The 54,480-nt window shown below is 72.6% G+C and carries 53 protein-coding genes and 1 pseudogene (1 of these 54 cut by a window edge); 37 read left to right on the top strand and 17 right to left on the bottom strand.

All coding sequences use genetic code 11. The annotated features are described in order from the left end of the window. Positions 1 to 182: 182 nt before the first annotated feature. The 3 genes from AC061S_RS17245 to AC061S_RS17235 form a co-directional block, all read right to left on the bottom strand. Positions 183 to 881: a gamma-glutamyl-gamma-aminobutyrate hydrolase family protein gene (locus AC061S_RS17245; RefSeq protein WP_478686821.1), complete on the bottom strand. Its 699-nt coding sequence runs from the start codon at positions 879 to 881 to the stop codon at positions 183 to 185. Between the two features lie 32 nt (positions 882 to 913). After that, the gene (gene eat / locus AC061S_RS17240) at positions 914 to 2,386 is read right to left on the bottom strand and encodes an ethanolamine permease (protein ID WP_478686820.1); all 1,473 of its coding nucleotides are present in this window, start codon (positions 2,384 to 2,386) and stop codon (positions 914 to 916) included. A 148-nt stretch (positions 2,387 to 2,534) separates the two neighbouring features. Beyond that, on the bottom strand, positions 2,535 to 3,281 hold the full coding sequence (locus AC061S_RS17235; protein WP_478686819.1) for a FadR/GntR family transcriptional regulator: 747 nt from the start codon (positions 3,279 to 3,281) through the stop codon (positions 2,535 to 2,537). A 77-nt stretch (positions 3,282 to 3,358) separates the two neighbouring features. Here AC061S_RS17235 and AC061S_RS17230 point away from each other — a divergent pair, with 77 nt between their 5' ends. From AC061S_RS17230 to AC061S_RS17215, 4 genes are all read left to right on the top strand, one after another. Further along, a complete protein-coding gene (locus AC061S_RS17230; RefSeq protein ID WP_478686818.1) occupies positions 3,359 to 4,738 on the top strand; it encodes a glutamine synthetase family protein in 1,380 nt (459 codons plus the stop codon). 108 nt (positions 4,739 to 4,846) lie between these two features. After that, on the top strand, positions 4,847 to 6,211 hold the full coding sequence (locus AC061S_RS17225) for an aldehyde dehydrogenase family protein (protein WP_478686817.1): 1,365 nt from the start codon (positions 4,847 to 4,849) through the stop codon (positions 6,209 to 6,211). Between the two features lie 5 nt (positions 6,212 to 6,216). Next, a complete protein-coding gene (locus AC061S_RS17220) occupies positions 6,217 to 7,011 on the top strand; it encodes a 3-oxoacyl-ACP reductase (protein ID WP_243334068.1) in 795 nt (264 codons plus the stop codon). A 153-nt stretch (positions 7,012 to 7,164) separates the two neighbouring features. Continuing rightward, positions 7,165 to 8,466: a haloacid dehalogenase-like hydrolase gene (locus AC061S_RS17215; protein WP_478686816.1), complete on the top strand. Its 1,302-nt coding sequence runs from the start codon at positions 7,165 to 7,167 to the stop codon at positions 8,464 to 8,466. Between the two features lie 183 nt (positions 8,467 to 8,649). On the opposite strand, the gene AC061S_RS17210 is transcribed toward AC061S_RS17215, so the two are convergent. Then, entirely contained in the window at positions 8,650 to 9,852 is a 1,203-nt protein-coding gene (locus tag AC061S_RS17210; RefSeq protein ID WP_478686815.1) for an amino acid deaminase/aldolase, read from the bottom strand. 252 nt (positions 9,853 to 10,104) lie between these two features. On the opposite strand from AC061S_RS17210, the gene AC061S_RS17205 reads away from it, so the two are divergent. The 3 genes from AC061S_RS17205 to AC061S_RS17195 are packed head-to-tail and all read left to right on the top strand — an operon-like array spanning position 10,105 to position 12,926. After that, positions 10,105 to 10,977, top strand: coding sequence for a hypothetical protein (locus AC061S_RS17205; RefSeq protein WP_478686814.1), 873 nt, complete (start codon positions 10,105 to 10,107; stop codon positions 10,975 to 10,977). Further along, positions 10,974 to 12,158 (top strand): type VII secretion-associated serine protease mycosin, encoded by a 1,185-nt coding sequence (gene mycP, locus AC061S_RS17200; RefSeq protein WP_478686813.1) that lies wholly within the window; start codon positions 10,974 to 10,976, stop codon positions 12,156 to 12,158. The genes AC061S_RS17205 and mycP overlap by 4 nt, the downstream gene beginning before the upstream one ends. Positions 12,159 to 12,188: 30 nt before the next feature. After that, the gene (locus AC061S_RS17195; RefSeq protein WP_478686812.1) at positions 12,189 to 12,926 is read left to right on the top strand and encodes an SseB family protein; all 738 of its coding nucleotides are present in this window, start codon (positions 12,189 to 12,191) and stop codon (positions 12,924 to 12,926) included. An 86-nt stretch (positions 12,927 to 13,012) separates the two neighbouring features. Here AC061S_RS17195 and AC061S_RS17190 read toward each other — a convergent pair whose 3' ends face one another. Then, a complete protein-coding gene (locus AC061S_RS17190) occupies positions 13,013 to 13,393 on the bottom strand; it encodes a DUF1844 domain-containing protein (RefSeq protein ID WP_478686811.1) in 381 nt (126 codons plus the stop codon). Positions 13,394 to 13,716: 323 nt separating this feature from the next. On the opposite strand from AC061S_RS17190, the gene infC reads away from it, so the two are divergent. The 9 genes from infC to AC061S_RS17145 all read left to right on the top strand — a co-directional run bounded on the left by infC (position 13,717) and on the right by AC061S_RS17145 (position 24,075). After that, positions 13,717 to 14,502 carry a translation initiation factor IF-3 gene (infC, locus tag AC061S_RS17185; protein ID WP_478686826.1) on the top strand — a complete coding sequence of 262 codons (786 nt, stop codon included), beginning with the start codon at positions 13,717 to 13,719 and terminating at the stop codon, positions 14,500 to 14,502. A gap of 104 nt (positions 14,503 to 14,606) precedes the next feature. Next, a complete protein-coding gene (rpmI, locus tag AC061S_RS17180; protein ID WP_215021864.1) occupies positions 14,607 to 14,801 on the top strand; it encodes a 50S ribosomal protein L35 in 195 nt (64 codons plus the stop codon). A 103-nt stretch (positions 14,802 to 14,904) separates the two neighbouring features. Continuing rightward, a complete protein-coding gene (rplT, locus tag AC061S_RS17175) occupies positions 14,905 to 15,291 on the top strand; it encodes a 50S ribosomal protein L20 (RefSeq protein WP_214948116.1) in 387 nt (128 codons plus the stop codon). Positions 15,292 to 15,425: 134 nt separating this feature from the next. Next, entirely contained in the window at positions 15,426 to 16,286 is an 861-nt protein-coding gene (locus AC061S_RS17170; RefSeq protein ID WP_478686810.1) for a TrmH family RNA methyltransferase, read from the top strand. Between the two features lie 56 nt (positions 16,287 to 16,342). Then, positions 16,343 to 17,632, top strand: coding sequence for a sensor histidine kinase (locus tag AC061S_RS17165; RefSeq protein ID WP_478686809.1), 1,290 nt, complete (start codon positions 16,343 to 16,345; stop codon positions 17,630 to 17,632). A 151-nt stretch (positions 17,633 to 17,783) separates the two neighbouring features. Then, the gene (gene pheS, locus AC061S_RS17160) at positions 17,784 to 18,911 is read left to right on the top strand and encodes a phenylalanine--tRNA ligase subunit alpha (RefSeq protein ID WP_478686808.1); all 1,128 of its coding nucleotides are present in this window, start codon (positions 17,784 to 17,786) and stop codon (positions 18,909 to 18,911) included. After that, positions 18,911 to 21,439 (top strand): phenylalanine--tRNA ligase subunit beta, encoded by a 2,529-nt coding sequence (gene pheT, locus AC061S_RS17155; RefSeq protein ID WP_478686807.1) that lies wholly within the window; start codon positions 18,911 to 18,913, stop codon positions 21,437 to 21,439. The genes pheS and pheT overlap by 1 nt, the downstream gene beginning before the upstream one ends. 666 nt (positions 21,440 to 22,105) lie before the next feature. After that, entirely contained in the window at positions 22,106 to 23,443 is a 1,338-nt protein-coding gene (locus AC061S_RS17150) for a transcriptional regulator (RefSeq protein ID WP_478686806.1), read from the top strand. 110 nt (positions 23,444 to 23,553) lie between these two features. Continuing rightward, positions 23,554 to 24,075, top strand: coding sequence for an NUDIX hydrolase (locus tag AC061S_RS17145; RefSeq protein ID WP_478686805.1), 522 nt, complete (start codon positions 23,554 to 23,556; stop codon positions 24,073 to 24,075). 25 nt (positions 24,076 to 24,100) lie between these two features. On the opposite strand, the gene AC061S_RS17140 is transcribed toward AC061S_RS17145, so the two are convergent. Continuing rightward, complete coding sequence (locus tag AC061S_RS17140) at positions 24,101 to 24,997, bottom strand: 3-hydroxybutyryl-CoA dehydrogenase (RefSeq protein WP_327251867.1); 897 nt, start codon at positions 24,995 to 24,997, stop codon at positions 24,101 to 24,103. Positions 24,998 to 25,148: 151 nt separating this feature from the next. Between AC061S_RS17140 and AC061S_RS17135 the strand changes: the two genes are divergently transcribed. Next, the gene (locus AC061S_RS17135; protein ID WP_478686804.1) at positions 25,149 to 26,453 is read left to right on the top strand and encodes a glycoside hydrolase family 10-like protein; all 1,305 of its coding nucleotides are present in this window, start codon (positions 25,149 to 25,151) and stop codon (positions 26,451 to 26,453) included. A gap of 34 nt (positions 26,454 to 26,487) precedes the next feature. Here the strand turns inward: AC061S_RS17135 and AC061S_RS17130 are convergent, their stop codons facing one another. Both AC061S_RS17130 and AC061S_RS17125 read right to left on the bottom strand, forming a co-directional pair. Then, positions 26,488 to 26,685: a DUF1918 domain-containing protein gene (locus AC061S_RS17130; protein WP_478686803.1), complete on the bottom strand. Its 198-nt coding sequence runs from the start codon at positions 26,683 to 26,685 to the stop codon at positions 26,488 to 26,490. 39 nt (positions 26,686 to 26,724) lie between these two features. Next, a complete protein-coding gene (locus tag AC061S_RS17125) occupies positions 26,725 to 27,699 on the bottom strand; it encodes a DMT family transporter (RefSeq protein ID WP_478686802.1) in 975 nt (324 codons plus the stop codon). Between AC061S_RS17125 and AC061S_RS17120 the strand changes: the two genes are divergently transcribed. The 3 genes from AC061S_RS17120 to AC061S_RS17110 all read left to right on the top strand — a co-directional run bounded on the left by AC061S_RS17120 (position 27,698) and on the right by AC061S_RS17110 (position 30,641). Continuing rightward, positions 27,698 to 29,143 carry an aminotransferase-like domain-containing protein gene (locus AC061S_RS17120; protein WP_478686801.1) on the top strand — a complete coding sequence of 482 codons (1,446 nt, stop codon included), beginning with the start codon at positions 27,698 to 27,700 and terminating at the stop codon, positions 29,141 to 29,143. The genes AC061S_RS17125 and AC061S_RS17120 overlap by 2 nt on opposite strands. A gap of 90 nt (positions 29,144 to 29,233) precedes the next feature. After that, complete coding sequence (locus AC061S_RS17115; protein WP_478686800.1) at positions 29,234 to 29,827, top strand: histidine phosphatase family protein; 594 nt, start codon at positions 29,234 to 29,236, stop codon at positions 29,825 to 29,827. Positions 29,828 to 29,858: 31 nt separating this feature from the next. Next, positions 29,859 to 30,641 carry an N-acetyltransferase gene (locus AC061S_RS17110; protein WP_478686799.1) on the top strand — a complete coding sequence of 261 codons (783 nt, stop codon included), beginning with the start codon at positions 29,859 to 29,861 and terminating at the stop codon, positions 30,639 to 30,641. On the opposite strand, the gene AC061S_RS17105 is transcribed toward AC061S_RS17110, so the two are convergent. Beyond that, positions 30,638 to 31,240 carry a hypothetical protein gene (locus AC061S_RS17105; RefSeq protein WP_478686798.1) on the bottom strand — a complete coding sequence of 201 codons (603 nt, stop codon included), beginning with the start codon at positions 31,238 to 31,240 and terminating at the stop codon, positions 30,638 to 30,640. The genes AC061S_RS17110 and AC061S_RS17105 overlap by 4 nt on opposite strands. A gap of 146 nt (positions 31,241 to 31,386) precedes the next feature. Between AC061S_RS17105 and AC061S_RS17100 the strand changes: the two genes are divergently transcribed. After that, complete coding sequence (locus AC061S_RS17100) at positions 31,387 to 31,845, top strand: hypothetical protein (RefSeq protein ID WP_478686797.1); 459 nt, start codon at positions 31,387 to 31,389, stop codon at positions 31,843 to 31,845. Positions 31,846 to 31,875: 30 nt separating this feature from the next. Here the strand turns inward: AC061S_RS17100 and AC061S_RS17095 are convergent, their stop codons facing one another. Then, positions 31,876 to 32,658 (bottom strand): LysR family substrate-binding domain-containing protein, encoded by a 783-nt coding sequence (locus AC061S_RS17095; RefSeq protein ID WP_478686796.1) that lies wholly within the window; start codon positions 32,656 to 32,658, stop codon positions 31,876 to 31,878. A 37-nt stretch (positions 32,659 to 32,695) separates the two neighbouring features. Between AC061S_RS17095 and AC061S_RS17090 the strand changes: the two genes are divergently transcribed. The 3 genes from AC061S_RS17090 to AC061S_RS17080 all read left to right on the top strand — a co-directional run bounded on the left by AC061S_RS17090 (position 32,696) and on the right by AC061S_RS17080 (position 34,107). Continuing rightward, on the top strand, positions 32,696 to 33,121 hold the full coding sequence (locus AC061S_RS17090; protein ID WP_478686795.1) for a DUF5997 family protein: 426 nt from the start codon (positions 32,696 to 32,698) through the stop codon (positions 33,119 to 33,121). Positions 33,122 to 33,248: 127 nt separating this feature from the next. Further along, positions 33,249 to 33,680, top strand: a complete 432-nt coding sequence (locus AC061S_RS17085) for a helix-turn-helix domain-containing protein (RefSeq protein WP_478686794.1) — start codon at positions 33,249 to 33,251, stop codon at positions 33,678 to 33,680. A 10-nt stretch (positions 33,681 to 33,690) separates the two neighbouring features. Then, positions 33,691 to 34,107 carry a VOC family protein gene (locus AC061S_RS17080; RefSeq protein ID WP_478686793.1) on the top strand — a complete coding sequence of 139 codons (417 nt, stop codon included), beginning with the start codon at positions 33,691 to 33,693 and terminating at the stop codon, positions 34,105 to 34,107. A 47-nt stretch (positions 34,108 to 34,154) separates the two neighbouring features. On the opposite strand, the gene AC061S_RS17075 is transcribed toward AC061S_RS17080, so the two are convergent. After that, positions 34,155 to 34,871 carry a DUF6215 domain-containing protein gene (locus tag AC061S_RS17075; RefSeq protein WP_478686792.1) on the bottom strand — a complete coding sequence of 239 codons (717 nt, stop codon included), beginning with the start codon at positions 34,869 to 34,871 and terminating at the stop codon, positions 34,155 to 34,157. Between the two features lie 128 nt (positions 34,872 to 34,999). Next, positions 35,000 to 35,566, bottom strand: coding sequence for a GlcG/HbpS family heme-binding protein (locus tag AC061S_RS17070; protein WP_478686825.1), 567 nt, complete (start codon positions 35,564 to 35,566; stop codon positions 35,000 to 35,002). Positions 35,567 to 35,851: 285 nt separating this feature from the next. Between AC061S_RS17070 and AC061S_RS17065 the strand changes: the two genes are divergently transcribed. From AC061S_RS17065 to AC061S_RS17040, 6 genes are all read left to right on the top strand, one after another. Beyond that, positions 35,852 to 37,000, top strand: coding sequence for a histidine kinase (locus tag AC061S_RS17065; protein ID WP_478686824.1), 1,149 nt, complete (start codon positions 35,852 to 35,854; stop codon positions 36,998 to 37,000). Positions 37,001 to 37,105: 105 nt separating this feature from the next. Further along, the gene (gene argC / locus AC061S_RS17060; RefSeq protein ID WP_478686791.1) at positions 37,106 to 38,134 is read left to right on the top strand and encodes an N-acetyl-gamma-glutamyl-phosphate reductase; all 1,029 of its coding nucleotides are present in this window, start codon (positions 37,106 to 37,108) and stop codon (positions 38,132 to 38,134) included. Continuing rightward, positions 38,131 to 39,288 carry a bifunctional glutamate N-acetyltransferase/amino-acid acetyltransferase ArgJ gene (gene argJ, locus AC061S_RS17055; protein ID WP_478686790.1) on the top strand — a complete coding sequence of 386 codons (1,158 nt, stop codon included), beginning with the start codon at positions 38,131 to 38,133 and terminating at the stop codon, positions 39,286 to 39,288. Before argC ends, argJ begins: the two co-directional genes overlap by 4 nt. Further along, positions 39,285 to 40,268 (top strand): acetylglutamate kinase, encoded by a 984-nt coding sequence (argB, locus tag AC061S_RS17050; protein ID WP_478686789.1) that lies wholly within the window; start codon positions 39,285 to 39,287, stop codon positions 40,266 to 40,268. The genes argJ and argB overlap by 4 nt, the downstream gene beginning before the upstream one ends. Beyond that, positions 40,265 to 41,464 carry an acetylornithine transaminase gene (locus AC061S_RS17045; RefSeq protein ID WP_478686788.1) on the top strand — a complete coding sequence of 400 codons (1,200 nt, stop codon included), beginning with the start codon at positions 40,265 to 40,267 and terminating at the stop codon, positions 41,462 to 41,464. The genes argB and AC061S_RS17045 overlap by 4 nt, the downstream gene beginning before the upstream one ends. 22 nt (positions 41,465 to 41,486) lie before the next feature. Next, complete coding sequence (locus AC061S_RS17040) at positions 41,487 to 42,023, top strand: arginine repressor (protein WP_356880141.1); 537 nt, start codon at positions 41,487 to 41,489, stop codon at positions 42,021 to 42,023. An 8-nt stretch (positions 42,024 to 42,031) separates the two neighbouring features. On the opposite strand, the gene AC061S_RS17035 is transcribed toward AC061S_RS17040, so the two are convergent. The 3 genes from AC061S_RS17035 to AC061S_RS17025 are packed head-to-tail and all read right to left on the bottom strand — an operon-like array spanning position 42,032 to position 44,849. Further along, positions 42,032 to 42,727 carry a L,D-transpeptidase family protein gene (locus tag AC061S_RS17035; RefSeq protein WP_478686823.1) on the bottom strand — a complete coding sequence of 232 codons (696 nt, stop codon included), beginning with the start codon at positions 42,725 to 42,727 and terminating at the stop codon, positions 42,032 to 42,034. 6 nt (positions 42,728 to 42,733) lie between these two features. Next, the gene (locus AC061S_RS17030) at positions 42,734 to 43,315 is read right to left on the bottom strand and encodes a pyridoxamine 5'-phosphate oxidase family protein (protein ID WP_478686787.1); all 582 of its coding nucleotides are present in this window, start codon (positions 43,313 to 43,315) and stop codon (positions 42,734 to 42,736) included. A 43-nt stretch (positions 43,316 to 43,358) separates the two neighbouring features. Further along, positions 43,359 to 44,849: a HEAT repeat domain-containing protein gene (locus AC061S_RS17025; protein WP_478686786.1), complete on the bottom strand. Its 1,491-nt coding sequence runs from the start codon at positions 44,847 to 44,849 to the stop codon at positions 43,359 to 43,361. A 186-nt stretch (positions 44,850 to 45,035) separates the two neighbouring features. Between AC061S_RS17025 and AC061S_RS17020 the strand changes: the two genes are divergently transcribed. Together AC061S_RS17020 and argH are read left to right on the top strand one after the other, a co-directional pair. Beyond that, entirely contained in the window at positions 45,036 to 46,229 is a 1,194-nt protein-coding gene (locus tag AC061S_RS17020; protein ID WP_478686785.1) for an argininosuccinate synthase, read from the top strand. 102 nt (positions 46,230 to 46,331) lie between these two features. Continuing rightward, entirely contained in the window at positions 46,332 to 47,762 is a 1,431-nt protein-coding gene (argH, locus tag AC061S_RS17015) for an argininosuccinate lyase (protein ID WP_478686784.1), read from the top strand. A 58-nt stretch (positions 47,763 to 47,820) separates the two neighbouring features. On the opposite strand, the pseudogene AC061S_RS17010 reads toward argH, so the two are convergent. After that, positions 47,821 to 48,333 (bottom strand): annotated as a pseudogene (locus AC061S_RS17010) (HAD domain-containing protein); the annotation flags it as partial. A gap of 99 nt (positions 48,334 to 48,432) precedes the next feature. Here AC061S_RS17010 and AC061S_RS17005 point away from each other — a divergent pair. The 3 genes from AC061S_RS17005 (at position 48,433) to AC061S_RS16995 (ending at position 52,073) form a co-directional block, all read left to right on the top strand. Then, positions 48,433 to 48,984 carry a TetR/AcrR family transcriptional regulator gene (locus AC061S_RS17005; RefSeq protein ID WP_327251845.1) on the top strand — a complete coding sequence of 184 codons (552 nt, stop codon included), beginning with the start codon at positions 48,433 to 48,435 and terminating at the stop codon, positions 48,982 to 48,984. Continuing rightward, positions 48,981 to 50,525, top strand: a complete 1,545-nt coding sequence (locus tag AC061S_RS17000; RefSeq protein ID WP_478686783.1) for an MFS transporter — start codon at positions 48,981 to 48,983, stop codon at positions 50,523 to 50,525. Before AC061S_RS17005 ends, AC061S_RS17000 begins: the two co-directional genes overlap by 4 nt. Positions 50,526 to 50,594: 69 nt before the next feature. Next, positions 50,595 to 52,073 carry a membrane-associated oxidoreductase gene (locus AC061S_RS16995; RefSeq protein WP_478686782.1) on the top strand — a complete coding sequence of 493 codons (1,479 nt, stop codon included), beginning with the start codon at positions 50,595 to 50,597 and terminating at the stop codon, positions 52,071 to 52,073. Between the two features lie 12 nt (positions 52,074 to 52,085). Here the strand turns inward: AC061S_RS16995 and AC061S_RS16990 are convergent, their stop codons facing one another. Beyond that, a complete protein-coding gene (locus AC061S_RS16990) occupies positions 52,086 to 52,715 on the bottom strand; it encodes a lysophospholipid acyltransferase family protein (RefSeq protein WP_478686781.1) in 630 nt (209 codons plus the stop codon). A gap of 308 nt (positions 52,716 to 53,023) precedes the next feature. On the opposite strand from AC061S_RS16990, the gene AC061S_RS16985 reads away from it, so the two are divergent. Together AC061S_RS16985 and AC061S_RS16980 are read left to right on the top strand one after the other, a co-directional pair. Then, positions 53,024 to 54,211, top strand: a complete 1,188-nt coding sequence (locus AC061S_RS16985) for a glycerophosphodiester phosphodiesterase (protein ID WP_478686780.1) — start codon at positions 53,024 to 53,026, stop codon at positions 54,209 to 54,211. Positions 54,212 to 54,298: 87 nt separating this feature from the next. After that, on the top strand, positions 54,299 to 54,480 hold the beginning of the coding sequence (locus tag AC061S_RS16980) for a sigma-70 family RNA polymerase sigma factor (RefSeq protein WP_478686822.1). It continues 376 nt past the right edge of the window; the window shows 182 of its 558 coding nt (coding positions 1-182); its start codon is at positions 54,299 to 54,301; its stop codon lies off the right edge, out of view.

The raw sequence follows: 54,480 nt of genomic DNA, 5'->3' as shown, positions 1-54,480 counted from the left end.
CTCGGCCCTGACCCGGTCCTCAAGCGCCGGACGGGCTGGAGGGGTGCCGGGCTGCGCCCGGACCCCTCGGGGCTCCGCCCCAGACCCCGGTCCTCAAACGCCGGACGGCTGAAAGGCCCTGGTCCTCGGGCGCCGGACGGCTGAAAGGCCCCGGTCCTCGGGCGGCGGACGGCTGTTCGGGGTCAGAGGTGGGGCGGGGTGGATGCCGCTGTGATCAGGGCTGACATGACGCGGGTGTCCTTGTGCAGTTCCGGGTGCCATTGGACGCCCAGGGTCCAGGGGGCGGGGGCGGGGAGTTCGATGGACTCCACCGTGCCGTCGGCGGTGTGGGAGGAGGCGATCAGGCCCCGGCCCAGGCGGTCGACGGCCTGGTGGTGGTAGGTCGGGACTTCTGACTCCTCCGGGACCAGCGCCGCGTACAGCGTGCCGGGGACCGGGCGGACCGGATGCCAGGAGACCACGCCCGGGCTCGCCACGTGGCCGTCGATGTGCTGGATCAGGGTGCCGCCCAGGGCCACGTTCAGCGCCTGCATGCCGCGGCAGATGCCGAGCAGGGGGGTGCCGGAGGCCAGCGCGGCGGAGATCAGGGAGAGCTCCCACGCGTCGCGCTGGGCGGCCGCGGGTCCGGTACGGGGATCCCGCGGGGCGCCGTACCGGACCGGGTTCACGTCCGGGCCGCCCGCGACGACCAGGCCGTCCAGCCGGCGGAGCACCTCCGCCGCCGCCTCCGGTTCGTCCGGCGGGAGCAGGACGGCGGTGCCGCCCGAGGCCTGGACGAGCTCGTAGTACCCGGTGGGGATGAGGGCGGTCGGGACGTCCCACACCCCGTAGCGGGTGGATTGCTCGACGTAGGTGGTGATGCCGATGAGCGGCCTGGGCACGGGGGATACCTCCGGAGGACGGCGGGCGGGGATCAGTCGCGGGAGAGCTCGGCCTCGGCTTCCGCCAGCGCCGCGAACTCCTCCTCCGGCGCGGAGGCGACCAGGCGGTGCCGACTGTAGAACGCGAAGTAGGCGAGGGCGACGGCGTACACGGCCAGGGCGATGAATGCCGCGTCCTTGTCCACCAGGAAGGTGGCGACCAGGGCGGAGAGTGCGAGGACGAAGGCCACCGTGGAGGTCGCGATGCCTCCCGGGGTGCGGTACGGGCGCTCCAGGCCGGGCTCGCGGCGCCGGAGCACGATGTGGGAGAGGGCCATGAGGGCGTACGAGATGGTCGCGCCGAAGACCGCCATGTTCAGCATGCGCGGGCCGTTGCCGGTGGCGGCGGCCAGGGCGAAGCCGATGGCGCCGGGGATGAGCAGGCCCAGGTACGGGGCCTTGCGCTTCGAGGTCAGGGAGAGGAAGCGGGGCAGGTAGCCCGCCCGGGAGAGGGCGAACAGCTGGCGGGAGCCGGCGTAGATGAGGGAGAAGAAGGAGGCCACCAGGCCGGCCAGGCCCGCGTAGTTGACGAAGGTCTTCAGCCAGGAGAGGCCGGGGTCGCCCTCCAGGGCGACGACCAGCGGGTTGCCCGCGTCCTTGAGGGCGTCGGCGCCGCGCGCACCGGTCGAGGCGAGGAAGGTGACCAGGGCGAGCAGCACCAGGATGCCCATGGAGATCGACAGGGCGCGCGGTACGGAGCGGACCGGGTCCTTGGCCTCCTCGGCGGCCAGCGGCACGCCCTCGACGCCGAGGAAGAACCACATGCCGAAGGGGAAGGCGGCCCAGATCCCGAGGATGCCCAGCGGCAGCCAGGAGCTCGCGCCGGCGGCGGTGGTGTCGACCGCGATGTTGTCGAGGTTGGAGGGGTCGAACTGGGTGAACGCGCCGACGGCGAAGACGACCAGTGCGATCACGGCGATGGCGGTGACGACGAGCGAGAAGCTCAGGGCCTCGCCCACGCCCCACAGGTGGATGCCGATGAAGACGACGAAGCAGGCGAGGTAGACCGGCCAGCCCGAGGTGAGGCCGAAGAGGTTGAGGGACTCCACGTAGTCGCCGATGAAGATGGCGATGGCGGCCGGGGCGAGGATGTACTCGATGAGGATCGCGGTGCCGGTGAGGAAGCCGCCCCAGGTGCCGAGCGCCCGGCGGGCGAACCCGTAGCCGCCGCCGGCGGTGGGCAGGATCGCCGACAGTTCGGCGAGGGAGTAGACGAGGCAGGCGTACATCACGCCCATCAGGACGGTGGCGATGGCGAGGCCGCCGAAACCGCCCTGGGCGAGGCCGATGTTCCAGCCGGAGAAATCGCCGGAGACCACGTACGCGACGCCGAGACCGGTCAGCAGCAGCCAGCCGGCGCTGCCGCGGCGCAGGGTGCGGCGCTCCAGGTAACCGTCGGTGCCGTTCTCGGGCGACTGGGTGGGTTCGGGCACGGCTGCCAGCCGTGCGCCGGTGTCGTCGGCCATGTGCGCTCCTGCCTAGGGCAATGGTTGTGGGGCGTACCTTTGCCGCTCGGGCGTGGCGGGCGCAAGACCCCTGCGTTAAACAGGGGTTACGAATGCCTCTCGGTCCGGATCGGCCGGATCGGTCCGGATCGATCTGGATCGGTTCGGATCAGGTCAGGAAGCCCCGCAGCAGCGCCGCCGTGCCGCAGCAGTGCTCGCGCATCACCTCGCGCGCCGCCTCCGGGTCCCGCTCCAGCACCGCCTCCACCAGCGTGCTGTGCTGCTGCTGCGAGTGCTCCAGGTTGCGCACCAGCAGCGGGATGCAGTCCAGCAGGTCGTTCACGGTGGCCCGGACCGCCGCGTACTGGGCCGTCAGGGTGGCGGATCCGGCGAGTTCGCACAGCGTGAGGTGGAAGAGGGTGTCCTGGCGGCGGTAGTCGGGCAGCGGGGCGTCGTGGGTGGCGGTCAGCGCGCCGAGCAGCCGGTCGGTGTCCCGCTCCGACAGCCCCTGGGAGGCGCACAGGCCGGCCGCCCCCACCTCCAGGACCTCGCGGAAGCGCAGCACGTCCTCGATGTCCACGCCCGCGACCCGGCGCCGCAGCTCCTCCTCGGTGCCCCCGGCCGGCGTGTCGGGGCGGGACAGCACAAACGTTCCGCCGTACCGTCCGCGCCGGGCCTCCACCAGGCCCTGGTCCTGGAGTACCTTCAGCACCTCGCGGAGCGTCACCCGGCTGATCCCCATCCGCTCGGCCAACTCGCGCTCCGGCGGCAGTCGTTCCCCGCCCGGTACCAGTCCGAGCCGGACCACCTGGAGGATCTGCTCCAGCGCCTCCTCGAAACCGTTGCCCGCCCGCACCTGTCGCAGTACGGGATTGAGCCGGGCGACCGCGTCGCCTTCGCTCGCCGTATCGGTCATGTGGGCTCCTCCCCTTCCCAAGCAATGGTTCTATTCAATACCTTAGGCCCTCTCGGCTCACCGAAGGAGAGAATCCCGTGGTAGACCGCAAGCCGCCGCTTTCGCCCGAGGAGCTCCGTGCTCTCGTCGCCAGCGGTGAAATCGACACAGTGGTCCTGGGCTTCCCCGACATGCAGGGGCGCCTCCAGGGCAAGCGGTTCGCCGCACAGTTCTTCCTCGACGAGGTCCTCCAGCACGGCACCGAGGGCTGCAACTACCTCCTCGCCGTCGACACGGAGATGAACACCGTCGACGGGTACGAGATGTCCTCCTGGGACCGGGGCTACGGCGACTTCGCCATGCACCCCGACCTCGCCACCCTGCGCCGGATCCCCTGGAACCCGGGCAGCGCCTTCCTCCTCGCCGACCTCGCCTGGAACGACGGCTCGCCCGTGGTCGCCGCGCCCCGGCAGATCCTGCGCCGCCAGCTCGAACGCCTCGGCGAACACGGCTACACCGCGATGGTGGGCACCGAGCTGGAGTTCATGGTCTTCCTCGACACCTACGAGCAGGCCTGGAACTCCGACTACCGCGGCCTGACCCCCGCCAACCAGTACAACACCGACTACTCCCTCCTCGGGACCGGTCGCGTCGAACCCCTGCTGCGCCGCATCCGCAACGAGATGCAGGCCGCAGGCCTGGTCGTGGAGTCGGCCAAGGGCGAGTGCAACCTCGGCCAGCACGAGATCGTCTTCCGCTACGACGAGGCGCTGACCACCTGTGACCAGCACTCCGTCTACAAGACGGGGGCCAAGGAGATCGCCGCCCAGGAGGGCGTCTCGCTCACCTTCATGGCCAAGTTCGACGAGCGCGAGGGCAACTCCTGTCACATCCACCTCTCGCTCAACGATGCCGACGGACGCAGCGCGATGGCCGGTGAGGGCCCGGACGCGGACGGCCACAGCGGTATGTCACCCGTGATGCGCCACTTCCTGGCCGGCCAGCTCGCCGCACTGCGCGACTTCTCCCTTCTTTACGCTCCCAACATCAACTCCTACAAGCGTTTCCGGCCGGGATCCTTCGCGCCGACCGCCGTCGCCTGGGGCGTGGACAACCGGACCTGCGCGCTCCGGGTGGTCGGCCACGGCCCCTCCATGCGCTTCGAGAACCGGCTGCCCGGCGGCGACGTCAACCCGTACCTCGCCGTCGCCGGCCTGGTCGCAGCCGGGATCTACGGCATCGAGAACCGCCTGGAGCTGCCCGAGCCCTGCGCCGGCAACGCCTACACCGCCGACTTCGCGCACGTCCCCACCACCTTGCGCGAGGCAGCCGAGCTCTGGGAGAACAGCGAGATCGCCAAGGCCGCCTTCGGCACCGAGGTCGTCGCCCACTACCGGAACATGGCCCGCGTCGAGCTGGACGCGTACGACTCCGCCGTGACCGACTGGGAACTGCGCCGCTCCTTCGAACGCCTCTAGGGAGTCTTGGGCCGGAGCCGTCCCGGCACCGGCCGCCCTGCAGCCCTGCCGCACCGCATTACCGGACCCACCGCACCCACCGCACCCGAACGTCTGAAAGGCCACCACGTGTCCGATGCGCTGGAAGTCTTGAATCCGGCCACCGAGGAACTCGTCGCCGTCGTCCCGGCCGCCACACGGGACGACGTCGACGCCGCCGTCGCACGGGCCACCGCCGCCCAGCGGGCCTGGGCGGCGGCCGCGCCCGCCGACCGGGCCAGGCTGCTGCGCCGCTTCGCCGCCGTCGTCGACGGGCACACCGAGGAGCTGGCGCTGCTGGAGGTCCGGGAGGCGGGCCACACCATCGGCAACGCCCGCTGGGAGGCCGGCAACGTCCGTGACGTGCTCGACTTCGCCGCCGGGGGAGTGGAACGGCTCTCCGGCCGCCAGATCCCCGTCGCCGGAGGCCTCGACGTCACGTTCCTCGAACCCCTCGGCGTCATCGGCGTGATCGCGCCGTGGAACTTCCCCATGCCGATCGCCGCCTGGGGCCTGGCCCCGGCGCTGGCCGCCGGCAACGCGGTCATCCTCAAACCCGCCGAGACCACCCCGCTCACCGCGCTGCGCCTCGCCGAGCTCGCCCTGGAGGCCGGACTCCCCGAGCACCTGTTCCAGGTGCTGCCCGGCCGGGGCGAGGTCGCCGGCGACGCCCTCGTCGAGCACCCGGGGGTGGCCAAGATCGTGTTCACCGGCTCCACCCGGATCGGCAAGCGGATCATGGCCAAGTGCGCCGACCGGGTGAAGCGCCTCACCCTCGAACTCGGCGGCAAGAACCCCAACATCGTCTTCGCCGACGCGGACCTGGAGGCGGCGGCGGCCTCGGCCCCCATGTCCTTCCTGGACAACACCGGACAGGACTGCTGCGCCCGCACGCGGATCCTCGTACAGCGCTCCGCGTACGACCGGTTCATGGAGCTGCTCGCCCCCGCCGTCGAGAAGGTGGTCGTCGGAGACCCGTACGACGAGAACACGCAGATGGGGCCGCTGATCTCGCGGGTCCAACTGGACCGCGTACGGTCCTACGTCACCGATGACCTCGACGTCGTCCGGGGCACCGCCCCCGAAGGCCCCGGCTTCTGGTACCCCCCGACCCTCGTCACCGGCGTCGACCCCACCGCCGCCGTGGCCACCGAGGAGGTCTTCGGACCGGTCGCCGTCGTCCTGCCCTTCGAGGACGAGGAGGACGCCGTACGCCTGGCCAACGCCACCGACTACGGCCTCGCCGGCTCCCTGTGGACCCGCGACGTGGGCCGCGCGCTGCGCGTCTCGCGCGCCGTCGCCGCGGGCAACCTGTCGGTCAACTCCCACAGCAGCGTCCGCTACTGGACCCCCTTCGGCGGCTACAAGCAGTCCGGACTCGGGCGCGAGCTCGGACCCGACTCCCTCACCGCTTTCACCGAGACCAAGAACGTCTTCATCAGCACGGAGGCCTGAAGAACATGAGCATCGAGCCCACCGAAGAGATCGTCTGCCGCCGCCTGGTCGGCCGTACCGCCGTCATCACCGGAGCCGGCAGCGGCATCGGCCTCGCCACCGCCCGCCGGCTCGCCTCCGAAGGCGCCAACGTCGTCTGCGGGGACATCGACGAGACCGCGGGCAAGGCCGCCGCCGAGGAGGTCGGCGGCACCTTCGTCAAGGTCGACGTCACCAGCCCGGAGGAGGTCGAGGCCCTGTTCAAGACCGCCTTCGACACCTACGGCTCCGTGGACATCGCCTTCAACAACGCCGGCATCTCGCCCCCGGACGACGACTCGATCCTCACCACGGGCCTGGAGGCCTGGAAGCGGGTCCAGGACGTCAACCTCACCTCCGTCTACCTCTGCTGCAAGGCCGCCCTGCCCTACATGCAGCGCCAGGGCCGGGGCTCCATCATCAACACCGCCTCCTTCGTGGCCCGGATGGGCGCCGCCACCTCGCAGATCTCCTACACCGCCTCCAAGGGCGGCGTGCTCGCCATGTCCCGCGAGCTCGGCGTGCAGTTCGCCCGCGAGGGCATCCGCGTCAACGCGCTCTGCCCGGGGCCCGTCAACACCCCGCTCCTGCAGGAGCTGTTCGCGAAGGACCCGGAGCGCGCCGCCCGCCGGATCGTGCACATCCCGCTGGGCCGGTTCGCCGAGCCCACCGAGATCGCCGCCGCCGTCGCCTTCCTCGCGAGCGACGACTCCTCCTTCATCAACGCCACCGACTTCCTGGTCGACGGCGGCATCTCCGGCGCGTACGTCACCCCCCTGTAGACCCCCCGGCAGGCACCGGCAGGCCGCGCGGCCGTCCGGCGCCGAGGGTCACCCGGACCGCACCTCCCCGACAGCCGGGCGTCGCAAGACGCCCGGCTGTCGTGCTCCACCGTCCGCGACGATCTTGTGGAAGAACCAGGAGAACCCACCTCAGTGACCCGATTCAGTTCCGTACGGCGGCTCCAGGCCGTCGGCGCCGCCGTCGCGATAGCCGCCGGCACCCTCGTCGCCGCCGCACCCGCCGCCCAGGCGGCCCGCGCCCACTGCACCACCCCGCAGCTCAGGGCCGACGGGGCCCCCTGGTACGCAGACAACCAGGCCCGGCTCCAGCAGCTCATCGACGACTACGGGACGTGCAACCCGTACCGGCCGAACCGCAACAAGCCCGTCGCGGTCTTCGACTGGGACAACACCGTCGTCAAGAACGACGTGGGCGACGCCCAGATGTTCTGGCTGCTGCGCAACGGCAAGATCCGCCAGCCCGCCGCGGGCGACTGGAGCAGCACCAGCCGGTACCTCACCCCGGCCGCCGCCCAGGCCCTGGCCCAGGCCTGCGGCGCCCTCGCGAAGCCCGGCGCCCCGCTGCCCACCGGCACTCCCGAGGGCGCCGGCTGCGCCGACGAGATCAACGCCGTCTACGGCACCGCCGCCACCCGGGCGGCCGCCCCCGCCTTCGCCGGCTGGGACCGCCGTACGTTCGAGCCCGCCTACGCCTGGCTGCCGCAGCTCATGCAGGGCTGGACCGCCCGCGAGATCCGCGGCTTCACGGCCGCCGCGCGGGCCGAGAACCTGGCCGCCCCGGTCGACGCCCAGCAGCGGGTCGGCACCACCACCGCCACCGGCTGGGTGCGCTACTACGACCAGCAGAAGGAGCTCATCAGCGGCCTGCAGAAGGCCGGCTTCGACGTCTGGATCAGCTCCGCCTCGCCGCAGCCGGTCGTCGAGGTGTGGGCCGAGGGCGTGGGCATCGACGCCGGGCACGTCATCGGCATCCGCAACACCACCACGTACGGCGGGAAGTTCACCTCCCGCCTGCAGGGCTGCGGCTCCGTCGCGGACGGCGCCGACACGATGATCACGTACATCGACGGCAAGCGCTGCTGGATCAACAAGGAGATCTTCGGAGTCCGCGGCGCCGCGGCGGAGAAGGTCCAGCCGGCCGCCCGCCGCCAGGTGTTCGCGGCGGGCGACTCCGACACCGACATCTCGTTCCTGCGGGACGCGACCGTGCTGCGGCTGGTCGTGAACCGCAACAAGAACGAGCTGATGTGCCGCGCCTACGACAACAGCGACGGCAAGTGGATCGTGAACCCGATGTTCATCCAGCCCAAGAAGCAGAAGGCCGCGCCGTACCCGTGCGCGACCACCGGCTTCACCGGCCGCGACGGCACCCCGGGGCCCGTCCTGCGGGGTGACGCCAGCGTCATCCCGGACCAGACGGACTCCGTGTTCTAGGCGGACTTTCAGCGGGCCCTAGGTCGTCTCTTTCGGATCTTGCCGGTCAGGCCCGCGTCGTCCGGTGCCGTGCCTCGCCGCGCTGCCGGGGCTTCCGCGTACTGGACGTACTCGGGTGCCCCGGCAGTGCGGCGAGGTGCGGTGCCGGGCGGCGCGGGCCAGGCAAGATCCGAAAGAGACGGCCTAGAGGAAGGTGCGGCCCTCGCCCCGGTAGGTCGGGGCGGTGGCCGTCACCCGGTCGCCCTGGACCAGGTGCAACGTGTCGAAGCGCTCGCACAGTTCACCGGCCTTCGCGTGCCGGAACCAGACCCGGTCGCCGATCAGCAGATCGTCGGCCGGGCTGCCGAGCAGCGGGGTCTGCACCTCGCCGGCCCCCTCCTGAGGGTCGTAGCGCAGGCCCTCGGGGAGGTACGGGACCGGCAGCCGGTCCGCGCCGGGCGCGCCGGAGGCCGGGTACCCGCCGCCGAGCACCGTGACCACCCCGACCCCGGGCCGCCGGACCACCGGCTGGGCGAAGAGGGCCGCCGGGCGGCCGCTGAACGAGGTGTAGTTGTCGAACAGCCGCGGTACGTACAGCCCCGACCCGGCGGCGATCTCCGTGACCGCGTCCTCGGCGGCGGTCTGCTGGACGCTTCCGGTGCCGCCGCCGTTGACGAACTCCAGGTCCGGGACCACCGCGCGCACGGCCCGTACGGCCTCGGCCCGGCGGGCCGCCAGCTCCTTGCGGGCCGCGCCCTGCATCAGCCGGATGGCGCGCGACCTCAGCGGACGCCCCGCGAGCGCGTCGCCGACCCCGGCCACGTGGCCCTCGTAGCCCATCAGCCCGACCACCCGGAAGCCCGGCCGGGCGCTCACCGCGCGGGCCAGCTCGGCCAGCTGGGCGGGCTCGCGCAGCGGGGAGCGGCGGGCGCCGACGCGCACCCTGCCGCCGAAGAGCTGCAGGGCGGTGTCCAGTTCCAGGCAGACCCGGATCTCCTGGCCGCCGCCGTCGCGGGCCCGGTCCACGAGCTCCAGTTGCGCGGGGTCGTCGACCATCACGGTGACCGCGCCGGCCAGCTTCGGATCGGCGGCGAGCTCGGCGAAGCCGGCCCGGTCGGCGGACGGGTAGGCGAGGAGCACGTCCTCGAAGCCCGAGCGGGCCAGCCAGATCGACTCGGCGAGGGTGTAGGACATGATCCCGGCGAACCCGGGCCGCGCGAGGACCCGTTCGAGCAGCGCACGGCACCGTACGGACTTGCTCGCCACCCGGACCGGCTTCCCGCCGGCGCGACGCACGAGGTCGTCGGCGTTCGCGTCGAACGCGTCCAGATCCACGAGGGCGAGCGGAGCGTCGAGATGGGCGGTGGCCCGGTCGTAACGGGCCCGGTCGGCGGCGGGGGAGTTCATGGGCGGCAGCCTGCCAGATGGGTGTACTCGTGGGTAGGGGGTTCATGGGGCCACGGGACGCCCGGCCAGGTCAGAGGCCGGGGAGGGTCCCGCGGTCACATCTCGGTCTCCAGCGCCGGATGCCCTCTTCGGTTGTCGAGACGACAGTTCGCACGTGTTTGCCGTCGCTCCTTCCCGGCCGACGTTTCAGGCGCTGACGGGCGCGTAAAGTGGGGGCAGGCAGCCGACGGGAACGGGGGGCTGAGCCGCCGGATGAGTACGTCCACACCGCACGGCGGGGTCCTGACCGCGCCCGACCGGGATTCTGTGCCGCCACGACGGCGCCCGGGAACGGTCCTCGCCGCCGCCCTGTGCGGCCTCCTCGGCCTCGGTCTCACCGGTACGGCCGGCTACAAGGCCGTCTCCGACCACCAGGCCGCGCACCGGCCGCTGTCCGCCGACGCCGCCTACCGCAAGGCCGCGTCCCTCTGGCACAGCACCCCCGTCGACACCCTGTTCCCGCCCGTCCTGGACGGGCAGGGCGCCGGGCCGGGCGGTGCCGACCGCACGTGGACCCGGATCACGCCCGCCGCCGACGCCGACTGCTCCGACGCGCTCGCCGCCGACTGGCAGACCCTGTTCTCCGAGACCGGGTGCACCCGCGTGCTCCGCGCCACCTACACCGACGCCACCCGCAGCTCCCTGGTCACCGTCGGCATGGTCTTCACCCCGGCCGAGGCCGCCGCCATGGACGCCCTGCGCAGCCGGCGGCTGCCCGCCCCGACCGGCTACGGGTTCCCCGACAACCGCCGCGCCGCGTGGATCGCCACCGTGCTCGCCGAGGCCCCGGTCGTCGTCTACACCGTCTCCGCCTTCGCCGACGGCCGCCGCCTCGGTGCCCCCAGCCCCGCCGAGGACAAGATGGCCGAGGACGCCAGGGGACGCGTGGCCAAGGCGGGCCTCGGCTACGAGGCCAAGGCCGTCGCCGACCTGATGGAAGGCACCCTGCGCAGCCTCGCGACCGCCCCGCGGGCCAAGCCGGGCCGGCCGGACCCGCGGACCTCGCCGGCCGCACGGGATCCGCAGGCGTCACCGGCCCCGCGGACTTCGCCGGCCCCGACGGCGACCCCGGAGGCTTCCCGATGACCCGCCGCGCCCTGTTCCCGGCGGCCCTCGCCCTCGGAGCCCTGTTCGTCGTCACCGCCGCGCCGCCGGCCGCCGCCGACGCCATCCGCGACCGCCAGTGGGGGCTGACGGCCCTGCGCGCCGAAGAGGCCTGGGGCACCACCCGGGGCGACGGGGTCACCGTGGCCGTCCTCGACACCGGGGTGGACCCGACCCACCCCGACCTGGCCGGCCAGGTCCTGGAGGGCGTCGACCTCGTCGGCATCGGAGCCAAGCGCGGCGACCGCGCCTGGGCCCGCCACGGCACCGCCATGGCCGGGATCATCGCCGGTCACGGCCACGGCTCCCTCGGCCTCAAGGGAGTCCTCGGCATCGCCCCCCAGGCGAAGATCCTCCCGGTCCGGGTGATCCTGGAAGAGGGCGACCCCGGCCGGGACAAGGCCCGCGACAACAAGGGCGGCGCCCTCGCCGAGGGCATCCGCTGGGCCGCCGACCACGGAGCCGACGTGATCAACCTCTCGCTCGGCGACGACAGCAGCTCCGCGCACCACGAGGCCGCCGAGGACGAGGCCGTCCAGTACGCCCTCGGCAAGGGCGCCGTCGTCGTCGCCTCCGCGGGCAACGGCGGCAAGGAGGGGGACCGCATCTCGTACCCGGCCGCCTACCCCGGGGTCATCGCCGTCACGGCCGTCGACCGCAAGAACAAGAAGGCGTCCTTCTCCACCCGCAACTGGTACGCCACCGTCAGCGCCCCGGGCGTCGGCGTGGTCATCGCCGACCCCGACCGCTCCTACTACGAGGGCTGGGGCACCAGCGCCGCCTCCGCCTTCGTCTCCGGCGCCGTCGCCCTGGTCAGGGCCGCCCACCCCGACCTGTCCCCGGCGCAGATCAAGAACCTGCTGGAGGACACCGCCTCGGGCTCCCCGCCCGGCGGCCGCGACGACTCCCGCGGCTTCGGCCTGGTGGACCCGGTCGCCGCCCTCCAGGCCGCCGACGGGCTGGCCCCCGAACCGGTGCTGCCCTCACCCGTCGCGGCCGGGAGCCCCTACTTCGGCGCCGGCCCCGACCCGGTACGCGACCCCGGGTTCTGGGCCCGCTTCGGAGCCCCGGCGGGCGTTGCCGCGGGGCTGGCGCTGCTCGCGGCGTCCGGCGTACTGGCCCGGCGGCACCGGGCCGGACGGCGGGATCCCGGCGCGGGATAGGCTCGGGGAACTGTGGCGAACAAAGCTGAGTTGAACAAAAACATCCCCGACCCCGGTTTCTCCGGCGACGACGGCTCCGCCGACCCCCGGCTGAGCGCGGCCCTGGCCGCCTGGGCCGAGGACAGAGCCAAGGAGCCGGAGGTGCTGGCGGCCCTCAAGGACGCCCGCCTGCTGGTTCCCGTCGTCGCGGTCCTCGGCGAGGTCGAAACCGACCCCGAGACCGGACTCAAGCGCGAGAAGACCAGCGACATGGCCGTTCCCACCCTGCGGGCGGGCGACCGGCGGGCGCTGCCCGCCTTCACCTCCATCGCCTCGCTGGCCCGGTGGGACCCGGCCGCCCGCCCGGTGGCGGTGCCGCTGCACCAGGCGCTGGCCGCCGTCGCGCACGAGAAGGCCGACACCCTCGTCCTCGACCTCTCCGGACCGGTCCCGTACCAGCTCGCGGGCCCCGCGCTGATCGCGCTCGCCGAGGGCCGCACGGACGCCGGCCCGCTCGCCGACCCCGCGGTGCGCGAGGCCGTACGGGCCGTCGTGGCCGCCGAGCCGGCCGTACTCAGCGCCCACCTGGGCCCGGGCGGCGCGGACGCCGACGGGACCCTGGCGATCGTGCTGGCGGCCGGTCCGCAGGCAGCGGCGGCGGCCCGCCGGGTGGCCGAGGCCCTGGCGGCCGACGAGACCCTGCGCGCACGCCTCGTGCGCGGACTGGACCTGGCCCTGCTCCCGGAGGGGGCCCCGGTCCCGCCGGGAGAGCCGCTCTTCACGCGCTGACGCCTGGAACGACAAGGGCGCCTCCCGGCCTGGGGAGGCGCCCTTCGCGTGCTGTTCCCGCCGGCGGTCTCCTGCCGGGTCCCGGGTTACGCGTACACGGGACCCGTGAACTTCTCGCCCGGGCCCTGCCCCGGCTCGTCCTGCACCAGCGAGGCCTCGCGGAAGGCGAGCTGGAGGGACTTCAGGCCGTCGCGCAGCGGGGCGGCGTGGAAGGAGCTGATCTCGGTGGCGCTCGCGGTGACCAGGCCGGCCAGGGCCGTGATCAGCTTGCGGGCCTCGTCGAGGTCCTTGTACTCGGAGTCCGGCTTGTCCAGGCCCAGGTTGACCGCCGCCGCGCTGAGCAGGTGGACGGCCACCGTGGTGATGACCTCGACGGCCGGCACGTCCGCGATGTCGCGGGTCAGGTCGTCGTAGTCAGGGGCGGCCGGGGAATCGGAGGGGGAACCGGAGGGCGTCGCGTCAGTCATGTGCCCCACGATATGCCGTGCGGCGGGCTTGCAACGCGGGTGCTAGTATGTACTTCGACCGGCCGGACACTTATGTGCCCGGCCCACAAGTGGAGGCTCCGATTCTCCCACCCAGCCACCCTCACGGGAGGCGGGTCACCGGTCAGGCGGTATCCATCGTTCCGTACGGACGATGGAAAGCTGCCCGATTTTGCGCCCCGCGGTTCGCACGCGACGGTGCTCCGGTTGTATTGGAGCCCTCGTCTGTGCCCGGCGGGGCTTTTTTCATTCCCCGCCGCGGTCGGTCTGACGGAAAAACGTCAGCGGCTGTCCTCCAGGCAGCCGTGTGGTGCTACCGAGGAGGATCCATCAGCACCGAGCCCCGCATCAACGACCGGATTCGCGTTCCCGAGGTACGACTCGTCGGCCCGAGTGGCGAGCAGGTCGGCATTGTGCCGCTTGCCAAGGCGCTTGAGCTCGCGCAGGAGTACGACCTCGACCTGGTCGAGGTCGCGGCGTCCGCACGCCCGCCGGTCTGCAAGCTCATGGACTACGGCAAGTTCAAGTACGAGTCGGCCATGAAGGCCCGTGAGGCGCGCAAGAACCAGGCGCACACGGTCATCAAGGAAATGAAGCTCCGGCCGAAGATCGACCCGCACGACTATGACACCAAGAAGGGTCACGTCGTTCGGTTCCTCAAGCAGGGCGACAAGGTCAAGATCACGATCATGTTCCGCGGTCGCGAGCAGTCCAGGCCGGAACTCGGCTACCGACTGCTGCAGCGTCTGGCTTCGGACGTCGAGGACCTCGGGTTCATCGAGTCGAACCCGAAGCAGGACGGCCGAAACATGATCATGGTTCTCGGTCCGCACAAGAAGAAGACCGAGGCGATGGCCGAAGCCCGCGAGGCGCAGGCCGCCCGCAAGGCCGAGCGCCAGGGTGTTGCGGTCAGCGACGAGAGTGGTGACGAGGCCCTGGCCGCCGACGCCGCGCTCGAGGCGGAGAACGCGGCCCTCGAAGCCGAGGACGTGGACACCGACGCCGAGGACGCTTCCGACGAGGCGACCGACGCAGCCGAGGCGGGCACCGACGAGGCAGCCGCCTCCGGCGAGGCTCCTGCCCAGGCCTGATTCCGAGGCAGCCCGTCTCGGATCACCGATACAACATGACGCTCCCGTGAGCCGGCCCCCACCAGGGCCGGTGGGGGCGCCACCGACGAGGAGATAACGGCGCCATGCCGAAGAACAAGACGCACTCCGGGACCAAGAAGCGCTTCAAGATCACCGGCTCCGGCAAGGTGCTCCGCGAGCGCGCCGGCAAGCGCCACCTGCTCGAGCACAAGTCGTCCCGTGTCACCCGCCGCCTGACCGGCACCGCGGAGATGGCCCCCGGCGACGCCAAGAAGATCAAGAAGCTTCTCGGCAAGTGACGTACTCCGCTCCCCTTCCGGGAGCGGGAGCACGTCAAGACCGGGACCCCATCGAATTCGGGCCGTGTGAACACAACCACGGCCCCGCTACAAGGAGTACACAGTGGCACGCGTCAAGCGGGCAGTAAACGCGCACAAGAAGCGTCGGGCAATCCTCGAGGCTGCGAAGGGTTACCGCGGTCAGCGTTCGCGCCTGTACCGCAAGGCCAAGGAGCAGGTCACCCACTCCCTGGTCTACAACTTCAACGACCGCAAGAAGCGCAAGGGCGACTTCCGTCGGCTCTGGATCCAGCGCATCAACGCGGCTGCCCGTCAGAACGGCATGACGTACAACCGCCTCATCCAGGGTCTGAACGCCGCCAACATCGAGGTGGACCGCAAGATCCTCGCCGAGCTGGCCGTCAACGACGCCAACGCGTTCGCCGCGCTGGTCGAGGTCGCGCAGAAGGCCCTCCCGGCCGACGTCAACGCCCCGAAGGTCGCTGCCTAAGCAGCACGCCCTCAAAGGCTGCAGTAACTTGCCCGGACCCGCAGGCCTCGCGCCTGCGGGTCCGGTGCGTTGACCCACCATTTCCTTCGATCAGGGCAGCCACCCGCTGTACGTACGGAAGCGAGCCGACCGCCATGGGCACCCCCGCCGAGCTGATCTCCCCCCGGTCCACCCGGGTGGCCGCCGCCAGGCGCCTGGCGCGACGCAATTTCCGTACCAAGGAGCGCCGCTTCATCGCCGAGGGCCCGCAGGCCGTGCGCGAGGCCGTGGAGCACCGCGGCGCCGGCGGCGAGTCCACGCTGATCGAGCTGTTCGCGACCGTGGAGGCCGCCGAGCGCTACGCCGACATCGTCGACGCCGCGTACGCCGCCGGAGCCCGCGTCCACTACGCCTCCGACGAGGTGCTCGCGGAGGTCTCTCAAACGGTCACCCCGCAGGGCCTGGTCGGCGTCTGCCACTTCCTCGACTCCCCGTTCGAGGAGATCCTGAAGGCCCGCCCCAAGCTCGTCGCCGTCCTCGCGCACGTCCGCGACCCCGGCAACGCCGGTACGGTGCTGCGCTGCGCGGACGCCGCCGGAGCCGACGCCGTCGTGCTGACCGACGCCTCCGTGGACCTGTACAACCCCAAGTCGGTACGCGCCTCCGTGGGCTCCCTCTTCCACCTCCCGGTGGCCGTCGGCGTGCCCGTGGAGCAGGCCGTCGCGGGGCTGCGCGCGGCCGGCGTGCGGATCCTCGCCGCCGACGGGGCCGGCGCGGACGACCTCGACGCCGAGCTGGACGCGGGCACCATGGGCACCCCCTCGGCCTGGATCTTCGGCAACGAGGCCTGGGGCCTGCCCGAGGAGACCAGGGCGCTCGCCGACGCGGTCGTACGGGTCCCGATCCACGGAAAGGCCGAGAGCCTGAACCTCGCCACGGCCGCCGCGGTGTGCCTGTACGCCTCCGCGCGTGCACAGCGGGCGCCCGGAGGGTGCCGCTCCGTGACCCCCAGCTAGTAATGTGGCGGCCCGGGGAGCCCACTGTGCACCTCGGAGATGTGGGGTACGGGGACATGACCGTCGGTACGAACAGCTCGCCAGGTGCCGCCCAGGCGGCCGACGCACCGGTCCTGGCGGCCGTGTCCCAGCTGGCCGCGCCCGCCGCCCGGGTGCCCGTGCAGCCGCCCCAGGGCGCCTCCGCCCCGCCCCCGCAGGCCCGGCCCGCGCCCGCGAGCCCCGTAGGCCCCGCCGTGGCGGAGGCTTCGGACGGCGGCGACGCGCACGGCGAGTACACCGCGCTCGGGATCGACCCCGACGACCTGCCCGACGGGCTGGTGATCGCCGACGCCTCCGGCCGGGTCATCTGCTTCAACTCCGCCGCCGCCCGGATCACCGCCCTCGTGGCGGACGAGGCCCTGGGCCTCGGGATCGAGCGCGCACTCCCGCTGGAGGACCTCGAAGGCCGCCGCTGGTGGGCACTGACCGACCCCTACGGAGGCCTCGCCACCCGGCGCGGACAGCCCGAGCGCAACCTGCTGCTCCCCGGCGGCCGCGAGGTGCTCGTCTCCGCCCGGTACGTGCGCACCCACCCCAAGGGCCCGGTGCGCCGGCTCGTGATCACCCTGCGGGGCACCGAGGCCCGGCGGCGCACCGAACGCAGCCACGCCGAGCTGATCGCCACCGTCGCGCACGAGCTGCGCTCCCCGCTCACCTCCGTGAAGGGGTTCACGGCGACCCTGCTCGCCAAGTGGGAGCGGTTCACCGACGACCAGAAGCGATTGATGCTGGAGACCGTCGACGCCGACGCGAACCGCGTCACCCGGCTCATCGCCGAACTCCTGGACATCTCCCGCATCGACTCGGGCCGCCTGGAGGTGCGCCGCCAGCCGGTCGACATCTCCACCGCCGTGGGCCGCCACGTCCAGGCGCTCACCGCGAACGGGCAGGCCCCGGAGCGGTTCCTGGTCAGTGTGAGCCGGCCGCTGCCCGACTTGTGGGCGGACCCGGACAAAATCGACCAGATCCTCGGCAACCTGCTCGAAAATGCGGTGCGACACGGCGAGGGAACCGTCACCATCGACGTGACGCCGACCAGCTTCGCGAACGCCGCGGGGAAGACCGAGAAGGGAACCGCCGTCACCGTGACCGACGAGGGCCCCGGTATCCCCGAAGAGTCGATGAAGCGCGTCTTCACCCGCTTCTGGCGAGGCAGCAAGCGCGGCGGTACCGGCCTGGGCCTCTACATCGTCAAGGGCATCGTGGAAGCCCACGGCGGCACCATCACGGTGGGACGCGGCCCCGGCGGCGGCGCCGAGTTCCGATTTATCCTGCCCGTCGGCGCCCCGGCGTACCTCACGCAGTAGCCCTGCGGAGCGTCTCGCCAGGCGGCCCACGGGCCCCTTCACCCCCAGCGACCTTTAGACTCGACCTTTGGCACCTTTGTGTCCTTGTGCCGAGCGCGTCCTGCGCGTCCGCGGGGGACCCACCAGCCAGCCATCGGAAGTACGGGAAGAGATGTCGGCACCGAACAAGTCGTACGACCCTGTCGAGGTCGAGGCACTGAAACCGGATGAGATCGAGCGCATGCGGGACGAGGCGCTCGCCGCCTTCGCCGCCGCCGGCGACCTCGACGAACTTCGGGAGGCGAAGACCGCGCACATGGGCGACCGTTCGCCCCTGGCGCTCGCCAACCGAGAGATCGGCGCGCTGCCCCCGCAGGCCAAGGCCACGGCGGGCAAGCTCGTGGGCCAGGCCCGAGGCGCCGTGAACAAGGCCTTCGGGGCCCGCACGGTCGCGCTCGAAGCCGAGCGTGACGAGCGGGTGCTGGTCGAGGAGGCGGTGGACGTCACGCTGCCCTACGACCGCGTGCCCGCCGGCGCCCGGCACCCCCTGACCACGCTGATGGACCGCATCGCGGACATCTTCACGGCCATGGGGTACGAGGTCGCGGAGGGCCCCGAGGTCGAGGCGGAGTGGTTCAACTTCGACGCCCTCAACTTCACGCCCGACCACCCCGCGCGCCAGATGCAGGACACCTTCTTCGTCCGGGGGCCGGAAGGCACCGAGGGCGACGAGTCCGGTGTCGTGCTGCGCACCCACACCTCCCCGGTGCAGGCGCGCTCGCTGCTGGAGCGCAAGCCCCCCGTCTACATCGTGTGTCCGGGGCGGGTGTACCGCACCGACGAGCTCGACGCGACGCACACGCCGGTCTTCCACCAGGTCGAGCTGCTCGCCGTGGACGAGGGCCTGACCATGGCGGACCTCAAGGGCACCATGGACCACATGGTCCAGGAGCTGTTCGGCGAGGGCACCACCACGCGCCTGCGCCCGCACTTCTTCCCCTTCACCGAGCCGTCCGCCGAGATGGACATGCAGTGCTACGTGTGCCGCGGCGCGTCGGTGGGCAACCCCGACCGCCCGTGCCGTACCTGCTCCAGCGAGGGCTGGATCGAGCTCGGCGGCTGCGGCATGGTCAACCCGAAGGTGCTCACCGCCTGCGGTGTGGACCCGGAGAAGTACAGCGGGTTCGCCTTCGGCTTCGGCATCGAGCGGATGCTGATGTTCCGCCACAACGTTGAAGACATGCGAGACATGGTCGAGGGTGACATCCGTTTCACCCGGCCGTTCGGGATGGAGATCTGATGCGGGTCCCGCTTTCTTGGCTGCGGGAGTACGTCGACCTCCCCGCGGGTGAAACCGGTCGCGACGTCGCGGCCAAGCTCGTCGACGCCGGCCTGGAGGTCGAGACCGTCGAGCAGCTCGGCGGCGGGCTCAAGGGCCCGCTCGTCGTCGGCCAGGTGCTGACCATCGAGGAGCTCGAAGGCTTCCGCAAGCCGATCCGCTTCTGCACGGTGGACGTCGGCTCGGCCAACGGCACCGGCGCACCGCAGGAGATCGTCTGCGGCGCCCGGAACTTCTCCGTCGGCGACAAGGTCGTCGTGGTCCTGCCGGGCGCCGTGCTGCCCGGCGACTTCGCGATCGCCGCGCGCGAGACGTACGGCCGCACCTCGCACGGCATGATCTGCTCCGGCGACGAGCTGGGCATGGGCGACGACGGCACGCACGGCATCATCGTGCTGCCGCACGAGCACGAGGTCGGCAGCGACGCGATCAAGCTCCTGGAGCTCGTCGACGAGGTCCTCGACATCGACATCACCCCGGACCGCGGCTACTGCATGTCCATGCGCGGAGTGGCCCGCGAGGCCGCCACCGCGTACGGCCTGCCGCTGCGCGACCCGGCGCTGCTCGACGTGCCCCCGCCGAACTCGTACGGCTACGCCGTCAAGATCGACGACCCGCAGGGCTGCGACCGCTTCACCGCGCGCACGGTGACCGGCCTCGACCCCGAGGCGCGCTCCCCGATCTGGCTCACGCGCCGCCTCCAGAAGGCGGGCATGCGCCCGATCTCGCTCGCCGTCGACATCACCAACTACGTGATGCTGGAGCTCGGCCAGCCGCTGCACGCCTACGACCGCTCGCGGATCGACGGCGCCATCGGCGTCCGCCGGGCCGAGCAGGGCGAGAAGTTCACCACCCTGGACGGGGTCAAGCGCACGCTCGACGCCGAGGACCTGGTGATCACCGACAACAGCGGCCCGATCGGGATCGCCGGTGTCATGGGCGGCGCCAACACCGAGATCGCCGACTCCGTCATCGACCCGGAGACCGGAGCCGTCACCGGCACCACCGACGTGGTCGTCGAGGCCGCGCACTTCGACTCCGTGTCGATCTCGCGCACCGCCCGCCGCCTCAAGCTGTCCTCCGAGGCGTCCAAGCGCTTCGAGCGCGGCGTGGACCCGCAGGCCGCCGCCGCCGCCGCGCAGCGCACCGTCGACCTGCTCGTGCTGCTCGCGGGCGGCACCGCCGAGGCCGGCGTCACCGAGCTCACCGCCCCGGGCGCCCCGCGCACCATCGCGATGAGCGCGGACCACCCCGACAAGGTCGCGGGCATGCAGTACGGCCGGGAGACCGTCGTACGCCGCCTCCAGGAGGTCGGCTGCGACGTCTACGGCCAGGACGAGCTCGTCGTCACGGCGCCCTCGTGGCGGCCCGACCTCGCCGAGCCCAACGACCTCGCCGAGGAAGTCATCCGGCTGGAGGGCTACGGGAACCTTCCCTCCACCCTCCCGCAGGTGCCCTCCGGCCGCGGTCTCACCGCCCGCCAGCAGCTGCACCGCCGGGTGGGCCGCGCGCTGGCCGGCGCGGGCTACGTCGAGGCGCTCAGCTACCCGTTCCTGGGCGAGGCCGTCTTCGACCAGCTCCAGCTGCCCGCGCACGACGCCTCCCGCCAGGTCGTCAAGCTGGTCAACCCGATCTCCGACGAGGAGCCGGCGCTGCGCACCACGCTGCTGCCGGGTCTGCTCGGCGCGCTGCGCCGCAACGACAGCCGGGGCAGCCACGACCTCGCCCTCTTCGAGACCGGCTCGGTCTTCCGGGCCGCCGCGCAGCCGGGCGTCGCCGTACGCCTCGGTGTCGACCGGCGTCCCACCGACGAGGAGATCGCCACCCTGAACGCGGCCCTGCCCGCGCAGCCGCGCTACGCCGCGGTCGTGCTGGCCGGGGCTCGCGAGCAGGCCGGCTGGTGGGGCAAGGGCCGTCCGGCCGACTGGGCCGACGCGGTCCAGGCGGCGCGCTCGCTGGCCGTCGAGGCCGGTGCGGAGCTCGTCGTGCGCCAGGGCCAGTACGGCCCGTGGCACCCGGGCCGCTGCGCCGAGCTGATCGTCACCCTGGACGGGGTGGAGACGGTCATCGGGCACGCCGGTGAGCTGCACCCGCGCGTGGTCAAGGCCATGGGCCTGCCGGCCCGCACCAGCGCCATGGAGCTCGACCTGGACCGCCTCGCGGCGGCCGGCGGCGAGGCCCTCCAGGCGCCCCGGATCGCCTCCTTCCCGGTGGCGACCCAGGACGTCGCGCTGATCGTGGACGCGTCGGTGCCGGCTTCGGCCGTCGAGGACGCGCTGCACAAGGGCGCCGGTGAACTGCTGGAGTCCCTGCGGCTGTTCGACGTGTTCGAGGGCGAGCAGGTGGGCGAGGGCAAGAAGTCCCTCGCGTACGCGCTGCGCTTCCGCGCGGCCGACCGGACGCTGACCGCCGAGGAGTCCACGGCGGCGCGTGACGCGGCGGTTGCTCTCGCGGGCGAGCGTACGGGTGCGGTGCTGCGCGGGGCGTAGCCGCTGCCGCTCTGTGTCGAGGGGGTGCATCCCGGTTCCGGGGTGCACCCCCTTACCCGTTTTCCGGGCAGGCCGGCCGGCCGGATACGGAGGATGGTGGGGCGGCCCTGCGGGGCGAGGTCCCCTACCCGCCCTTCGCCCGTTCCCCGGGCTGCGCCCGGACCCCCTCGGGGCTCCGCCCCGGACCCCGCGCCTCAAACGCCGGCGGGGCTGATCTTTTCAGCCCGTCCGGCGTGGGGGGAAGCCGCCCGCAGGGCCCCGTGGCCAGGTCGCGCCGGGGCGCGGACGTCCGTGTGGCTGGGGCGCGGACGTCCGGGCCGGAATCGGGGACCACGCGGGCCGGGCCCGGTGGGTGGGCCCGGCGCGCGTTCGGTCCGGCCCGGCCGGGGCCCGGCGACCAACCAGGACCCGGCGGAGCCGAAGCGCGCCGCCCGCCTGCCGTGGAGTGTCGGGCAGACAACAGGACGGGCGGCGCGGTTGACGGGTCGTCGCACTGTACGAGGGGGAGCCGACGACCCGAGCTACCTCTTGGCGAGGCCCTTAAGTGAAGCGCTCGCACGGGCCTCCGCGGCAGGGTGCGTATCGCATTTATGCGCGTACGGCGTTCACACCCCGTGTGAACCCCGCACCCACTAGCCTGGGTCCGACGAGCCCTTGGAGGGGCCCATGCAGCCCAATGCCCTGCTCGACGCCCTCCTCGCCGAGGCGGGAATGTCCCACGCCGGACTCGCCGCGTACGTGAACCAGGCGGGCCGTTCCCGCGGACTCGCCCTGCGCTACGAACACACGGCCGTGGCGCGGTGGTTGAAGGGTCAGCGCCCGCGCGGCCAGGTCCCGGACCTGATCTGCGAGGTGATCGGGGGCCGGCTGCGGCGGCCGCTCTCCCTCGACGACGTCGGGTTCGGCCTGCCCGGGCAGCCCGCCGACCCGCACGGGTCTCCGCTGAGCGGCTTCGTCGACCGCGCCGCCGCTCTGTGGCGCTCCGACGGCCACGGCCGGCAGCCCCTCGACGCCGGGGCCGTCACCGGTACCCCGGCGGTGATGCCCGTATGGGAGTGGGAGAACCCTCCCGAGGACGCCGACGTGTCCCGCGAGGGGCCGACCCGCGTCGGCCCCGAGCACGTGGAGATCTTGAAGTCCGCCCGCGCGCACTACGAGCTGATGTACCGCAGGGCAGGCGGCGTGGCCACCCGCGACCGGGTGGTCCGCTTCCTCGGCACCGAGACCGCCCCCATGCTGCGCGGCAGTTACTCCGACGGCCTCGGACGCAGCCTGCACCGGGCCGGCGGTTCCCTGGTGGCGGTGGCGGGGATCTGCGCGTACGACTCGGACGCGCACGGGCTGGCCCAGCGCTACTTCCACCAGGCCCTGCGCCTCGCCAAGGCGAGCGGGGACCGGGGGCTGGGCGCCTACGTGATCGCGCTGCTCGTCAATCAGTGCCTGCACCTGAGGGAGTTCCGCCAGGCCGTGGCCTTCGCGGAGGCCGCCCTGCGCGCGGCCGGCCGGCACATCACCCCGGCCCTGGCCGCGGACCTGTACGCCATGCAGGCCAAGGCGTATGCCCAACTCGGCGACACCAGCGCCGCATTGGCCTGCATCCGCAAGGCCGAGACGGCGGCGGAGCGGATCCGCCCCGGCACGGAGCCGGACGAGACCGGGTACGTGCAGCCCGGGCTGGTCAACGTACAGGTGGCGGAGGCGCTGCTCGGCCTGGGTGATCTGCGGGGGGCCCGGGAGCAGGCTTCGGCCGCCGTGGGCACCCCCGCGCACGACCGGGGCCGGGTGCACCGGCTCGCGATGCTGTGCGAGATCCAACTGCGCCAGGGCGAGGCCGATCAGGCGGTGGCCTCGGCGGCCGAAATGGCCGAGCGGGCCAAGGGGATGGAGTCGCTGCGCCTGCGCGACCGGCTGCGCGCGGTCCGGGAACAGCTGCTGACCAGCGGTTGTTCGGGGGCGGAGGAGACGGCCGAGCTCATCGACGGGGCGCTGCGCGTTCCGCTGTGACATCCCCCGCGGCGTTCTCTGCGCCGCCCTTTGCGCGTTCCCCTGGGCCGGGGTGAACTGCTGCCATGTTGCCACCTACTCGATCGGAAGGTGGCAGAACCGTGCAGTGGATGAACTTGAGTGAGCAAACCGTGTACACGAACCGCTGGTTCGATGTGAATCTCGCCGATGTGGAGCTCCCCGACGGCCGGCACCTGGACCACTTCGTCATCCGGCTGCGCCCGGTCGCCGTCGCCACGGCCGTCAACGCGGCCAACGAGGTGCTGCTGCTGTGGCGCCACCGCTTCATCACCGGCAGCTGGGGCTGGGAACTGCCCGCCGGGGTCGTCGAGGACGGGGAGTCGGTGGAGCGGGCGGCCGCCCGCGAGATGGAGGAGGAGTCGGGCTGGCGGCCCGGCCCCCTGCGCCACCTGATGACCGTCGAGCCGTCCAACGGGCTGACCGACGCCCGTCACCACCTCTACTGGGCGGACGGGGCCACGTACGTGGGCCATCCCGAGGACGACTTCGAGTCCTCGCGCCGCGAGTGGGTCCCGCTCAAGCTGGTCCCCGACATGATCGCGCGCGGCGAGATCCCGGCCGCCAACATGGCGGCCGGGCTGCTGCTGTTGCACCACCTGCGGCTCGGCTGAGCCGCGGGCGGCCGACCCGCGAGGGTCAGCTGTACGGGTAGAAGCCCGAGCCGGTCTTGCGGCCGAGGCGGCCGGCGTCGACCATGCGCTGGAGCAGCGGAGGAGCCGCGTACAGGGGCTCCTTGAACTCCGCGTACATCGAGTCGGCCACCGAGGCCACCGTGTCCAGACCGATGAGGTCCGCGAGCTTCAGCGGGCCCATCGGGTGGGCGCAGCCCAGCTCCATGCCGTTGTCGATGTCCTCGCGGCTCGCGATGCCCGACTCGAACATCCGGATCGCGGACAGCAGGTACGGGATGAGGAGCGCGTTGACGACGAAGCCGGAACGGTCCTGGGCGCGGATCGCGTGCTTGCCCAGCGCGCCGCCGACCAGGGCCTCGGCGCGCTTGATGGTCTCGTCGCTCGTGGTCAGCGCCGGGATCAGCTCGACGAGCTGCTGCACCGGGGCCGGGTTGAAGAAGTGGATGCCGATGACCTGGTCGGGACGCGAGGTCGCGACCGCCAGCTTGACCAGCGGGATCGAGGAGGTGTTGGAGGCGAGGATCGCGTCCGGGCGGGTGACCACCTGGTCGAGGACCTGGAAGATCTCCGTCTTGACCTGCTCGTTCTCGACGACCGCCTCGATGACGAGGTCGCGGTCGGCGAACTCGCCGAGATCGGTGGTGAACGACAGGCGGGCCAGGGTGGCGTCCCGCTCCTCCTCGCTGATCTTGCCGCGTTCGGCGGCCCTGGTCAGAGAGGTGTGCAGCCGGGTCCGCCCGAGTTCGAGGGCCTCGCCGGTGGTTTCGGCGACCATCACCTCGAGCCCGCTCCGGGCGAACACCTCCGCGATGCCCGCGCCCATCTGGCCACAGCCCACTACGCCGACGCGTGCGATGTCGTCTGGGAGGTCCGTCACATCGTGCCTTTCGCTGCTCTCCATCGCGGGTCCCCCGTACTCGTGCAGTGGTAACTGCGTTCCGGCGCCCGCCACGCCCCCCGACGTTACCCCCGTCCTTGCCCGGCGTGGCGGGCCGGGGCGGGCATGCTGGGCGGACACGAGGCAATGTCACGGAACGGAACGGAGTCGTCACATGGCGTCCATCGGGAGGCGGGCCATCGGGAGGCGGGCCATCGGGAGACGGGCCATCGGGAGACGGGAGATCCTGGCCGGAGCGGCGGGGGTGCTGGCGGCGGTGGCGACGGCCCCCGCGCGAGCGGTCGGGCCGTCGGAGGCGGGCGGGGGGAAGCGGGTGCGCGGAGCGGGCGAGGCCGCGTTCCGCGGGATGTGGGTCGCCTCCGTGCAGAACGTGGACTGGCCCTCGCGGAGCGGGCTTTCCGCGCGGGAGCAGCGCGCCGAACTGCTGGCCCTCCTCGACACCGTCGTCGCCCGCCGCCTCAACGCGGTGATCCTCCAGGTCCGGCCGACCGCCGACGCGATGTGGCCCTCGGCGCGCGAGCCCTGGTCGCAGTGGCTGACCGGCGAGCAGGGGGTCGACCCCGGCTGGGACCCGCTCGGCACGGCGGTCGCCGAAGCGCACGCCCGGGGGCTGGAGCTGCACGCCTGGTTCAACCCGTACCGGGTGGCCAACCACACCGACCGGAGCCTGCTCGTCCCGGAGCACCCGGCCCGCCGCAACCGGGGCTGGACCGTGCCCTACGGCGGCAAGCTGTACTACAACCCCGGACTGCCGGAAGTCCGCCGCTTCGTGCAGGACGCCATGCTCGACGCCGTCGCCCGCTACCCCCTCGACGGGGTGCACTGGGACGACTACTTCTACCCGTACCCCGTCGAGGGCCGCGATTTCGACGACGACGCCGCCTATGAGCAGTACGGCCGGGCCTTCGCCACCCGCGCCGACTGGCGCCGCCACAACACCGACACCCTGGTCCGCGAGATGTCCGAGCGGCTGCGGGCACTGCGCCCCGCGACGCGCTTCGGCATCAGCCCCTTCGCCGTCTGGCGAAACTCCGACCGGGATCCGCTCGGTTCGCCGACGCAGGCGGGCGTCGCCACGTACGACGACCTGTACGCGGACACCCGCAGGTGGGTGCGCGAGGGCTGGATCGACTACATCGTGCCGCAGGCGTACTGGCAGCTCGGCCACCCGGCCGCCGACTACGCCGCCATCGTCCCCTGGTGGGCGCGGACCGTCGCCGGCACCCGCGTCCAGCTCTACGTGGGGGAGGCGCTGTACCGCTGCGATCCGCAGAGCTCCACGGCGGCCTGGCGCGATCCGCGCGAACTCTCCCGGCACCTGCGGTTCGCCGCCGGATACCCGGAGGTCCGCGGCCACGCCTACTTCTCCGCGAAGCAGGTGGACGCGGACCCCAACGGGGCGATGGCCCGGGTGGTCGCCGACCACTATCCGACGGCGGTGGCCGTGCCACCGCGCTGACCCGGCCGTCTTCGGGGGCCTCAGGGGCGGCCCGTCAGTGGTCGTGGTCGGCCGGGTGCTTCACGACGCAGTCGGGGCCGGGGGACATGACGGCCTCGTGTCCGTCCGCGAAGCGGACGCGGTAGGGAGGGGTGCCGTTCTCTCCCAGGACCTGGGTGATCTCTCCGACCTTGTCGTGCTGGCCCACGATCCTGCCGTGCTGAACCAGCTGGTCGCCCTCGGTCGCGCGCATAGCTGACCTCCCTCGGTGGTCCGATCCGGTGCTAGCAGTTTAGGTCGTTTCGGTGCTGTTTGACCTGTCGGGTCGGCCCGTCCGTCCGGCCTCGGGGCGCTGCGTCACGGCGATGCAGACGAGCACCGCGCAGGCGGCGACGGGGGCCGCCGGTGACAGGTGCTCGCCGAGCAGCAGCACCGACCACACCAGGGTCAGCAGCGGCTGTGCGAGCTGGAGCTGGCTCGCGCGGGCGGTGCCGATCTCGGCCATGCCCCGGTACCAGACGTAGAGGCCGAGGAAGGAGGAGCCCACCGCCACCCAGACGAGCCCGGCCACCCCGCGGCCGGTGAGGTGCACCGGTTCGTACGCGAGCCCGACCGCGGAGCCGGCCAGGCCGATGGGCAGGCACACCACCAGCGCCCAGGCGATCACCTGCCAACCGGGCAGCAGCCGGGCGAGGCGCCCGCCCTCGGTGTACCCGGCCGCGCACACGAGCAGCGCGCCGAAGAGGAAGGCGTCGCCGCCCGAGAGGGTGCCGCCGCTCTGGGCCACGGTGAACCCGAGGACGACGACCGCGCCGGCGACGGCCGCGGCCCAGAACCGCCGCGAGGGCCGGGCTCCGGTGCGCAGCGAGGAGACGACCGCCGTGGTCAGCGGCAGCAGGCCCACCACCACGGCGGCGTGCGAGGTGGTGGACGTCTGCAGGGCCAGGGTGGTCAGCAGGGGGAAGCCGACGACCACGCCGCCGGCGACGACCGCCAGCCCCGCCCAGTGGGCGCGGGCGGGCAGCGGCACGCGCAGGGCCAGCAGGAAGGCGCCGGCCGTCAGGCCCGCCAGCAGACAGCGCAGCCCGAAAAGGGACCAGGGGCCGAAGCTCTCCAGGCCCCAGGCGGTGCCGGGGAAGGTCAGCGAGAAGGCGACGACTCCGGCCGCCGCGAGGGTGGTGCCCCCGAGGGCGGGTCGGGGCCGCCGTGCTGCGGTCCCCCGAACTGCTATCGCGGTGGGGAGAGTAGCGCTATTCTGTGCTGTCATGTACGAGCGTAGCAGTGTGGCGGAACTGGCGGAATCCCTTCGAGTCGAGCTGAACCGCTACTCGGTGGGTGGAAAGCTCCCGTCGAGCCGGTCCCTGGTCGAGCAGTACCGGGTCAGTCCCGTCACCGTCTCCCGGGCCCTCGCACAGCTCGCCGCCGAAGGCCTCGTGGTCACCCGCCCCGGAGCCGGGGCCTACCGCGCGCAGCCCCGTACGCACACCCAGGAGCTCGGCGACACCTCCTGGCAGGCCGTCGCCCTGAGCGCCGAGGACTCGGGCGAGGTGGTCCCGCGCTCCGTGGACGCCTCCGGGGTGCTGGTCACCCTGGCCGCACCGCCGGCCGGGGTCATCGAACTGCACAGCGGCTACCTGCACTCGGCGCTCCAGCCCGAGCGGGCCATGGCGGCGGCCCTCGCCCGGGCCGGCCGGCGGCCCGGAGTGTGGGGCAGGCCGCCCGTGGAGGGCCTGGCGGAGCTGCGGGACTGGTTCGCCCGGGAGATCGGCGGGGCGGTCGCGGCCGGGGACGTGCTGGTGACCGCGGGCGGCCAGAGCGCGCTCGCCACCGCGCTGCGGGCGCTCGCCCCGCCCGGGGCGCCGATCCTCGTCGAATCCCCGACCTATCCGGGGCTGCTGGCCCTCGCGCGGGCCGCCGGCTGCCGGCCGGTGCCCGTCCCGGTGGACGCGGACGGGGTCCGGCCGGAATTGCTGGCCGCCGCCTTCGAAGCGACCGGGGCGCGGGTGTTCGTATGCCAGCCGCTGTTCCAGAACCCGACCGGGGCCGTGCTGTCCGGCGAGCGGCGGGGCGAGGTGCTGCGGATCGCGCGTGCCGCCGGGGCATTCGTACTGGAGGACGACTATGCGCGGTCCCTGGCACACGAGGACTCGGGCCCGCTGCCCGCGCCGCTCGCCGCCGAGGACCCGGACGGGGTGGTCGTCCACGTACGGTCGCTGACCAAGGTCACCTCGCCCAGCCTGCGGGTGGGCGCGCTGGCGGCCCGGGGCCCGGTCTTCGACCGGCTGCGCGCCATCCAGGTCGTGGACAGCTTCTTCGTGCCCCGGCCGCTCCAGGAGGCCGCCCTGGAACTGGTCGGCGCACCCGCCTGGCCGCGCCACCTCAAGGCCGTCGCCGCCGAGCTGCGCCACCGCCGGGACGTCCTCACGGCGGCGCTGCGGCGGGAGCTGCCGGAGCTGGACGTGCCCCATCCGCCGCGCGGCGGCTACCAGTTGTGGGCGCGGCCCGGCGGGGGCGGCGACGACGCGGCCTTCGTGGCGGCCGCCCTGCGGGCCGGGGTCGCGGTCGCGCCGGGGCGGCCGTACTTCTGCGCGGAGCCGCCCGGTCCGTTCGTCCGGCTGAGCTTCGCCGGGGTGTCCGGCGCGGGCGAGCTGACCGAGGCCGTCCGGCGGCTGCGGTCGGGGCTGGGAGGCGGGGCCGGCGGCGGGGGCTGAGCCGCCTGCCGGACCGGGCCCGGACCGAGGCCCGGAGCCGGCTTCGTTCAGACGCTTGACCCCGTGCGACACGCGGATCACCATCGCCGCATGCATGTTCGGGTTTCGCTAGTCGCAGCAGCCCGTGGTACCTCGCTGCTCGCCGAGCGCTTCGACGACGACCGCCCCCTCGACGTGGACGGCTGGCGCGCGGTGGAATCCGCCGCGCGCGGGCTCGTGCCGCTGGGCTCGGCCGAGCTCCGCTACTGTTCACCGACCTCGCGCAGCCGGGCCACGGGGACCGCCCTCGGCTACGCCCCGATGGCGCAACCCGCCCTGCGGGAGTGCGACATGGGCCGCTGGCGCGGGCTCACCCTGGCCGAGGTGGCCGCCCGGGACCCCGCGGCCGTGGACCTCTGGCTCACCGATCCGCACGCCGCCCCGCACGGCGGGGAGTCCCTGCTCGCCTTCATCGCCCGGATCGGCGGCTGGCTCGACACCCGGCCGGCCGACGACGGGGGAGCGATCGTGGCGGTGGCGGAGCCGTCGGTGGTCCGGGCGGCGCTCGTGTACGCGCTGAACGCGCCGCCGCTGACGTACTGGAACGTGGACGTCCGCCCGCTGTCCACGCTCACCCTCGCCGGCCGGCCGCGGTGCTGGCACCTCTCCCTCCCGGCTCCCGCCGGAACCGGTTATATCGGTTGAGGCGCAGGTGAGGCGTGCTTAGCCTGCGGGCATGGACGACATCACAGACATAGGCGTCGCGGGCATCCGGATCACCACGCTCGCGGAGCGGCCCGAACTGGCGGACCGGCTCTGGGACATGAAGGACTCCTGGCCCGAGTTCGCCCAGCACGACTCGCTGGCCTGGCTGCTGTATCCCCGGATCGTGGCCGAGTTCCCGGAGTACGTGCTGATCGCCACGGACGGCGACGCGGTGGTCGCCCGCGCCTTCGGCGTGCCCTTCGCGCAGCACGCGCCGGGCCGCGACGGGGTGCTGCCCGCACAGGGCTGGGACCGGATCCTGATGTGGGCCTTCTCCGACCTGCGGCGCGGGGCCGAGACCGACACGGTGAGCGCGCTCGAGATAAGCGTCGCCACCGACCGGCAGGGCGAGGGCCTGTCCGGCCGGATGCTCGCCGCCCTGCGGGAGACGGCCCGGGCGCGCGGTTTCGCCGAGGTGGTGGCGCCGGTCCGGCCCAGCGGAAAGCCGGCCGAGCCGGACGCCTCGATCCACGCGTACGCGTACCGCACCCGCGAGGACGGCCTCCCGTACGACCCGTGGCTACGGGTCCACGTGCGGGCGGGCGCCGTCATCGACTCGGTGGCCCCGCTGTCGATGACGATCACCGGCTCCCTCGCGCAGTGGCGCGAGTGGACCGGCCTCCCCTTCGACACGGCGGGCCCGGTCCGCGTTCCGGGCGCCCTGTCCCCGGTCCGCTGCGAACCGGAGCAGGGCTACGCGGTCTACGTGGAACCGAACGTCTGGGTCCGGCACGCGCTGGGGGCCGTCTCCTAGAGGACCGAGATGGGGGCGGTGGCGGAGGACGGGAGGTAGATCCCGCCGATGCCCGCGTAGTTCGCCCGGTAGCCGCGCAGGAGCTCGTCCAGCGGGATCGTGAGCCGGGCCGGGGTGTCGCAGCGGGCGGCTCCGAACTGGTCGGTGACGGCGGTGCAGAGCGTCCGGCCGCCGACGGTGGTGAAGGTGACCGGTACGCCGTCCAGCCCGGCCGGAGCGTCCGCGATCCGCACGGTGGTGCTGAGGTTCTTGACCCCGAAGAGCAGCCCGTTCAGCTTCGCCGGACCGGCCGTGGTGACGGTGGCCACGGCGGGCCGGACCAGCTCGGGGGCCTGGCAGAGCTGCGGCCCGGGAGCGTAGACCTGCCCGGTGGGGCAGGCCGCGACGGTGGCGACCCCGCCCGCGCACTGTACGTAGAACCGGTGGTCCTGCAGTCGCGGCAGCCGCCCGGTGGCGCCGCCGGCGCACGAGCCCTCGGCAGCGCTCGCGGACGCGGCCCCCACGCCCAGGGCGAGGACCGCCCCGGCGGCCAGTGCGGCGAGCGAGGCCACTCCCTTGCGGGCCAGTCCCTTGCCGATACGTAACACCCTTGCCCCCATCTCACTCAGTGTGACGAAATGAATACGAAGTGACTATAGGGACGGGTGTGTGGCGGGCGCAACGCCCTCAGGTCATCGCCAGGGAGTGCGAATACCGACTAGCTTGAACGCGTTCAAGTCGAACGTGGCGGCCGGAGGGAGCGGGCATGGCGGGGATCGTGGCGCCCGGGCGGGGCGCGGCGGGCGGCGGCGTAGCGATGCGCCGGGCGCGGGCCGCCCACCCGTGGCAGCAGGGGATCGCGCTGGCCGCGCTGATCCTCCCGGTTCCGCCCGTGGTGGAGATGGTCCGGGCGGGGCTGTCGCCGTTCGCGCTGATCGCCCCGGTCCTCCTGCTCGCGGCGCCGCCGGCCCTGCGCGCGAAGCGGGCCTGGTTCACGACCTCGTGCGCGGCCCTCGCGGTGGTGCTGCCGGCGTGGTCGGTCTTCGGCGTGCCGGCGGGTGCGTGGGTCTTCCTGCCCCCGTCACTGCTTTTGCTGTGCGCGAGCTTCGCCGACCCGCGCGCGTACCCGACCCCGGCCACGGTCTCCACGTTCGCCGCCGTGGTCATCGGGGTGGTGCCCGCCGTCGCCTCGCTGGCCGCCGCCGTCCAGCTGGTCGGCGGCTGAGCCGAGCCGGCGATCACGCGCCCGACGGGCCTATCGGCCGCGGGGCTTGCCGCGCTTGCCGGTGGACTTGGCCGTGGCCTTGCCGCCCTTGGGGGCTCCGGACCGCGGGTTCTTGGCGGCCGGCTTGCCGCCCGACCGCGCTGCCGGCTTCCGCGCTGCCGGCTTCGCCTTCTTCTGCTCGGGCTCCGGCTGCGTACGGCCGCGCCCGCGCGAGCTGTTGACGGTCCGCCCGCGCACGATCCCGATGAACTCCTCGACCAGGTCGGGAGTGACGTCCGCCTCGGGCCAGGACAGCGCGACGCGCGACTCGGGGGCGTCCAGCAGGGTCCGGTACGTGAGGTCCTTGCGGTGGTGCAGCCGCGCGAGCGACTGGGGCACGACCAGGACCCCGATGCCCGCCGCCACCAGCTCGATCGCGTCGGCCGTGGTCTCCGGGCGCTGGAGCGCGGCCTTGCCCGGCAGCTGCTCCCACTCGAGGGTGTCGTCCAGCGGGTGGAGCACGATGTCGTCGGCCAGCTCCGCGAGGGACAGCTCCTCGGCCGCGGCCATGAGGTGGTCCTTCGGGATCACGACGACCGTGGTCTCGGTGTAGAGCGGGATCGCGCTGAGGTCCGTACGGTCGATCGGCAGCCGCACGAACCCGGCGTCGGCGCCGCCGCCCCGCAGCAGGGCGGGGGCTTCGGCCGGACCGACCGGGACGAGGGTCAGCGGAACGTCGGGCAGTCGCTCCTTCCAGATCCGGACCCACTTGGTGGGAGTCACCCCGGGGACGTATGCGAGCTGGAACGACGGGGGTGTCCGGGAGTCTGTCACCCGGCCAGATTACCGGCCGTGGTCGGAGGTGGCGCACATGCTCGATACCCTTGACCCCATGACGTCGCACCAGACCACCCAGACCATGAAGCCCGCTACTGCGGCGAAGAAGCTGGGTGTGTACCTCGAGGCCACCCCCGCAGAGTTCCAGGAGGGTGTCGTCTCGCGCACCGAGCTGACCGCCCTCCAGGCCGAGCCGCCCCAGTGGCTGCAGGACCTCCGGAACAACGGCCCGCACCCCCGTCCGGTGGTCGCGTCGAAGCTCGGCATCTCCATCGCCGGTCTGGCGCGCGGCGGTGTCACCGAGCCGCTCACCACGGAGCAGGTCGAGGCCCTGAAGCAGGAGATGCCGGAGTGGCTCGCGAAGGAGCGCGCCACCCAGGCCGACGTCCGCAAGGAGACCGTCCGCATCAAGCAGATGCAGGCGGAGAAGGCCGAGAAGGCCGCGAAGACCGAGAAGTAGCCGACGGGCAGCCGGGAGGCATCCGGGAATCCGGCGCGCTCCCGGCCTCACGGCCTCGCGGCCCCGGCCGTGTCCCCTCGGCCTCCGCGCCCCCTCGGCCCGCACCGGCCGTGAGATGCTGGTGCGCGTGATGATCGAGGACCTGGTGCGGCTGCGGCGCGTCCGGGACGTGATGGACCGCGACTACGCCGAGCCGCTGGACGTACCGGCACTGGCCGGCGTCGCCCTCATGTCGCCCGGGCACTTCTCCCGCAGCTTCCGGGCGGCCTTCGGAGAGACCCCGTACAGCTATCTCATGACCCGCCGCGTCGAGCGCGCGAAGGCGCTGCTGCGCAGGGGCGACCTGAGCGTGACCGAAGTCTGCTTCGCGGTCGGCTGCACCTCGCTGGGGTCGTTCAGCTCGCGCTTCACGGAGCTGGTCGGCGAGACCCCCAGCGCCTACCGGGCCCGGCGCCACGAGGCCGGCGCCGCCATCCCGGCGTGCGTCGCCAAGGCCTTCACCCGGCCGGTCCGGAACTCCGCCGGCAACGGGGGAGCGGGATCCGCGGCCGCGTCGTAGCGTTCGGGGCATGACCATCAAGCTCTCGCAGTGCTTCATCGCCGTCGACGACCACGACAAGGCACTCGCCTTCTACCGCGACGCCCTCGGCATGGAAGTCCGCAACGACGTCGCGTTCGAGGGGATGCGCTGGGTGACCGTCGGCTCGCCCGAGCAGCCCGACGTGGAGATCGTCCTCGAACCGCCGCTCGCCGATCCCGGTGCCTCGCCGGCCGACCGGCAGGCGATGGCGGAACTGCTGGCCAAGGGCGTGCTCCGCGGGGTCATCTTCTCCACGGACGACGTGGACGCCACCTTCGAGCGGATCCGGGCCGCCGGCGCCGAGGTGCTCCAGGAGCCCGTCGACCAGCCGTACGGGGTCCGCGACTGTGCCTTCCGCGACCCGGCGGGCAACATGCTCCGCTTCAACCAGCCCCGAAACGGCTGACCCCCGTACCGGGCCCGCCGCCGCCCGCCCTCACCCGCCGCTCGCCCTCACCCGGCGGCGGCCCACCCCGGGACCGTGGGCAGCACCTGCTCGGCCACGCGCAGCAGTACCGCGTCCTCGGGCATCTTGCCGTCGGAGCGCCACAGGTTCAGCTCGAAGTAGCCGCCGCCGTCCTCCGCGTCCCGGGCCACCACGAGGGCGCGGGTGCGGACGCCGGGGCCGCCGACGCTGAGGGTGCGGTCCGAGTAGAAGGCGGCCGGGCGGCCCAGGACCGTCTGCGGCGGAGTGACGGTCCCCAGGAGCTTGACCAGGCTCGCGACCGTCAGCTGGTTGTACGAGGCGCTCAGGTGCGCGGTGTAGGTCTCGAACTCGACCTTGCCCGAGGGGGTGTGGACCTCCTCGCCGCCGCCGGCGGGCTTGAAGGTGCTGCCGCTGCCGTTCGCGTTCTTCGCGGCCTCCCCCGGAGTGCCCAGCAGATCGGCGAGGTCGGGACGGTGCAGCGCCGCGCACAGCTGGGCCCCGGAGGCGTGCCCCGGCTCGGCCCCGGACTCGTCCGCGGTCTGCGCGGGCGTCTTCCCCGGCGTCTTTCCCGGCGTCTTCTCGGGCTGCCCGTTCGAGCAGGTGACGGGCCTCGGCTCAGCGCTCGAATTCACCGACTCCCCGGCCATCCAGAGGCCGGCCCCCATGGCCCCGATCACGCCCACGGCCGCGATGCCCTGGCCTATCGCCGCGCGCACGGTGATCGTGCCGACGCCTTCGGTCATGTCCCCCACCTGCTGTGATCCCCCGATAGTTGCCCGGGGACCTTAACCCGCGATCTTCCCGGCGGACAAGGAATCGCCAGGGGCGTGACCGCGCCCTCCGGGCCGTACGGGGACAGGTGCCGGGGCGCCTACTTGGCGAGGGCTGCGACGCCGACCCGGGCGAACTTCTCGTCGAGGTCTCCGGACGGCGCGCCGGCGACTCCGATGCCGGCGATGGGAGCGCCCTTGGCGGCGACGGGAGCGCCGCCGCCGAGGAAGAGGGTGCCGGGGACGTCCTTCAGGTTCGGGGCCTGGGCCAGGCGCTCGGCCAGCTCCGAGGTCGGGGCGTTCCAGGAGACGGCGGTGTACGCCTTCCGCACGGCGGCCTCGTAGGACTGCGGGCCGGCGCCGTCGCCGCGCAGGGTCACGACGGTGGTGCCGTTGCGGTCCACCACCGCCACCGATACCCGCTGCTTCTCCTTCTCCGCGGCGTCCAGGGCCGCCCGGGCGGCCTTCGTCGCCGCCTCGATCGTCAGATGCGTCGACTGCGCCGTGTTCTTGTTCTTGGCGTCCGCGGTGGCCACCGCCACCGCCGTGGCGGGCGCGGCGTCCGTGGCCGCGGCGTGGGCGGAGGCCGCGCCGAGGGCACCGGCGGCGAGGGCGGCGCCGGCGACGGTACCGGTCAGGACGCGGGTGCGCAGCGACAGCTTCTTCACGATCATCAGCTCCTTGGGATCACGGGACGCTCTGCGGTCCCGCTCTGTGATCCATCCTGCTGCCGCTCCGGGCCTCCGACGGTCGGCCTGCGGGCTCCGTCCGCCGCCCCTGTCGGAGGACATGAGGGTCAACCGATCGGTCGATATCGCGTAGATCCTCCCGGATAGTCTTGATCTGGGAAGCAGTCGGGAGCAGGGAGTGAAGCGGTGCGGACGAACGAGCGGGTGCTCCTCGACAAGGAAGAGGCCGAGGCCGACCCCGACGCGGGCTGGCTCGCGACCGTGATGCACGTGGCGTTCTTCGTGCTCCTGTGCTCGTCACTGACCCGGTACCTGATCGTCCACCCGAGCGCCCGCGCCACTCCGTGGGTGATCGCCCTCGCCGTCGCGCTCGCCCTGCTCTACGTACTCGGTCCGATCCTCGGCCCCGAGCGGACGCCGGCATCCGGCGGGCTCGCCCCGGCCCCCGTGCTCTGGCTGACCGCGGTGATCGGATCGTGGCTCACCCTGGTCGTGCTCGCGCCGAGCTTCGGCTGGTGCGCGGTGCCGCTCTTCTACACCGGCCTGCGTTTCCTGCGCACCCGGTCCGCGATCATCCTGGTCGCGCTGATCACCGCCTGCGTCGTGGCGGCAGGGGTCAATCTGCGGCTGCGCTTCGGCTTCGACCCCAACCTGATCTTCGCGCCGCCGGCCGGGGCGGCCGTCGCCACGGCGGTCTTCGTCTACTCGCAGCGCCAGGCCGACCGGCTGCGGACCGTCATCGCCGACCTGATCCGGACCCGGCGCGAACTCGCCGAGACCGAGCGCCGCGAAGGGACCCTCGCCGAGCGCCAGCGGCTCTCCATGGAGATCCACGACACCCTCGCCCAGGGCCTGTCCAGCCAGCGGATGCTCCTCCAGGCCGCCGACCGGCTCTGGAGCAGCGACCCGGCGGCCGCCCGCCGCCACGTCCGTACGGCTGCTTCCATCGCCGAGCACAACCTCGCCGAGGCCCGCCGCTTCGTGCACGACCTCGCCCCCGCCGACCTCACCGACGGCGGCAGCCTCGACGACGCACTGCGCGCTCTCGCCGGCCGGGAGACCTCCGACACCCTCCAGGTCAGTTTCTTCCAGGACGGCGCCCCCACCACCGCGCTTCCGGAACGGGTGCAGTCCGCGCTGCTGCGGATCGCGCAGGGCGCCCTCGCCAACGTCCGCGAGCACGCCGGCGCGACCACCGCGGCCCTGACCATCAGCCACCTGGACGACCAGGTGGTCCTCGACGTCGCGGACGACGGGCGCGGCTTCGTCCCTGCCGGGAAGCCCGGCGGCGTACGCGGCCACGGCGTGCCCGCCATGCACGCCCGCGTGCGCCAGCTCGGCGGAACCCTCACCATCGAGTCGATCCCCGGTGAGGGCACGGTGGTGTCCGCCGCCATCCCCCTGCCGTCGTGAGATCGGCTCCGCGCGGGGGTCACACTGGGGGAGTACGGGCAGGTGACGGGCTTTGCATAAACGTGCGGTCGTACGTATAGTCATGCCATCGAGGAGGAGGGTCCGATGGTGGTACGTGTAGCGGTGGCCGGTGCGAGCGGGTATGCGGGCGGGGAAGTGCTGCGCCTGCTGCTGGCCCACCCCGAGGTCGAGATTGGCGCGCTGACCGCGAACTCCAACGCCGGGCAGCCGCTCGGCGCGCTCCAGCCGCACCTGGTGCCGCTGGCCGGGCGCGTTCTGGAGCCGACCACGCCCGAGGTGCTCTCCGGCCATGACGTCGTCTTCCTGGCCCTGCCGCACGGGCAGTCCGCCGCCGTGGCCGCCCAGCTCGGCGAAGAGGTCCTCGTCGTGGACATGGGCGCCGACCACCGGCTCCAGGACTCCGCCGACTGGGACAAGTTCTACGGTGCCCCGCACGCCGGGACCTGGCCCTACGGCCTCCCCGAGCTGCCCGGCGCCCGCGCCGCCCTGGCCGGCACCAAGCGCATCGCCGTCCCCGGCTGCTACCCGACCGCCGTCTCGCTCGCGCTGTTCCCGGCCTACGCCGCGCAGCTCGCCGAGCCCGAGGCGGTGATCGTCGCCGCCTCCGGCACCTCCGGCGCCGGCAAGGCCCTCAAGCCGAACCTGCTGGGCTCCGAGGTCATGGGCTCAATGAGCCCGTACGGGGTCGGCGGCGGCCACCGCCACACGCCCGAGATGGTGCAGAACCTCAGCCCCCTCGCCGGGCAGCGGGTCTCCGTCTCCTTCACGCCCACGCTGGCGCCGATGCCCCGCGGCATCCTGGCCACCTGCACCGCCAAGGCGCTGCCGGGCACCACGGCCGACGCGGTCCGCGCCGCGTACGAGAAGGCGTACGCGGACGAGCCCTTCGTGCACCTGCTGCCCGAGGGCCAGTGGCCTGCGACGGCGTCCGTCTACGGTTCCAACGCCGTTCAGATCCAGGTCGCGTACGACGAGGCCGCGCAGCGGATCATCGCGATCAGCGCCATCGACAACCTGACCAAGGGAACCGCCGGCGGCGCGGTCCAGAGCATGAACATCGCCCTCGGGCTCCCCGAGGCGCTGGGTCTTTCCACGATCGGAGTCGCACCGTGAGCGTCACGGCAGCACAGGGGTTCACGGCGGCGGGCATCGCCGCCGGGATCAAGGCGAACGGCAATCCCGACCTGGCCCTCGTGGTCAACAACGGGCCGCGCCTGGCCGTGGCGGGCGTCTTCACCTCCAACCGGGTCAAGGCCGCCCCCGTCCACTGGTCCGAGCAGGTCCTGCGCGGCGCCACCGTCAGCGCGGTGGTCCTCAACTCCGGCGGCGCCAACGCGTGCACCGGCCCCCGGGGCTTCCAGGACACCCACGCCACCGCGGAGAAGGTCGCCGAGGCCCTGGGCGGCGAGGTCAACGCCGGCGAGGTCGCCGTCGCGTCCACCGGTCTGATCGGCGTCCTGCTCCCCATGGACAAGCTGCTGCCCGGCATCGAGACCGCGGTCGCCGCGCTCTCCGCCGACGGCGGCGAGGCCGCCGCGATCGCCATCAAGACCACCGACACCGTGCACAAGACGGCGACCGTCTCCCAGGCCGGCTGGACGGTCGGCGGCATGGCCAAGGGCGCGGGCATGCTCGCCCCGGGCCTGGCCACCATGCTCGTCGTCCTCACCACCGACGCCGACGTGGACAGCGCCACCCTCGACAAGGCGCTGCGCGCCGCGACCCGCACCACCTTCGACCGGGTCGACTCCGACGGCTGCATGTCCACCAACGACACGGTGCTGCTGCTCGCCTCGGGCGCGTCCGGCCAGGTGCCGGCGTACGAGGCGTTCGCGGAGGCCGTGCGCACGGTCTGCGACGACCTGGCCCGCCAGCTCATCGGCGACGCCGAGGGCGCCAGCAAGGACATCCGCATCGAGGTCATCGGCGCGGCCACCGAGGAGGACGCGGTCGAGGTCGGCCGGTCCATCGCGCGGAACAACCTGCTCAAGTGCGCCATCCACGGCGAGGACCCGAACTGGGGCCGCGTCCTGTCCGCGATCGGCACCACGAAGGCCGCCTTCGACCCGGACCGGCTGAACGTCGCCATCAACGACGTCTGGGTCTGCAAGAACGGCTCGGTCGGCGAGGACCGCGACCTGGTCTCGATGAAGGACCGCGAGGTCCGCATCACCGCCGACCTGTCCACCGGTTCGGAGTCCGCGGTCATCTGGGCCAACGACCTGACCGCCGAGTACGTCCACGAGAACAGCGCCTACTCCTCATGAGCACTGCACGCAGGCACACCGCGCTGCCCAAGGCCGAGATCCTCATCGAGGCCCTGCCCTGGCTGACCCGGCACAACGGCAAGGTCGTCGTCATCAAGTTCGGCGGCAACGCCATGATCGACGAGGATCTGAAGGCGGCCTTCGCCCAGGACGTCGTCTTCCTGCGCCAGGCCGGCCTGAAGCCGGTCGTCGTGCACGGCGGCGGCCCGCAGATCAACGCCCAGCTCGACAAGCAGGGCCTGGTCAGCGAGTTCAAGGCGGGCCTGCGCGTCACCACGCCCGAGGCGATGGACGTCGTACGGATGGTCCTGGCCGGGCAGGTCCAGCGCGAGCTGGTCGGGCTGCTCAACCAGCACGGGCCGCTCGCCGTCGGCATGACCGGCGAGGACGCGCACACCATCACCGCCACCAAGCACACCCCCGAGATCGACGGCGAGAGGGTCGACATCGGGCGGGTCGGCGAGATCACCGCCATCGACACCGGCGCGATCGAAGCACTGCTGGCGGACGGCCGGATCCCGGTCATCTCCTCCATCGCGCGCAGCGCCGACGACCACCACGTCTACAACGTGAACGCCGACACGGCGGCCGCGGCGCTCGCCGCCGCGCTCGGCGCCGAGACGCTGATGGTCCTCACCGACGTGGAGGGGCTCTACGCGGACTGGCCCAACAGCGACGAGGTCATCAGCAGGCTCACCGTCAGCCAGCTGGAGAAGCTGCTGCCCGAGCTGTCCAGCGGCATGGTCCCGAAGATGGAGGGCTGCCTGCACGCCGTCCGCAACGGGGTGACCACCGCCCGCGTGATCGACGGGCGGGTCCAGCACTCGATCCTGCTGGAGATCTTCACGGACGAGGGAATCGGCACGATGGTCGTGCTCGACGACCAGGGGCTCGGCACGCAGGCAGCGGACACGCAGGCCGTCGACACGCAGGCCGTCGACACACAGGCCGTCGACACACAGGGAGGGGACCACGCATGACCGGCAACCAGGAGTTCGCCGCCCGCTGGCAGGGCGCGCTGACCAACAACTACGGCACCCCCGCGCTGGCGCTCGTACGCGGCGCCGGTGCCCAGGTCTGGGACGCGGACGGCAAGCAGTACACCGACTTCGTCGGCGGCATCGCGGTCAACGCCCTCGGCCACGCGCACCCGGCCATCGTCACCGCCGTGACCGAGCAGATCTCCACCCTGGGCCACGTCTCCAACCTCTACGCCTCCGAGCCGGTCCTCGCGCTCGGCGAGCGGCTGCTCCAGCTCTTCGGCCGCCCCGGCAAGGTTTTCTTCTGCAACTCCGGCGCCGAGGCCGTCGAGGCCGCCTTCAAGATCGGCCGGCTGACCGGGCGGACCCATATGGTCGCCACCGGCGGCGGCTTCCACGGCCGCACCATGGGCGCCCTGGCGCTCACCGGCCAGCCTGCGAAGCAGGGCCCGTTCCTGCCGCTGCCCGGTGACGTCACGCACGTTCCGTACGGCGACGTGGAGGCCCTGCGGGCCGCTGTCACCGAAGAGACCGCGTTCGTGATCATCGAGCCGATCCAGGGCGAGAACGGCGTGGTCGTTCCCCCCGCCGGATACCTCACGGCCGCCCGTGAGATCACCCGGGCCACCGGCACCCTGCTCGTCCTCGACGAGGTGCAGACCGGTATCGGTCGCTGCGGCCAGTGGTTCGAGCACCAGGCGCACGAGGGCGTGCAGCCCGACATCGTCACACTCGCGAAGGGTCTCGGCGGCGGTCTGCCGATCGGCGCCGTCGCCGCCTTCGGACCCGCGGCCGACCTCCTCCAGCCCGGCCAGCACGGCACCACCTTCGGCGGCAACCCGGTCGCGTGCGCCGCCGGCCTCGCCGTGATCGACACCATCGCCGCCGACGGGCTCCTCGACCAGGTCAAGGAGCGCGGGGAGCGGCTGCGGGGCGGAATCGAAGGATTCGCACACCCGCTCGTCTCGCACGTCCGCGGCGCAGGCCTTCTGCTGGGTATCGTGCTGACCGAGCCGCTCGCACCGCAGGTCCAGCGCGCGGCTCAGGACGCCGGCTTCCTGGTCAACGCGCCCGCCCCCGACGTCGTACGGCTCATGCCTCCGTACGTGCTCTCCGAGGCCGAGGTGGATGCGTTCCTGCAGGCCCTGCCCGGCGTGCTGGACGCAGCGAAGTCCGCCGCGGACGTGGACGGATGATCAATCGGGGAATGGGACGACGATGAGTCAGGCGCAGGAACACGAGCAGAACGGCCAGTCCGTCCCGCAGACCCGCACCGCCCGCCACCGCCGGATCGTGGACATCCTCAACCGGCAGCCGGTCCGCTCCCAGAGCCAGCTGGCCAAGCTGCTCGCCGACGACGGGCTGAGCGTCACCCAGGCGACGCTCAGCCGCGACCTCGACGAGCTCGGCGCGGTGAAGATCCGCAACACCGGCGGCGAGCTGATCTACGCGGTCCCCAGCGAGGGCGGCTTCCGCACCCCGCAGGCGCCGCTCGGCGAATCGGCGAAGGAGGAGCGCATGCGGCGCCTCTCCGGCGAGCTGCTGATCTCCGCGGAGGCCTCCGCGAACCTCGTGGTCCTGCGCACCCCGCCGGGTGCGGCCCAGTTCCTCGCCTCCGCGATCGACCAGGCCGAACTCCAGGCCATCCTCGGCACCATCGCGGGTGACGACACCCTGATGCTGATCAGCCGCGACCCGGCGGGCGGCCAGGCCCTCGCCGACCACCTGCTGAGGCTGGCCCAGAAGGAGGGCTGACCGGCAGGTCAGTACCGGGTGACGGCCAGGTCGCCCGACTCCGTGCCGATCGCGATGTGCGGGCTCCTGCGCGGGTTCGCCCAGCGCGGCACCGCGCGCATCGCGCCCTCGGGGACCGAGACGCAGCCGGCCGTCGCGCCCTTGCCGTTCACGTGCAGGAAGATGCCCGCGCCCCGGCCGCGCGCCGGGTGCTCGTAGTTGAAGGCGATGACCAGCGCGTGCGCGTACTGCTGCGCGTAGGCGGTCAGGTGCTCCGCCTCGCCCGGGGCGCAGTCCGCCGGCAGCGGCTCCACCCAGCGGTTGTAGCTCGCCGAGGCGTTGTCCTGGCACCACCAGGAGTCGGGGGTCACCCGCCGGTAGCGGTACGCCGTACCGGCCGGGGCGTGCGCGATGCCGAAGGCGTAGGGGAGTGCGTAGAGGCCGGCCGGGGTGGTGTCCGTCCCCTGGGTCCGGGTCGCGCCCTCGGTCAGCCCGTTCGCGCCGAAGCGGGCCGGCGCGCTCCCCGCTGCGTACCAGCGCCCCGCACGCCGGTCCCACCAGGTCAGGCGCCCGGTCGTGGAGCCGGGGGCCGGAGCCACGGCGGTGATCAGCTGGCTGCCGCCGCCGGTGTCGGCGAGCAGGACGGGCAGCGGCGGGTCACCGTGGGGGCCCTGTACCAGCAGGCTGGTGACGATCAGTGAGGCGGCGACGAGCGCGGTACGCAGCACATGTCAGACGGTACGGGGCGGAAGGGGCAGCGGCAGCGCAGGCAGGCCGTCGACGCTCACCCCGATGAACTCCTTCTTCTCGCAGTACTCGTTGAACTCCTCGTCCGTCTTGCGGCCGAAGTACTCCGCGTGGAGCGTGCGCTCGCCCTGGTAGTCCATCAAGGGGACGGCGAACCCGCACACAGTGGCGATCCGCCGGGTCTTCACGAGGATGACGGCACGCGCCGAAGGCCCGTCGGCCTCCCCGAACAGCTCGATCAGCCCGTCCCAGCGCGGGTCGTCGCGGAAGACCGCCTCGCCGTCGCCGTGGATGCGCACGATGTTCGGCGGCCCACTGAACGCGCACCACATCAGCGTGATGCGGCCGTTCTCGCGGACGTGCGCGATGGTCTCGGCGCCGCTTCCGCCGAAGTCCAGGTAGGCGAGGGTCGTTTCGTCGATGACGACGAGCGTCCCGGCGCGGCCCTTGGGGGAGAGGTTGACATGCCCGTCACCGGACAGCGGGGCGGTGGCGGTGAAGAAGACCGGCTGCTCTTCGATGAAGGTGCGGAGTCTGCCGTCGATGTGATCGTAGAGCTTTCCCATGACCGGATTATCTCCCACGGGTCCGGGCCCGGTTCAGGGGATTTCAGCCCGTGAGACCGAGCCGGGAGCGGCGCAGCCCCAGCTCGTACGCGTCGAAGAGGTGCGCGGACCGCTCGAGCAGCTCGGCCAGTTCGGCCCGATCCGCCCCGGTGAAATGGAGGGTGGCCTGCCAGTTCCAGCCGCGTACGAGCGCCCGTGCCTGCGTGCCCAGCCCCGGGTCGGGGTCCGCCGTCAGGGCCACCGCGGCCCGCAGCTCGTGGATCCCGCCCCGCTCGCGCAACAGCCTGAAGGCGGCCCGGCGGACGTGCGCAGGACGGTCGGGCCCGATGCGGTCGGCCAGGTGGCGGTGGTCCAGCCGACGGGCCACCGGGAGCAGGCTCAGTGCGGCCTCCCGGGCAGTGGCGGGCCACGGGTCGTCCAGCAGCGGGATCAGGGCCGGGGCGTGGGTGGAGTCGTCCAGCCGGCGCAGGCCCGCCACGGCGGCGGCCCGCACCGCCCCGGCGGGGTGGCCGAGCAGGCTCCGCAGGAGCGGTGCGTCCGCCCGCTTCGCGCACTCGGAGAAGCCGGTCACCGCGTACGGGGACAGCTGCTCGGAGTCCGTGACCAGCGCGAGGTAGTGCGCGTAGGGGTCCCCGCCGCCCTGCGAGAGGAGCCAGCGCGCGCAGGCCCGTACGAGCCCGGAGCGGTCGGCGAGGTACTGCGGGGCCCCGTCCGCCCGGCCGGCCCCGCGCAGGGCGGTGACCCCGGAGGCCCGGACCATCGGGAGGTGCCCCGTGAGCAGCGCGTCGACCGCGGCGTCGTCCGGCCCGTCTTCGGCCATGGCCCGCAGCGCCGCGTCGGTCCACAGCCGGGCCGTGGCCGGATCCAGTTCGCGGGCGGCCCGTTGCGCGAGGTCCCGTACGCCAGTCTCCCCTGCGGCGACGGTCAGCCGGGCGGCGAACCGCCGGGTCGGCAGGTCGGCCCGGTCGCCCAGGCGGGCGAGGGCGTCGGCGCACTGTTCCCCGGTCAGCGCCTTCCAGCTCCACGTGGCCGAGGGCTGCCCGGGGCGCCATCCCGCGGTGACGGGGGAGTGGCGGCCGCTCAGGGCGGCCTCCAGCTGTTCCACCGCCCAGGCGCCGTGCTCGCGGCGGCCCAGTCGGACGATGAGCGGGCTGAGGGCGACCAGGGTGGCGACCGGGTCCCGGGCCACGATCCCGGCGAGCTCCCGCCGGGCGCGCTCGCGTACCTGCGGGACCCAGTCGGCGCACCTGATCAGGACGAGCTGGGGCGGGGGGTGCTGCCCGGCGGACAGTGCGGCCTCGCGGACCCGCCCGTCGCGGTCGCAGAGCCGGGCCTCGATCCGGCCGCTGCGGGGCGGCGGGTAGGAGGAGGCGATCAGGCTGCGCACCTCCTCGTCGAAGGCGGTCCAGGCTTCCGGTCCGGTCCGGGCGAGCCGGGCCGCGACCCCGACCCGGGCGCCGTCCGGGACTCCGCCCAGCAGCGCCGCCGCGGCGGCCCGCCCCTGCTCCGCGTCCTGCCGCGCTTCGGCTCCCATGTGCCCTCCCCGTATCTTCCGCCGATGGTAGGCGGGGTTCCGGGTGCGGGGCCTCCCTTATATGCGCTGGTCAGCGGAGGTGGCCCGCAGGCAGCCCTCAAGCTCGATTGACGAAACATACGGAGCAGTGCATAGTTATGCCTAGCTGTTGGAAGTGACGGCGGATGCACCTGTGAGGAGAAACCCGTGGCCGAGCGCGTCGTACTCGCCTATTCAGGCGGTCTGGACACCTCCGTCGCCATCGGCTGGATCGCCGAGGAGACGGGCGCCGAGGTCATCGCCGTCGCCGTGGACGTCGGCCAGGGCGGCGAGGACCTGGACGTCATCCGCAAGCGGGCGCTCGCCTGCGGTGCGGTCGAGGCCGAGGTCGCCGACGCCAGGGACGAGTTCGCCGACGAGTACTGCCTCCCGGCGATCAAGGCGAACGCCCTCTACATGGACCGCTACCCGCTGGTCTCCGCCCTCTCCCGGCCGGCCATCGTCAAGCACCTCGTGGCCGCCGCGCGCAAGCACGGCGCGACCACCGTCGCCCACGGCTGCACCGGCAAGGGCAACGACCAGGTCCGCTTCGAGGCCGGCATCGCCGCCCTCGGCCCCGACCTCACGTGCATCGCCCCGGTCCGCGACTACGCGATGACCCGCGACAAGGCCATCGCCTTCGCCGAGAAGGCGAACCTGCCGATCGCGACCACCAAGAAGTCCCCGTACTCCATCGACCAGAACGTCTTCGGGCGCGCCGTCGAGACGGGCTTCCTGGAGGACATCTGGAACGCGCCGATCGAGGACATCTACGAGTACACCGCGGACCCGGCCCTGCCGCGCGAGGCCGACGAGGTCGTCATCTCCTTCAAGGAGGGCGTCCCGGTCGCCATCGACGGCAAGCCCGTCACCGTGCTCCAGGCCATCCAGCAGCTCAACGAGCGCGCCGGGGCCCAGGGCATCGGCCGGATCGACATCGTCGAGGACCGCCTCGTGGGCATCAAGTCCCGTGAGGTGTACGAGGCGCCGGGCGCGATCGCGCTGATCACCGCCCACCAGGAGCTGGAGAACGTCACCGTCGAGCGCGAGCTGGCCCGCTACAAGCGGCAGGTCGAGCAGCGCTGGGGCGAGATGGTCTACGACGGCCTGTGGTTCTCCCCGCTCAAGCGCGCGCTGGACGGTTTCGTCAACGAGGCCAACCAGCACGTCAGCGGCGACATCCGGATGACCCTGCACGGCGGCCGCGCCGTCGTCACGGGCCGGAAGTCGGACGAGTCGCTGTACGACTTCAACCTCGCGACCTACGACGCGGGCGACACCTTCGACCAGTCGAAGGCCCAGGGCTTCATCGAGATCTTCGGCCTCTCCTCGAAGATCGCGGCCCGTCGCGACCTCGCCTGATTTGACACCGTAGACCGTAGTACGAACCGCCTCCCCGTTACCTCCGCGGCGGGGAGGCGGTTGCACATCCGAAGCCATGCACGTTCTTGAGGAGCAGTAGCTGTGAGCAGCAACAACGGTGGTGACGTCCGGCTCTGGGGCGCCCGGTTCGCCGACGGTCCCGCCGAGGCCCTCGCGAAGCTGTCCGCGTCGGTCCACTTCGACTGGCGCCTGGCCCCGTACGACATCGCGGGATCCAAGGCCCACGCCCGCGTGCTCGCCAAGGCGGGCCTGCTCACGGCCGACGAGCTCGGCCGCATGCTCGACGGCCTGGACCAGCTCGCGGTCGACGTGGAGAACGGCTCCTTCACCGGCACCATCGCCGACGAGGACGTCCACACCGCGCTGGAGCGGGGCCTGCTGGAGCGGCTCGGCGCCGACCTCGGCGGCAAGCTGCGCGCCGGCCGGTCGCGCAACGACCAGATCGCCACCCTCTTCCGCATGTACCTGCGCGACCACGCCCGGACCATCGGAGGCCTCGTCGCCGAGCTCCAGGACGCGCTGGTCGGCCTCGCCGAGGCGCACGCCGACGTGGCCATGCCGGGCCGGACCCACCTGCAGCACGCGCAGCCGGTGCTCTTCGCCCATCACGTACTGGCCCACGTGCAGGCGCTGTCCCGGGACGCGGAGCGGCTGCGCCAGTGGGACACCCGGACCGCGGTGTCCCCGTACGGCTCGGGCGCCCTGGCGGGCTCCTCGCTCGGCCTGGACCCCGAGGCGGTCGCCGCCGACCTGGGCTTCGAGCGGGGTTCGGTCGGCAACTCCATCGACGGCACGGCCTCGCGGGACTTCGTCGCCGAGTTCGCCTTCGTCACCGCGATGATCGGGATCAACCTGTCCCGGATCGCGGAGGAGATCATCATCTGGAACACGAAGGAGTTCTCCTTCGTCACCCTGCACGACGCCTTCTCCACCGGGTCGTCGATCATGCCGCAGAAGAAGAACCCGGACATCGCCGAGCTGGCGCGCGGCAAGTCGGGCCGCCTCATCGGCAACCTGACGGGCCTGCTCGCCACCCTGAAGGCCCTTCCCCTGGCCTACAACCGGGACCTCCAGGAGGACAAGGAGCCGGTCTTCGACTCCTGCGACACCCTCGAAGTCCTGCTGCCCGCCTTCACCGGGATGATGGCCACCCTCACGATCAACCGGGAGCGGATGGAGGCGCTGGCCCCGGCCGGCTTCTCGCTCGCCACCGACATCGCGGAGTGGCTGGTCAAGCAGGGCGTCCCGTTCCGGGTGGCGCACGAGGTGGCCGGCGAGTGCGTCAAGGAGTGCGAGGGGCTCGGCATCGAGCTCGACGAGCTGACCGACGAGCAGTTCGCGAAGATCTCGGAGCACCTGACGCCGGAGGTCCGTACGGTCCTCAACGTCAAGGGCGCGCTGGCCTCCCGCGACGGCCGCGGCGGCACCGCCCCGTCGGCGGTCGCGATCCAGCTCACGGAGCTGAAGGCCGATCTGGTCATCCAGCACGCCTGGGCGATCCACAAGCTGTAACCGCCGTACCCGCGGGGGCGGTCGGAGCCTTCGGGCCCCGGCCGCCCCCGCGGCGTTGCGCCGCCCAGTCCGCCAGCGCGTCGAAGTCGGCCCGGACCAGCCCGATCCGCTCGTCGATCCGCAGCAGCAGGGCGTGCGCGGGGTGGCGCTGTTCCACGTAGGCGCGGTCCATGTCCGTGATGTCGTCGTCGACCCAGGCGAAGGGCCGCTCGCCCGCGTACTCCAGGACGTACTGGGTCTTCCAGAACGTCCCGCGCGGTGCGCGCCCGTGCATCTGCGGCCAGTCGATCCAGGGGAGCTCCGGCAGACCCAGGTGCGGGCCTATCCACTCGTTCGCCTCGCCCTTCCAGGTGGTCGCCCAGACCAGCTCGTACGCGTCCGCGAGCGCGAGCAGCTCCCCGCCGTGGCCGGGATTCAGCCAGACCCGCAGCGGCTTGGCACTCTCGGCCTCGGTCCAGCCCGTCGGGCGCATCCGGTGGGTGCGGTAGCCCTCGGGGCGCCGCTGGGGCTTGGCCGCGTAGGGGTTCAGCGGGCCGTCCACGTCGATCAGCAGCAGGGGCTTCGGGTTCATGTCGGCAGGATTCCTTTCGGCGCCCGGAAGGGCAGCTCATTTTTAGTCGTGGACACTCTGAATGAGACATCGACGTCTCATTCGGGTTATGGTTGTCTCATGGCCATGGATCGTGATCAGGTGCTCCGCGCCGCCGCCGCCCTGCTCTCCCGCAAATCGACCGCCACGATGGACGAGGTCGCGAGGGCCGCCGGCATCGGCCGCGCGACCCTCCACCGGCACTTCGCCGGGCGCGACGCCCTCGTACGGGCGCTCGAAGAGCTCGGCATCCGGGAGTTCGAGGTGGCCTTCGACAACGCCCGCCTCGGCGAGGGCACGGCGATCGACGCGCTCCGCCGGCTCGTCGCCGAGGCGGAGCCCAACGCCGAGCTGCTGGCCTTCCTCGTCACCGAGAACCAGCTCTTCGAGGGGGACCAGGTCAACGAGGGCTGGGCCCGCCTGGACGCCCGCGTGGGAGACCTCTTCCGGCGCGGCCAGCACGAGGGCGACATCCGGATCGACCTGAGCCCCGCCTGGCTCACCGAGGCCCTCTACGGGCTCATCGGCACCTGCGCCTGGGCCGTCATGGACGGCCGGGTCGCGGCCAAGGACTTTCAGTACATGATCATCGAGCTGCTGCTCGGTGGCGCACGACGGAGTGTGGAGAAATGAGCCGTACCGAACAGCTGACCCGGACGAAGGGGGCGGAGGGCCGGAGCCCCGGGCGCTGGGTCGCGCTCTCCGTGCTCGTCCTGGCCGTCCTGCTGGTCGCCGTCGACGCCACCGTACTCGGTCTCGCCACGCCCGCCCTCAGCGAGGACCTGAAGCCCTCCGGCACCCAGCTCCTGTGGATCGGCGACATCTACTCCTTCGTCATCGCCGGCCTGCTCGTCTCCATGGGCTCCCTCGGCGACCGGATCGGCCGCAAGAAGCTCCTCCTCGTCGGCGCGACCGCCTTCGGAGCCGTCTCGGTCCTCAACGCCTACGCCACCAGCCCCGAGATGATGATCATCGCCCGGGCCCTGCTCGGCGTGGCCGGCGCGACCCTGATGCCGTCCACCCTCGCGCTGATCCGCAACATCTTCCACGACCCCAAGGAGCGCAGCCTCGCCATCGGCATCTGGGGCGCCACCGCCTCGGCCGGCGCGGCCGTCGGCCCGGTGGTCGGCGGAGCCCTGCTCCAGCACTTCTGGTGGGGCTCGGTCTTCCTCATCAACCTCCCCGTGATGATCGTGCTGGTCATCGTCGGCATCAAGCTGCTGCCCGAGTCCAAGAACCCGGTCGCCGGCCCCTGGGACCTGTTCAGCGTCGGCCTCTCCCTCGTCGGCATCATCGGCGTGGTCTACGCCGTCAAGCAGGTCGCCACCCACGGCATGGGCTGGGAGGTCTGGGCGGCCGCCGCCATCGGAGCGGGCGCGCTCTACACCTTCGTACGCCGCCAGTTCACGCTGCCGGCCCCGCTCCTCGACATGCGGCTCTTCAAGCACCGCGGGTTCTCCGGCGCGGTCCTCGCCGACCTGCTCACCGTCTTCGGCCTGTCCGGACTGGTCTTCTTCCTCTCCCAGTTCCTCCAGCTCGTCCAGGGCCGCGAGCCGCTGGAAGCCGGACTCGCCGAGCTGCCCGCCGCCGTCGGCGCCGTGGTCACCGGCCTGGTCGCGGGCAAGTACGCCCGCAGGTACGGGGTACGGGCCGTCGTGACCGGAGGCCTCGCCGCCATCGGCATCGCGCTGGCCGCGCTGACCGTGATCCACAAGGAGACCGGCTACCCGCTGCTCGGCGCGGCCCTGCTCCTCGTAGGCCTCGGCGCCGGCTTCTCCTTCACCGTCACCGCCGACGTGATCCTCTCCAGCGTCCCCAAGGAGCAGGCCGGTTCCGCCTCGGCCGTCTCCGAGACCGCCTACGAACTGGGCGCCGCCCTCGGCATCGCCCTGCTCGGCTCGGTCGTCACCGGCGTCTACCAGGGCTTCACCGCCCCGGCCTCCGTCACCGGCCCCGTCGCCGACGCCGCCCACGAATCACTCGGCGGTGCCGTCGAAGCGGCCAGGTCCCTGGACCCGCAGACCGCCCAGCAGATGGTCGGCGCCGCCCAGGAGGCCTTCGTGGACGGCCTGCGGCTGGCCTCCGGCGTGGGCGCGGCAGTCCTGCTCGCCACGGCGGTGGCCGCCTGGTTCCTGCTCAGGGGCCAGGAGCTCCAGGACGGCATCGAGCACTGACGCCGCGCCAGAGGGTGGTGTTCCGCGCGGAGTTGACAGTCCGTCGACCCGCGGGACACCATCCCGGCGATGGAGATCAACGACCTGACCCCGGCGGAGCGCCGCGTATGGGACGCCTTCCCCCGTGGGGAAGGCGTCGATTTCCGGGAGGACCGGGGCGAGGAGGCCACTGACGGCGCCTCGTGGGGACCGGACCGGACCGTACGCGCCGAATTCCTCGCGTTCCTGCTGCTGCGCGGCGTGGCCCCGCTCGACGGGCAGGTGCCCGGGCTGAACGTCCGGGGCGCCCGGATCATCGGCAAGCTCAACCTCAAGTATGCCGACATCGAGCACGCGATCCGGCTGCGGGCCTGCTGGTTCGAGCGCAAACCCCTCCTGTACGGGGCCCGGTTGAGAATCGTGTCGCTGAGCGACTCGGCCCTGCCCGGCCTGACCGCCTCCACCGTCAGCGTCGACATCGCGCTCAAGCTGTCCTGCTGCCGCATCACCGGGCCGGTACGCCTCGCGGGTGCCCGGATAGCAGGCGGACTCTTCCTGCGGAAGGCGGTCATCGGCACGGCGGGGCCGGTCGAGGAGGGCCAGGAGGCGGCCCTCCAGTTCAACCACGCCGACATCGGAACCGACGTCATCGCCATGGAACTCACCGTCCACGGCCAGACCCGCATCAACGGCGCCACCGTCGGCGGCCAGATCAACTTCGACGACGCCCGGCTCCTCGCCCCCGGCGGGACCGCCCTGCACGCCGAGATCCTCAACGTCGGCACCGACCTGCGCGCCATGCGGCTGGAGGCCCGCGGCCGGGTCAACCTCACCGGCTCCCGGATACCGGGCCAGCTCAACCTCGCCTACGCCCGCTTGATCAACCCCGGCGGGGTCGCGCTGCGCGCCTCCAGCTGTGTCGCCGGCGAGGTGTGGCTGCGCAACTGCCCGACCGTCCAGGGCGGCGTGAACCTGCGCCGCTCCCAGTTCGACCTGCTCCACATCACGCCCGAGACCTGGCCGCGGGAGGTCCGCATCGCGGGACTCACCTACCGCGCCCTCAGCCCGCACGTTCCCGCCGAGCAGAGACTGCCCGTCCTGGAGCGCGAGGAGTCGGGCTACCTCCCGCACGCCTACGAGCAGCTCGCCACGTCCTACCGGACGGCGGGCGACGAGGCCGGGGCGCGGACCGTGCTGCTCGCCAAACTGCGGCGGCACCGCCGCACCCTGCCCCGGGCCGCCAGGTTCTGGGGGCTGCTCCAGGACGCCACCGTGGGCTACGGGTTCCGGCCGCTGCGCGCCGCGGGCTGGCTGCTGGCGCTGCTGATCACGGGGAGCCTCGCGTACGGGCTCCACCCGCCGCGGGAGCTGAAGCAGGGGGAGGCGCCGGAGTTCAACCCGGTCTTCTACACGCTCGACCTGATGGTGCCGATCATCAGCTTCGGCCAGGAGGCGGCCTACGCGCCGGACGGCTGGTACCAGTGGCTGTCGTACCTGCTGATCGTGACCGGCTGGGTCCTCGCCACGACGACCGCGGCGGGCGTCAGCCGGTCACTGCAACGGCAGTGAGGAGGGGACGGGCTACGCGGCCTTGGCCTTGGTCGCGTACATGTCCACGTACTCCTGGCCGGAGAGCCGCATGACCTCGGCCATCACCGAGTCGGTGACGGCGCGCAGCACGTAGCGGTCGCGGTCCATGCCCTCGTACCGGGAGAACTCCATCGCCTCGCCGAACCGGACGGTGACCCGGCCCGGGCGCGGCATGCCGGCGCCGCCGGGCTGGAGCTTGTCGGTGCCGATCATCGCGAAGGGGACGACGGGCGCGCCGGTCATCAGGGTCAGGCGGGCGATGCCGGTGCGGCCCCGGTAGAGGCGGCCGTCGGGGGAGCGGGTGCCCTCGGGGTAGATGCCGAAGATCTTGCCCTCTTCGAGGATCCGGCGGCCGGTCATCAGGGCGGCGACGCCGCCGTTGGCCCCGTCGCGGTCGACGGGGATCATGCCGGCGCCGGTGAAGAACCAGGCCATGGCCCGGCCCTTGACGCCCTTGCCGGTCACGTACTCGTCCTTGCCGATGAAGTGGACCGTGCGGTCGCACACCAGCGGAAGGATCATCGAGTCGATGAAGGTGAGGTGGTTGCCCGCGAGGATCACCGGCCCGGTGCCCGGAATGTTCTCGATGCCCTCGACGCGGGTGCGGAACATCAGGCGCATGACGGGTCCGACAGTGGCTTTGATCAGGCGCGTACGGAACAACGTGGGGCCCTCCGGCATCGAAAAGCAAGGTTCTCGCACCCACCGCACGCGGCGGTAGTGCAGGTGAGGACGATACTCGCGGGTCCGGTCTGATCGCACATCGGGTTCACGAGGTGGATACGCAGTGTTGACGCACGTTTCCGCCATGTTCCGCCCGCGCACCCCCGCCCGCCATCGACGCTTGCCTACCATCGGCACGCGGATTCGGGCCGTAGGCCCCGGAGATCCCGGGACGCCCGGCCCTTGTCTGATGGGGAGTGGCACTCATGACGCAGGGTGGGGCAGCACGGCGCGCGGTACTGGGCGCGGCCGTCGTCGCGGCGGGCGGAGCCTTCGGCGGACTCGTGGCGGGCGGCGGTCCGGCCGCGGCGGCGGAGAGCGGCCACGGGGGAGGCGCGGGAGGCGGCCGGGGCGGCGGCTACCGGGACCTGCCGGTGCCGACGGTCATCGGGCACCGGGGAGCCAGCGGCTACCGGCCCGAGCACACGCTCGGGTCCTACCAGCTCGCGCTCGACCTCGGCGCCGACGTCGTAGAACAGGACCTCGTGCCCACCAAGGACGGCCACCTGGTGTGCCGCCACGAGAACGAGATCGGCGGCACGACGGACGTCGCCGACCACCCCGGGTTCGCGTCCCGGAAGACGACCAAGACGATCGACGGGGTCGCGGTCACGGGCTGGTTCACCGAGGACTTCACCCTCGCCGAGCTGAAGACCCTGCGCGCGAAGGAACGCATCCCCGCCATCCGGCAGCGCAACACGCTCTACGACGGCCGCTGGGACGTCCCCACCTTCGAAGAGGTGCTCCGCTGGGCCGACCTCGAGGGCCGCCGGCGCGGGAAGCGCGTGTGGCTGCACGTGGAGACCAAGCACCCCAGCTACTTCCGCGGCCTGGGCCTCGGCCTGGAGGAGCCCCTCGCCAAGCTGCTGCGCCGCTACGGGCGCGACGGCCGGGACGCCCCGCTCTTCCTGCAGTCCTTCGAGCCCTCCAGCATCCAGCGGCTCTCCCGGCTGGTCTCCGCCCCGCGCGTGGTGCTCCTCTCGGCGGCGGGCACCCGCCCCTGGGACTTCGAGCTGGCCAAGGATCCCCGCACGGTCGCCGATCTGGTCAAGCCCGAGGGGCTGCGGTGGATCGCGGGCTTCGCCCAGGGCATCGGGCCGACCATGGACCTGATCGTGCCGCGCGATGCCGCCGGCAAGCTCGGCGCCCCGACCACCCTGGTCGCGGACGCCCACGCGCGGGGGCTGATCCTGCACCCCTATACCGCGCGGAACGAGAACAACTTCCTGCCGGCCGACTACCGCAAGGGCACCGACCCGACGGCCTACGGCGATGCCTTCGGCGCCTTCAAGACCTACTTCGAACAGGGCATCGACGGCATCTTCACCGACCACCCCGACACCGGGCTGCTCGCGGCGGAGGCCTTCCGCCCGGGCCGCGGCGTCAAGGGCTGACCGTCAACGGCCGGCCGGAGCTTCTCGTACGAGTGGGCCGTGCCCGGCGGGGAAACCGCCCGGCACGGCCTTCGCGTCCCGCCCGGCATGGACCTGCAGAAGGCTGATCTCCCCAACCTGTTCGAAACGCTCCGCCCGCTGCTCTCGGCCGAAGCGGCCGCCGAGACCGCGGGCACCGGGGTGGACGCCGCCGACCTGGAACAAGCCGTCTGGGTCAGGCTGCTGGAGCACCGTCGCATCCCCGCCGAACCCGCCGACTGGCTGCGCCG

Source organism: Streptomyces sp. CA189 (assembly GCF_056428985.1).
Note: the sequence above shows the minus strand (reverse complement) of the source record. Positions and strands in the feature narration are given on the sequence as shown.

Bases quoted from the DNA above. Each gene is read 5' to 3' on its own strand.
- AC061S_RS17130 (WP_478686803.1), bottom strand. From the start codon at position 26,685: ATGCGCGCGACCGAGGGCGACCAGCTGGTTCAGCACGGCAGGATCGTG.
- AC061S_RS16995 (WP_478686782.1), top strand. From the start codon at position 50,595: ATGGAGATCAACGACCTGACCCCGGCGGAGCGCCGCGTATGGGACGCC.
- mycP (WP_478686813.1), top strand. From the start codon at position 10,974: ATGACCCGCCGCGCCCTGTTCCCGGCGGCCCTCGCCCTCGGAGCCCTG.
- AC061S_RS17045 (WP_478686788.1), top strand. From the start codon at position 40,265: ATGACCGGCAACCAGGAGTTCGCCGCCCGCTGGCAGGGCGCGCTGACC.
- AC061S_RS17135 (WP_478686804.1), top strand. From the start codon at position 25,149: ATGGCGTCCATCGGGAGGCGGGCCATCGGGAGGCGGGCCATCGGGAGA.
- AC061S_RS16990 (WP_478686781.1), bottom strand. From the start codon at position 52,715: ATGCGCCTGATGTTCCGCACCCGCGTCGAGGGCATCGAGAACATTCCG.
- AC061S_RS17205 (WP_478686814.1), top strand. From the start codon at position 10,105: ATGAGTACGTCCACACCGCACGGCGGGGTCCTGACCGCGCCCGACCGG.
- argB (WP_478686789.1), top strand. From the start codon at position 39,285: ATGAGCACTGCACGCAGGCACACCGCGCTGCCCAAGGCCGAGATCCTC.
- AC061S_RS17235 (WP_478686819.1), bottom strand. From the start codon at position 3,281: ATGACCGATACGGCGAGCGAAGGCGACGCGGTCGCCCGGCTCAATCCC.
- eat (WP_478686820.1), bottom strand. From the start codon at position 2,386: ATGGCCGACGACACCGGCGCACGGCTGGCAGCCGTGCCCGAACCCACC.
- AC061S_RS17140 (WP_327251867.1), bottom strand. From the start codon at position 24,997: ATGGAGAGCAGCGAAAGGCACGATGTGACGGACCTCCCAGACGACATC.
- AC061S_RS17065 (WP_478686824.1), top strand. From the start codon at position 35,852: ATGCACGTGGCGTTCTTCGTGCTCCTGTGCTCGTCACTGACCCGGTAC.
- AC061S_RS17210 (WP_478686815.1), bottom strand. From the start codon at position 9,852: ATGAACTCCCCCGCCGCCGACCGGGCCCGTTACGACCGGGCCACCGCC.
- AC061S_RS17125 (WP_478686802.1), bottom strand. From the start codon at position 27,699: ATGACAGCACAGAATAGCGCTACTCTCCCCACCGCGATAGCAGTTCGG.
- AC061S_RS17040 (WP_356880141.1), top strand. From the start codon at position 41,487: ATGAGTCAGGCGCAGGAACACGAGCAGAACGGCCAGTCCGTCCCGCAG.
- AC061S_RS17150 (WP_478686806.1), top strand. From the start codon at position 22,106: ATGCAGCCCAATGCCCTGCTCGACGCCCTCCTCGCCGAGGCGGGAATG.
- AC061S_RS17005 (WP_327251845.1), top strand. From the start codon at position 48,433: ATGGCCATGGATCGTGATCAGGTGCTCCGCGCCGCCGCCGCCCTGCTC.
- AC061S_RS17000 (WP_478686783.1), top strand. From the start codon at position 48,981: ATGAGCCGTACCGAACAGCTGACCCGGACGAAGGGGGCGGAGGGCCGG.
- AC061S_RS16985 (WP_478686780.1), top strand. From the start codon at position 53,024: ATGACGCAGGGTGGGGCAGCACGGCGCGCGGTACTGGGCGCGGCCGTC.
- AC061S_RS17165 (WP_478686809.1), top strand. From the start codon at position 16,343: ATGACCGTCGGTACGAACAGCTCGCCAGGTGCCGCCCAGGCGGCCGAC.
- AC061S_RS17090 (WP_478686795.1), top strand. From the start codon at position 32,696: ATGCTCGATACCCTTGACCCCATGACGTCGCACCAGACCACCCAGACC.
- AC061S_RS17120 (WP_478686801.1), top strand. From the start codon at position 27,698: ATGTACGAGCGTAGCAGTGTGGCGGAACTGGCGGAATCCCTTCGAGTC.
- AC061S_RS17100 (WP_478686797.1), top strand. From the start codon at position 31,387: ATGGCGGGGATCGTGGCGCCCGGGCGGGGCGCGGCGGGCGGCGGCGTA.
- argC (WP_478686791.1), top strand. From the start codon at position 37,106: ATGGTGGTACGTGTAGCGGTGGCCGGTGCGAGCGGGTATGCGGGCGGG.
- AC061S_RS17025 (WP_478686786.1), bottom strand. From the start codon at position 44,849: ATGGGAGCCGAAGCGCGGCAGGACGCGGAGCAGGGGCGGGCCGCCGCG.
- AC061S_RS17170 (WP_478686810.1), top strand. From the start codon at position 15,426: ATGGGCACCCCCGCCGAGCTGATCTCCCCCCGGTCCACCCGGGTGGCC.
- AC061S_RS17145 (WP_478686805.1), top strand. From the start codon at position 23,554: ATGAACTTGAGTGAGCAAACCGTGTACACGAACCGCTGGTTCGATGTG.
- AC061S_RS17220 (WP_243334068.1), top strand. From the start codon at position 6,217: ATGAGCATCGAGCCCACCGAAGAGATCGTCTGCCGCCGCCTGGTCGGC.
- AC061S_RS17110 (WP_478686799.1), top strand. From the start codon at position 29,859: ATGGACGACATCACAGACATAGGCGTCGCGGGCATCCGGATCACCACG.
- rpmI (WP_215021864.1), top strand. From the start codon at position 14,607: ATGCCGAAGAACAAGACGCACTCCGGGACCAAGAAGCGCTTCAAGATC.
- AC061S_RS17115 (WP_478686800.1), top strand. From the start codon at position 29,234: ATGCATGTTCGGGTTTCGCTAGTCGCAGCAGCCCGTGGTACCTCGCTG.
- AC061S_RS17075 (WP_478686792.1), bottom strand. From the start codon at position 34,871: ATGACCGAAGGCGTCGGCACGATCACCGTGCGCGCGGCGATAGGCCAG.
- AC061S_RS17080 (WP_478686793.1), top strand. From the start codon at position 33,691: ATGACCATCAAGCTCTCGCAGTGCTTCATCGCCGTCGACGACCACGAC.
- AC061S_RS17190 (WP_478686811.1), bottom strand. From the start codon at position 13,393: ATGACTGACGCGACGCCCTCCGGTTCCCCCTCCGATTCCCCGGCCGCC.
- pheT (WP_478686807.1), top strand. From the start codon at position 18,911: ATGCGGGTCCCGCTTTCTTGGCTGCGGGAGTACGTCGACCTCCCCGCG.
- AC061S_RS17030 (WP_478686787.1), bottom strand. From the start codon at position 43,315: ATGGGAAAGCTCTACGATCACATCGACGGCAGACTCCGCACCTTCATC.
- pheS (WP_478686808.1), top strand. From the start codon at position 17,784: ATGTCGGCACCGAACAAGTCGTACGACCCTGTCGAGGTCGAGGCACTG.
- AC061S_RS17105 (WP_478686798.1), bottom strand. From the start codon at position 31,240: ATGGGGGCAAGGGTGTTACGTATCGGCAAGGGACTGGCCCGCAAGGGA.